The sequence below is a fragment of the Bradyrhizobium campsiandrae genome (assembly GCF_014529705.1).
Classification (GTDB): domain Bacteria; phylum Pseudomonadota; class Alphaproteobacteria; order Rhizobiales; family Xanthobacteraceae; genus Bradyrhizobium; species Bradyrhizobium campsiandrae.
In genome coordinates this window covers 1-57,671 of sequence record NZ_JAANIH010000028.1, presented here as the reverse complement: position 1 = coordinate 57,671, position 57,671 = coordinate 1, and the positions used below count along the sequence as shown (strand labels likewise).

At 59.3% G+C, this 57,671-nt stretch carries 53 protein-coding genes and 1 pseudogene (1 of these 54 running past the window's edge); 30 read left to right on the top strand and 24 right to left on the bottom strand.

Translation table 11 applies throughout. The annotated features are described in order from the left end of the window. The 8 genes from G8O24_RS21370 to ertD form a co-directional block, all read left to right on the top strand. On the top strand, positions 1-7 hold the 3' portion of the coding sequence (locus G8O24_RS21370) for an ABC transporter ATP-binding protein (protein WP_188102745.1). The gene continues 992 nt to the left of window position 1, outside the view; only the last 7 of its 999 coding nucleotides appear in the window; its start codon lies beyond the left edge, outside the window; the stop codon is at positions 5-7. A gap of 51 nt (positions 8-58) precedes the next feature. Continuing rightward, positions 59-1,993, top strand: coding sequence for a LysR substrate-binding domain-containing protein (locus tag G8O24_RS21365; protein ID WP_188102743.1), 1,935 nt, complete (start codon positions 59-61; stop codon positions 1,991-1,993). A gap of 187 nt (positions 1,994-2,180) precedes the next feature. Then, positions 2,181-3,473 (top strand): NtaA/DmoA family FMN-dependent monooxygenase, encoded by a 1,293-nt coding sequence (locus tag G8O24_RS21360; RefSeq protein WP_188102741.1) that lies wholly within the window; start codon positions 2,181-2,183, stop codon positions 3,471-3,473. Positions 3,474-3,502: 29 nt separating this feature from the next. Further along, positions 3,503-4,699: an MFS transporter gene (locus G8O24_RS21355; RefSeq protein ID WP_188102739.1), complete on the top strand. Its 1,197-nt coding sequence runs from the start codon at positions 3,503-3,505 to the stop codon at positions 4,697-4,699. Positions 4,700-4,726: 27 nt separating this feature from the next. Beyond that, positions 4,727-5,794: a flavin reductase gene (locus G8O24_RS21350; RefSeq protein WP_188102737.1), complete on the top strand. Its 1,068-nt coding sequence runs from the start codon at positions 4,727-4,729 to the stop codon at positions 5,792-5,794. Then, positions 5,791-6,657, top strand: a complete 867-nt coding sequence (locus G8O24_RS21345; protein WP_188102735.1) for an aldo/keto reductase — start codon at positions 5,791-5,793, stop codon at positions 6,655-6,657. The genes G8O24_RS21350 and G8O24_RS21345 overlap by 4 nt, the downstream gene beginning before the upstream one ends. Beyond that, complete coding sequence (locus tag G8O24_RS21340) at positions 6,654-8,267, top strand: ABC transporter substrate-binding protein (RefSeq protein ID WP_188102733.1); 1,614 nt, start codon at positions 6,654-6,656, stop codon at positions 8,265-8,267. The genes G8O24_RS21345 and G8O24_RS21340 overlap by 4 nt, the downstream gene beginning before the upstream one ends. 52 nt (positions 8,268-8,319) lie before the next feature. Next, positions 8,320-9,714 (top strand): hydantoin-5-propionate amidohydrolase, encoded by a 1,395-nt coding sequence (gene ertD, locus G8O24_RS21335; protein WP_188102731.1) that lies wholly within the window; start codon positions 8,320-8,322, stop codon positions 9,712-9,714. An 82-nt stretch (positions 9,715-9,796) separates the two neighbouring features. Here the strand turns inward: ertD and G8O24_RS21330 are convergent, their stop codons facing one another. From G8O24_RS21330 to ertE, 9 genes are all read right to left on the bottom strand, one after another. Then, positions 9,797-10,723, bottom strand: coding sequence for a serine hydrolase domain-containing protein (locus G8O24_RS21330; RefSeq protein ID WP_368736610.1), 927 nt, complete (start codon positions 10,721-10,723; stop codon positions 9,797-9,799). 303 nt (positions 10,724-11,026) lie between these two features. Next, a complete protein-coding gene (gene glnQ, locus G8O24_RS21325) occupies positions 11,027-11,755 on the bottom strand; it encodes a glutamine ABC transporter ATP-binding protein GlnQ (RefSeq protein ID WP_283815574.1) in 729 nt (242 codons plus the stop codon). Further along, the gene (gene glnP, locus G8O24_RS21320) at positions 11,752-12,408 is read right to left on the bottom strand and encodes a glutamine ABC transporter permease GlnP (protein WP_188102727.1); all 657 of its coding nucleotides are present in this window, start codon (positions 12,406-12,408) and stop codon (positions 11,752-11,754) included. The genes glnQ and glnP overlap by 4 nt, the downstream gene beginning before the upstream one ends. Positions 12,409-12,495: 87 nt before the next feature. Further along, positions 12,496-13,248, bottom strand: a complete 753-nt coding sequence (locus tag G8O24_RS21315) for a transporter substrate-binding domain-containing protein (protein WP_188102724.1) — start codon at positions 13,246-13,248, stop codon at positions 12,496-12,498. 26 nt (positions 13,249-13,274) lie between these two features. Beyond that, positions 13,275-14,177: a PhzF family phenazine biosynthesis protein gene (locus tag G8O24_RS21310; protein WP_188102723.1), complete on the bottom strand. Its 903-nt coding sequence runs from the start codon at positions 14,175-14,177 to the stop codon at positions 13,275-13,277. 251 nt (positions 14,178-14,428) lie between these two features. Continuing rightward, positions 14,429-15,334, bottom strand: coding sequence for a helix-turn-helix domain-containing protein (locus tag G8O24_RS21305; RefSeq protein WP_188102721.1), 906 nt, complete (start codon positions 15,332-15,334; stop codon positions 14,429-14,431). Positions 15,335-15,483: 149 nt separating this feature from the next. Next, entirely contained in the window at positions 15,484-15,858 is a 375-nt protein-coding gene (locus tag G8O24_RS21300; protein WP_368736609.1) for a calcium:cation antiporter family protein, read from the bottom strand. A gap of 33 nt (positions 15,859-15,891) precedes the next feature. Next, positions 15,892-17,247 (bottom strand): UbiD family decarboxylase, encoded by a 1,356-nt coding sequence (locus tag G8O24_RS21295; protein WP_188102719.1) that lies wholly within the window; start codon positions 17,245-17,247, stop codon positions 15,892-15,894. Positions 17,248-17,258: 11 nt separating this feature from the next. Continuing rightward, a complete protein-coding gene (ertE, locus tag G8O24_RS21290) occupies positions 17,259-18,539 on the bottom strand; it encodes an N-carbamyl-l-glutamate amidohydrolase ErtE (RefSeq protein ID WP_188102717.1) in 1,281 nt (426 codons plus the stop codon). 145 nt (positions 18,540-18,684) lie between these two features. On the opposite strand from ertE, the gene G8O24_RS21285 reads away from it, so the two are divergent. From G8O24_RS21285 to G8O24_RS21275, 3 genes are all read left to right on the top strand, one after another. Beyond that, positions 18,685-19,254, top strand: coding sequence for a UbiX family flavin prenyltransferase (locus G8O24_RS21285; protein WP_188102715.1), 570 nt, complete (start codon positions 18,685-18,687; stop codon positions 19,252-19,254). A 395-nt stretch (positions 19,255-19,649) separates the two neighbouring features. Continuing rightward, on the top strand, positions 19,650-19,910 hold the full coding sequence (locus G8O24_RS45635) for a tautomerase family protein (protein WP_188102714.1): 261 nt from the start codon (positions 19,650-19,652) through the stop codon (positions 19,908-19,910). A 30-nt stretch (positions 19,911-19,940) separates the two neighbouring features. Further along, a complete protein-coding gene (locus G8O24_RS21275) occupies positions 19,941-20,156 on the top strand; it encodes a tautomerase family protein (protein ID WP_188102711.1) in 216 nt (71 codons plus the stop codon). 17 nt (positions 20,157-20,173) lie between these two features. On the opposite strand, the gene G8O24_RS21270 is transcribed toward G8O24_RS21275, so the two are convergent. Then, the gene (locus tag G8O24_RS21270; protein WP_188102709.1) at positions 20,174-21,082 is read right to left on the bottom strand and encodes a MarR family winged helix-turn-helix transcriptional regulator; all 909 of its coding nucleotides are present in this window, start codon (positions 21,080-21,082) and stop codon (positions 20,174-20,176) included. A gap of 207 nt (positions 21,083-21,289) precedes the next feature. Here G8O24_RS21270 and G8O24_RS21265 point away from each other — a divergent pair, with 207 nt between their 5' ends. The 3 genes from G8O24_RS21265 (at position 21,290) to G8O24_RS21255 (ending at position 24,809) form a co-directional block, all read left to right on the top strand. Further along, on the top strand, positions 21,290-22,624 hold the full coding sequence (locus G8O24_RS21265) for an MFS transporter (RefSeq protein ID WP_244645934.1): 1,335 nt from the start codon (positions 21,290-21,292) through the stop codon (positions 22,622-22,624). A 62-nt stretch (positions 22,625-22,686) separates the two neighbouring features. Then, positions 22,687-23,994, top strand: coding sequence for a histidinol dehydrogenase (gene hisD, locus G8O24_RS21260; protein ID WP_188102707.1), 1,308 nt, complete (start codon positions 22,687-22,689; stop codon positions 23,992-23,994). 53 nt (positions 23,995-24,047) lie between these two features. Continuing rightward, entirely contained in the window at positions 24,048-24,809 is a 762-nt protein-coding gene (locus tag G8O24_RS21255) for an SDR family NAD(P)-dependent oxidoreductase (RefSeq protein WP_188102705.1), read from the top strand. An 87-nt stretch (positions 24,810-24,896) separates the two neighbouring features. Here G8O24_RS21255 and G8O24_RS21250 read toward each other — a convergent pair whose 3' ends face one another. Then, on the bottom strand, positions 24,897-25,844 hold the full coding sequence (locus G8O24_RS21250) for an AraC-like ligand-binding domain-containing protein (protein ID WP_188102703.1): 948 nt from the start codon (positions 25,842-25,844) through the stop codon (positions 24,897-24,899). A gap of 272 nt (positions 25,845-26,116) precedes the next feature. On the opposite strand from G8O24_RS21250, the gene G8O24_RS21245 reads away from it, so the two are divergent. After that, positions 26,117-27,559 carry an amidase family protein gene (locus G8O24_RS21245; protein WP_188102701.1) on the top strand — a complete coding sequence of 481 codons (1,443 nt, stop codon included), beginning with the start codon at positions 26,117-26,119 and terminating at the stop codon, positions 27,557-27,559. Positions 27,560-27,994: 435 nt separating this feature from the next. Here G8O24_RS21245 and G8O24_RS21240 read toward each other — a convergent pair whose 3' ends face one another. The 3 genes from G8O24_RS21240 to G8O24_RS21230 all read right to left on the bottom strand — a co-directional run bounded on the left by G8O24_RS21240 (position 27,995) and on the right by G8O24_RS21230 (position 30,192). Next, positions 27,995-28,786 (bottom strand): TetR/AcrR family transcriptional regulator, encoded by a 792-nt coding sequence (locus G8O24_RS21240; RefSeq protein ID WP_188102699.1) that lies wholly within the window; start codon positions 28,784-28,786, stop codon positions 27,995-27,997. Positions 28,787-28,921: 135 nt separating this feature from the next. After that, positions 28,922-29,371 (bottom strand): nuclear transport factor 2 family protein, encoded by a 450-nt coding sequence (locus G8O24_RS21235; protein ID WP_188102697.1) that lies wholly within the window; start codon positions 29,369-29,371, stop codon positions 28,922-28,924. Positions 29,372-29,439: 68 nt separating this feature from the next. Further along, complete coding sequence (locus G8O24_RS21230; RefSeq protein ID WP_188102695.1) at positions 29,440-30,192, bottom strand: SDR family NAD(P)-dependent oxidoreductase; 753 nt, start codon at positions 30,190-30,192, stop codon at positions 29,440-29,442. A 153-nt stretch (positions 30,193-30,345) separates the two neighbouring features. Between G8O24_RS21230 and G8O24_RS21225 the strand changes: the two genes are divergently transcribed. After that, positions 30,346-31,278, top strand: a complete 933-nt coding sequence (locus tag G8O24_RS21225) for a GlxA family transcriptional regulator (RefSeq protein WP_188102693.1) — start codon at positions 30,346-30,348, stop codon at positions 31,276-31,278. A gap of 310 nt (positions 31,279-31,588) precedes the next feature. Here the strand turns inward: G8O24_RS21225 and G8O24_RS21220 are convergent, their stop codons facing one another. The 4 genes and pseudogenes from G8O24_RS21220 to G8O24_RS21210 all read right to left on the bottom strand — a co-directional run bounded on the left by G8O24_RS21220 (position 31,589) and on the right by G8O24_RS21210 (position 34,032). Beyond that, positions 31,589-31,798, bottom strand: a complete 210-nt coding sequence (locus G8O24_RS21220) for a hypothetical protein (protein ID WP_188102691.1) — start codon at positions 31,796-31,798, stop codon at positions 31,589-31,591. Between the two features lie 144 nt (positions 31,799-31,942). Beyond that, positions 31,943-32,101 (bottom strand): annotated as a pseudogene (locus G8O24_RS45630) (hypothetical protein); the annotation flags it as partial. 200 nt (positions 32,102-32,301) lie between these two features. Next, entirely contained in the window at positions 32,302-33,111 is an 810-nt protein-coding gene (locus tag G8O24_RS21215) for a type 1 glutamine amidotransferase domain-containing protein (protein ID WP_244645933.1), read from the bottom strand. A gap of 123 nt (positions 33,112-33,234) precedes the next feature. After that, a complete protein-coding gene (locus G8O24_RS21210; protein WP_188102687.1) occupies positions 33,235-34,032 on the bottom strand; it encodes an SDR family NAD(P)-dependent oxidoreductase in 798 nt (265 codons plus the stop codon). 111 nt (positions 34,033-34,143) lie between these two features. Between G8O24_RS21210 and G8O24_RS21205 the strand changes: the two genes are divergently transcribed. Continuing rightward, the gene (locus G8O24_RS21205) at positions 34,144-35,124 is read left to right on the top strand and encodes a GlxA family transcriptional regulator (RefSeq protein WP_188102685.1); all 981 of its coding nucleotides are present in this window, start codon (positions 34,144-34,146) and stop codon (positions 35,122-35,124) included. A 101-nt stretch (positions 35,125-35,225) separates the two neighbouring features. Here the strand turns inward: G8O24_RS21205 and G8O24_RS21200 are convergent, their stop codons facing one another. Next, a complete protein-coding gene (locus tag G8O24_RS21200; RefSeq protein ID WP_188102684.1) occupies positions 35,226-36,152 on the bottom strand; it encodes a LysR family transcriptional regulator in 927 nt (308 codons plus the stop codon). Between the two features lie 339 nt (positions 36,153-36,491). Between G8O24_RS21200 and G8O24_RS45415 the strand changes: the two genes are divergently transcribed. The 3 genes from G8O24_RS45415 (at position 36,492) to G8O24_RS21185 (ending at position 40,210) form a co-directional block, all read left to right on the top strand. Further along, positions 36,492-37,391: a helix-turn-helix domain-containing protein gene (locus tag G8O24_RS45415; protein ID WP_188102682.1), complete on the top strand. Its 900-nt coding sequence runs from the start codon at positions 36,492-36,494 to the stop codon at positions 37,389-37,391. Positions 37,392-37,715: 324 nt separating this feature from the next. Further along, positions 37,716-38,699, top strand: coding sequence for a GlxA family transcriptional regulator (locus G8O24_RS21190; RefSeq protein ID WP_188102680.1), 984 nt, complete (start codon positions 37,716-37,718; stop codon positions 38,697-38,699). Between the two features lie 134 nt (positions 38,700-38,833). Beyond that, positions 38,834-40,210, top strand: coding sequence for an NAD-dependent succinate-semialdehyde dehydrogenase (locus tag G8O24_RS21185; RefSeq protein ID WP_188102678.1), 1,377 nt, complete (start codon positions 38,834-38,836; stop codon positions 40,208-40,210). A gap of 295 nt (positions 40,211-40,505) precedes the next feature. Here G8O24_RS21185 and G8O24_RS21180 read toward each other — a convergent pair whose 3' ends face one another. The 3 genes from G8O24_RS21180 to G8O24_RS21170 form a co-directional block, all read right to left on the bottom strand. Beyond that, entirely contained in the window at positions 40,506-41,366 is an 861-nt protein-coding gene (locus G8O24_RS21180) for a DUF3108 domain-containing protein (protein ID WP_188102676.1), read from the bottom strand. 26 nt (positions 41,367-41,392) lie between these two features. Continuing rightward, complete coding sequence (locus G8O24_RS21175; protein ID WP_188102674.1) at positions 41,393-42,214, bottom strand: oxidoreductase; 822 nt, start codon at positions 42,212-42,214, stop codon at positions 41,393-41,395. 148 nt (positions 42,215-42,362) lie between these two features. Then, positions 42,363-42,995: a TetR family transcriptional regulator gene (locus G8O24_RS21170; protein ID WP_188102672.1), complete on the bottom strand. Its 633-nt coding sequence runs from the start codon at positions 42,993-42,995 to the stop codon at positions 42,363-42,365. A gap of 800 nt (positions 42,996-43,795) precedes the next feature. Here G8O24_RS21170 and G8O24_RS21165 point away from each other — a divergent pair. The 7 genes from G8O24_RS21165 (at position 43,796) to G8O24_RS21135 (ending at position 50,567) form a co-directional block, all read left to right on the top strand. Continuing rightward, complete coding sequence (locus G8O24_RS21165; RefSeq protein WP_311972244.1) at positions 43,796-45,139, top strand: c-type cytochrome; 1,344 nt, start codon at positions 43,796-43,798, stop codon at positions 45,137-45,139. Between the two features lies 1 nt (position 45,140). After that, positions 45,141-45,617 (top strand): (2Fe-2S)-binding protein, encoded by a 477-nt coding sequence (locus G8O24_RS21160; RefSeq protein WP_188102670.1) that lies wholly within the window; start codon positions 45,141-45,143, stop codon positions 45,615-45,617. After that, positions 45,610-47,910, top strand: coding sequence for a xanthine dehydrogenase family protein molybdopterin-binding subunit (locus G8O24_RS21155; protein ID WP_188102669.1), 2,301 nt, complete (start codon positions 45,610-45,612; stop codon positions 47,908-47,910). The genes G8O24_RS21160 and G8O24_RS21155 overlap by 8 nt, the downstream gene beginning before the upstream one ends. A gap of 190 nt (positions 47,911-48,100) precedes the next feature. Next, complete coding sequence (locus tag G8O24_RS21150) at positions 48,101-48,514, top strand: tautomerase (RefSeq protein WP_188102667.1); 414 nt, start codon at positions 48,101-48,103, stop codon at positions 48,512-48,514. A gap of 40 nt (positions 48,515-48,554) precedes the next feature. Next, positions 48,555-49,187 carry a cysteine hydrolase family protein gene (locus G8O24_RS21145; protein WP_188102665.1) on the top strand — a complete coding sequence of 211 codons (633 nt, stop codon included), beginning with the start codon at positions 48,555-48,557 and terminating at the stop codon, positions 49,185-49,187. Between the two features lie 20 nt (positions 49,188-49,207). Then, positions 49,208-49,501 (top strand): hypothetical protein, encoded by a 294-nt coding sequence (locus G8O24_RS21140; RefSeq protein WP_188102663.1) that lies wholly within the window; start codon positions 49,208-49,210, stop codon positions 49,499-49,501. Positions 49,502-49,694: 193 nt separating this feature from the next. Beyond that, positions 49,695-50,567 (top strand): aldo/keto reductase, encoded by an 873-nt coding sequence (locus G8O24_RS21135; RefSeq protein ID WP_188102661.1) that lies wholly within the window; start codon positions 49,695-49,697, stop codon positions 50,565-50,567. An 806-nt stretch (positions 50,568-51,373) separates the two neighbouring features. Here the strand turns inward: G8O24_RS21135 and G8O24_RS21130 are convergent. Both G8O24_RS21130 and G8O24_RS21125 read right to left on the bottom strand, forming a co-directional pair. Beyond that, positions 51,374-51,988 (bottom strand): cysteine hydrolase family protein, encoded by a 615-nt coding sequence (locus tag G8O24_RS21130; protein WP_188102660.1) that lies wholly within the window; start codon positions 51,986-51,988, stop codon positions 51,374-51,376. A 167-nt stretch (positions 51,989-52,155) separates the two neighbouring features. Further along, positions 52,156-53,028, bottom strand: a complete 873-nt coding sequence (locus tag G8O24_RS21125) for an NAD(P)-dependent oxidoreductase (RefSeq protein ID WP_188102658.1) — start codon at positions 53,026-53,028, stop codon at positions 52,156-52,158. Between the two features lie 1,195 nt (positions 53,029-54,223). On the opposite strand from G8O24_RS21125, the gene G8O24_RS21115 reads away from it, so the two are divergent. From G8O24_RS21115 to G8O24_RS21105, 3 genes are all read left to right on the top strand, one after another. Continuing rightward, entirely contained in the window at positions 54,224-55,303 is a 1,080-nt protein-coding gene (locus G8O24_RS21115; protein ID WP_188102655.1) for a phosphotransferase, read from the top strand. A gap of 179 nt (positions 55,304-55,482) precedes the next feature. Continuing rightward, complete coding sequence (locus tag G8O24_RS21110; RefSeq protein WP_188102653.1) at positions 55,483-56,313, top strand: enoyl-CoA hydratase-related protein; 831 nt, start codon at positions 55,483-55,485, stop codon at positions 56,311-56,313. A 143-nt stretch (positions 56,314-56,456) separates the two neighbouring features. Next, positions 56,457-57,605 carry a thiolase family protein gene (locus tag G8O24_RS21105; protein WP_188102651.1) on the top strand — a complete coding sequence of 383 codons (1,149 nt, stop codon included), beginning with the start codon at positions 56,457-56,459 and terminating at the stop codon, positions 57,603-57,605. The last annotated feature ends 66 nt before the right edge of the window (positions 57,606-57,671 follow it).

The window sequence follows — 57,671 nt, the reverse complement described above, 5'->3', positions numbered from 1 at the left end:
AGGTTAATGCTGGCATGCATTTTGCTGCGCTTTACGGGATTCCGGCGAGGACACCCGTATGCCTGTTGCAGACCTTCGCGACCGCACCTCCGGCATCAATCTGAGCCAGATCGAGACGTTCTTGGCGTTGGTAGAGGAGGGAAGCGTTGTACCGGCCCTGAAACGTCTTGGATTAGGGCGCTCGTCCCTGAGCGCGCATGTCAAGTCGCTGAGCGATGAATTGGGCCAGCGCCTCGTTATCCGCCTTCAAGGTGGCTTGGCCGTTACGCCGGTCGGACGCGAAGCTTACAGGCTGCTGCTTCCCTTCATGGAACACGCTGCGCATTGCCTCGCCTATTTCCGCAGCAGAGAAGAGGCCGTCCCCAGGCGTATCGAGGTGGCCCTGCCACAAGAATGCGCCGGTGGAATGTTTGACCGAGCGTTTATCGGGGTCGCGAGATCCGCGATGAGGCGCGTCAGCCCGTACTGGGTCACTCCGAGGTACGGCAGATCTGAGCCAACCGACAGGAGTGCTCTGGTCGTCAATTTCGGGGACAAGCGATCCGGCGGCCCAAAATCCGCAGATGTGCACGTAATCGCGGATCGTTGGGTCGTGGTGCGCGCGGGACCGAACAAGGGGTGGTCCACCAAGGACATGGCCTTGTCCGAACTGGTGAACAACACCTTTTCGGTGCCCGAACTGCCCGAAAATCAACTCGCGCTCCTCCTTGCCATCGCGGAAAAGACCCAGGCGCGCATCAACTGCCTGAGCCAGGACTTGCAGGAGATCTTGGCCAATGGCAGTAGCAGCAGAAACTTCAGCCTCCTCATTCCAGCCGCGCAGCTGAATCCAAACCTCGTGAGCGACCAATTCGAATGCGCTCTGCTTGAGAAGAGCGATTTCGATCCAACCATCACCATATCCGGCGAATACAGCGCCGTTTTCGGTCCGGAGCTCTGCGAGCAGTACAAACTGTCGCTCGCTTCAGCCATGGCGACCAAGGGGTTGGCGCCAGCGAATGATACCGAGCCGGAGCGAATTTCGCTGAAACTATGTCGCTCGTTCCTGGCGCTGTACGAGGAAGGAAATATGCGGCGAGCTTCGCAGCGCCTGTGCATCGTGCAGCCGGCACTGACTGTGCAATTGCACGGCCTTGAGGAGTTATTGGAAGCGCAACTGTTCGAGCGCTCCCATCGCGGCCTCGAGCCGAACTCGAGCGCTGACTTTCTCTACAGCCTGCTTGCGCCGCTGATGGCTGAGTTCGAAGGTGCTGTTCGAACGCTGCGGGCCGGCGCGGTCGGCGGGCGACTGCGGCGGCTCCGGCTTGGCCTCATTCCTGCGCTCGATGCCGAAAGCGAGACGGCCGAATACTTCGCGAACGCGCTTAATCGGTGGTCCGAGCGCTATCCCGAGACGATTGTCCGGGTGCTCGAGGCCTACTCCGCGAAGCTGCTGCAATGGCTTTTGTCTGGACGCATCGACTTCGCCCTGACGGATCGCGTAGTCGAAAGCCCGGAAATGTGCTTTGATCTGATTGCGGAGGACGAGATGGCGGTCGTCGTTGAAAGATCGACGCAGCTCCTGCCGCCGGGGCCTGTTACGCTTGAGACCGCGTCCAGATTGCCACTGGTGCTCCCATCAAATCGGCACGGCCTGCGCTCGATCATCGCCCAACCGCTGCAAAAGGCGGGCTTGGAGCTTAATCCGAGGATCGAGGTCGATTCCATGGCCGCGGCGCTAAGTCTCGTGAAGATTGGACGGTATGCGACCATTCTGCCGACCGGAGCCATCCACAAGAGCACCGATCGCAGGCGCCTTTCCATTCACACCATCCACGCGCCCCGCGTTCTGCGCAGCATTTGTCTGGTCAGGATGCGAAACGACATCCTGGATCCAGCTGCTCAGGAGTTTATCGAGGAACTGCGAAGCGCGTTCTCGTCGGCAGGCGAACGCATCGCCCTTGAGCCGAACAACGCGGACGATCACGTTGCATCCTTAAAGCTCATGGCCTGATGCGAGAAAGAGCTCAACGTGAGCGGTAAGTGCCGGGTAAGGGCAGAGTCTCGCCCTCCGAGCCGATCATATCGGGTACGGCAATTGTTATCGGCGGTTTCGGGAGATTGAATTATCAGCGGTGCGGCGTTCGTGGTTTCCTGCTTTCGAAGAATTATTCCGCTGGATTCGGAACGCAGGAGTCGTCATGAGCATGTTTCATCTGGGTTGGTTTTTGGGCCCCGGCATTACGGTCCAAGGTTGGAATACGCCCAATTACGCCCCAAGCTACGACTGGACGCAGCCGGACATTTATCAAGATGCGGCACGAGCCCTCGAGCGGGCCTGTTTCGATTTCATGATTCTGGAGGACACCAGCGCCGTCCCTTCTGCCTACAAGGGATCGATGGATTTCTACCTGAAAAACGCGACGATGACGCCGAAGCTGGATCCGGCGGTCCTGACGCCTTACATCCTTTCGGTGACCAAACGCCTAGGCGTCGCGTTGACCTTAACGACGACCTTCTATCCGCCCTGGATTTTGGCGCGGCAGATGGCAACTCTCGATCACTATTCGAAGGGACGTATCGGCTGGAACATCGTGACCGCCACCAGCGATGCGGCTGCGCAGAACTTCGGATACGACAAGCAGTTCGAGCACGACCAGCGCTATGACATGGCGGACGAGTACATCGATCTCGCAGCGCAACTCTGGGAAGCCTGGGATGCCGATGCCGTGCGCATGGACCTAGAGAGCCAGACGTTCGTCGATCCGTCGAAGGTCAAGGCGATCAACTTCCAGGGAAAATACTACAAGTCGCGCGGTCCGCTGAACGTGCCGCGCTCTCCTCAGACCAAACCCCTGTATGTCGCTCCGGGTGGCTCGCCGCGCGGCCGTAAGTTCAGTGGGCGCAACGCCGAGGTTGTACTCGCCGGCGGCGATTCGATCGCGGAGATGAAGGAATATCGCGCGGAGGTCCGATCGCACGCGGAGGCCTATGGTCGAGACCCGGACAAGATTAAGACGATGTTCATCGCCGGCGTATTTGTCGCGCGCGACAAGAAGGGCGTCGAAGAGATCAAGGAAAATTTGCCTAAGATGAGGCAGCGCCGATTCGAGGCGCACCTTGCTTCCCTCTCGTTCTTGTCCGGCATCGACTTCTCGAAATTCGATCTCGATACACCGCTTCCGGAGATCAAGACGAACGGCATGCAATCAATGTTACGCATGTTCAAGGATGCAGGGCCAAAGGCGACCCTGCGAGATATCGGAATGCGTCCTCCTGGCTGGGAGCTGATCGGAACGCCGGACGAGATCGCCTCGATGATGAAGGAGGCCATGGAGGAAATCGGCGGGGACGGCTTCCTCGTTACCGGGCCTGTCACGCCGCGCTATGTCAATAGCGTAACCGACGAGCTTGTTCCCGTGTTGCAGAAGCGCGGCCTGACGCGAAAAGAGTATAGCCATGAGCACCTGAGGGACAACGTGATGGCATTCTAGGCCGAGCGAAGTTGGTCTGGGGACATCCGATGACAAGGCCGCTTATTTTCCACCGCAATGTGCTCGCGCTGACCAGCGCGCAGGCTTTCGGCGCGGCCGGACCTCCTATCGTAATTTCCTTGGGCGGTCTCGTCGGTCAGATACTTGCGCCGTACAAGGCACTCACGACGCTTCCGGTTAGCCTCTACACAGTTGGCCTCGCGCTCGCCACGATACCCGTGTCGCTTGGAATCGGCTTGTTCGGGCGCAGGTCCGTCTATCTTGGCGGAGCGATCCTCGCGCTCCTCGCCGGCCTGACAGCAGCGTACGGAATCATCACGGGATCGTTCGCGGTCTTTTGCATCGGGACCGTACTGGCCGGGCTGAACGGAGCTTGCGTGCAGACCTATCGGTTTGCGGCAGTTGATTCCGTTCCGGCCGCCCGGCGCGCCAAGGCGATCTCTCTCGTTATGATGGGCGGTTTCGTCGCAGCGATCATCGGACCGCAAGCTGTGATTTGGACCAGGGATGCTCTGCCGGGCTTCACGTTCGCGGGCAGCTTTCTGACGCAGTCGCTCTTTGCATTAGTCTCATTCATTGTCCTGCTGCCATTGCAAGTCCCGCCGGCGACCACGAAGACCGGACCCGGAGGACGGTCGCTCGTCGAGATCGCGCGCACGCCGAAATTTCTTCTCGCCGCAGTCACCGGCATGGTCTCCTACGGCACGATGGGCTTTCTGATGACGGCCGCTCCCATCGCGATGACAGGTTGCGGTCATACAATCGGCGAAGCCGCCCTGGGCATTCAATGGCACGTGTTGTCGATGTTCGGACCCAGCCTCGTCACGGGGTCTTTGATCGCGCGCTTCGGTGAGGCACGGGTCACATTGACCGGCCTGTTGTTGATTGTCCTCAGTGGGATTGTGGCGCTCTGCGATACCGGCCTCTTGGGGTTCTGGACTTGCCTCATCCTGGTCGGCGTTGGCTGGAACCTAGGCTTCGTCGGAGCAACCAGCATGGTCGCGGGCTGCTGCGATCCGATCGAGCGCCCACGGGTTCAGGGACTAAATGACCTTCTCGTATTCGCTACCACAGCGTCGGGATCGCTCTTGGCGGGAGGACTCATGAGAACGGAGTGGGGGTGGACGGCCGTCGGCTGGACAGCCGCAGCTCTCGCTTTGGCCATGGGTGCTGTTCTGTCGCTCGCGATCTGCCGCAGCAGAGCCGCCGATATGGCGTCGGCATGACGTCGCTATGTCCTTGAGGAGTGACACGTGAACGGATACGAAAATCTGGCGCTCATGAACGGCGAGATATTCAAGGCCTTAATGCGCAACATTGCCTCGAGTGTCGCAGTGATTTCGACTAGCAACGAGGGGCGGCTGCATGGGATGACTGCCACGGCAGTCTGCAGCGTCAGCGCCGACCCCGCGACGATCCTCATCGTCGTTAACCGCTCGACCCGCAGCCACCCGATCATCGCTACGACTAAGCAATTCACGGTCAACATCCTGGCCGAAGACCAGCACGAGATAAGTGGGCTGTTTGCCTCGAAGCAGGACAATCCGTTTTCGACCGTCGAGCACCGGATCGGCTTGAACGGCAATCCGATCATCGTGGGCGCCGCAGCTCATCTCGAATGCTCGACCTACTATGAGGTCGACGTTGGAACGCACACGATTTTCGTCGGGCATGTCACGAGTGGGGACGTATCGACTGTGCCGCCCCTGGTCTATCACGAGGGGCAGTACAAGTCGCTTTCACCCCGCAAGCCTGAACGCGTTGTCGCGCCGATGTTCATCGATCGGTGGTCGCCAAGGGCATTTTCGCCGAGCGAAATCGACGACGAATCACTCATGTCGCTGTTCGAGGCGGCGAGGTGGGCACCGTCGTCCATGAACGCGCAGCCCTGGCGCTTCATCTATGTCAGGCGCGGTCAACCGAAATGGCAACCGTTTCTAGATGCGCTTTCGAACACGAACCGATCCTGGTCGGTGCATGCCGCCGCGCTCATCGCGTTCGTCTCTAAGAAGACTCTGCAATTCGATGGAAAGGAATTTCCGTCACCGACTCACAGCTTCGACACCGGCGCAGCATGGATGAGCTTCGCGCTCCAGGCAAACCTCTCGGACTGGTACACGCACGGTATGGCGGGCTTCAACGCGGAGAAGCTTGCCGTCGAGCTGGAAGTCCCCGACGACTTTACTATCAACGCCGTCGCGGCGATCGGCAGGCTGGGCGACAGTTCTTCATTGCCGGATCATCTCAAGGCGCGGGAAATACCGAGCGAGCGGAAGGCGCTGTCGGAGCTCGTGTTCAACGGCACTTTCGGTGCGGCATGAACGTCGGGTCGGTGACCATACCGAGCACTAACCCGCAATCCGGCCGCTCCCCCGCGCCGCCGCAGGTCGGGCTCGGCACGCGGCTGCTGTTGGGCGACAGATGCACCGATGTCGTTCTCAAAGCCATCGAGATCGGATATCGGTACATCGACACTTCGCCGAGCTATGGCAACGAGGATGCCGCAGGCCGGGCAATTGACCTCTCCGGGATCGACCGGCGCGAGATGTTCGTTACCACGAAGGTGGAGCGCGATGAGCTTCGTCCCGAACGCCTGCTGGCGTCGGCGCAGCGAAGCCTCGACACGCTCGGCCTTGATTGGATCGATCTTCTACTCATCCACTGGCCCAACGCCGACGTGCCGATTTCTGAAACGCTTTCCGCAATGGGCGAATTGCAGCGCTGTGGTGTCGTTTCACATATCGGCGTGGCCAACTTTCCGGTGGCTATGCTCGACGAGACCATCGCGGCGGCCGGTCGGGCCGGCACTAGACTGTTCGCGAACCAGATCGAGGTGCATCCGTCACTTCCGCAGCGACGGCTCGTCGCCGCATGTACCGCACGAGGCGTGCGCGCCATCGCTTATTCCCCGATGGGGCGCGAGGATCTCGGCCATACCGCTGTATTGGACGTGGCCAAGCGCACCGGGCGAACTCCAGCACAGGTCGTGCTCCGTTGGCACATCCAGAACGGCGTCCTGCCGGTGCCGATACCCGAAACCGGGGAACCTGGACAGATCGCATCCCAGTTCGACCTCTTCGAATTCGAACTCTCCAATGAAGATATGGCTGCGCTCGCGGGGGTCGGCCCGGAAAGGCGCTATTTCTCGCCTCCTTGGGCCCCGGCCTGGGATCCGCAGGATTGACTCAGCCGATTGAAGTGAACAGAGGAAAAATCATGTACAGACGAGATTTCCTGAAGGGCCTGGCCGCGAGCGCACTTCCTTTGCCCGCTTTTGCGCAAGGCAAGACGACGACGTTGAAGGTCATCAAGAGCCAAAATCTCGGCAGCGTCGATCCGATCTGGACGACGGCTGCCGCCACGCAGGATTTCGGTTTCATGGTTTTCGACACGATCATCGGCGCGGATGCCGATTTCGTTCCGAAGCCGCAGATGGCCGAGGGCTGGACGATCGAGGAAAACGACAAAACCTACATCTTCAAGCTTCGCGAGGGCCTCAAATTCCACGACGGCGAACCGGTCAGGTCGGCCGATTGCATCGCGTCGATCCGGAGATGGTGGGCGCGAGACGTCGCCGGTCAAATGGTGGCGGCCGTGACGGACTCGATGGATGTCATCGACGATCGCACATTCAGGCTCCGTTTGAAGTCGCCGTTTCCGCTGTTGCTCGATGCGTTGGGCAAGCTCAGTCCCGCAAGCTGCATCATCATGCCCGAACGGATCGCCAAGACTGATCCATTCAAGCAGATACCTGAGGCGATCGGTAGCGGTCCCTTCAAGTTCCTCACAAAAGAATGGATACCGGGGCAAAAGGCGTCGTTCGCAAAGTTCGGCGATTACATTCCTCGATCCGAGCCGTTCAGCGGCCTCGCGGGGAATCACGCCGCAGCTGTAGATCGGGTTGAGTGGTCGTTCATTGGCGATGCCGCGACTGCCGCCGCCGCTATGCAATCCGGGGAGCAGGACTACTGGGATGGTTTGCCGGTAGATCTAGTACCCCTGCTGAAGGACAATCAGAAGCTTGTCGTAGGGCCGAGGAATACGAGCGCCACGAACTATACGTTCGTGATGAACCACCTTCAGCCACCATTCAACAACCCCGCAATCCGGCAGGCTGTCGCGATGGCGATCGATCAGAGTGAATACTTGACGGCCGCGACGGCCGGCCTTCCCGAGAACGGCGGAGCCTGTCCAAGCTTCTATACGTGCACCTCGCCTTACGCGAGCGACGTCGGGGCATCCGTGCTGAAGGAGAAAAGCATCGAGAAAGCGAAGGCAGCCCTCAAGGCTGCGGGCTATGCCGGCGAGAAGGTCGTGTTCATTGGCGCGAACGAGCCACCGGCACTGGCCGCGATTGCTCAAATATCGGACGATCTTCTCAGGCGAATGGGCTTCAACGTTGAGTTCGTGACGACCGACTTTGCTGGGATGATCCAGCGCCGCGTCAACAAGGGCCCGGTCGACAAGGGAGGATGGAGCGCCTTCAACAGCACATATGGTGGCGTCGATCTCCGCAATCCGTCAGTCAACTCACTGCTGCGTGGCGCGGGCGAGCAATCTTGGTTCGGATGGCCGACCAATCCTCGGCTCGAGGAATTGCGAAGCCAATGGTTCCTACTGACGAACCCGCAAGAGAAGGTGAAGGTTGCCCACGAGATCCAGGTCGAGGCGTTCAAGACGCTTCCGTACATTCCGATCTGCTATTCCTATCCGCCGATAGCTTACAGCAAGAAGCTGACCGGCGTGACGCGCCAGCCAATCAACTCCTTTTGGGGAATTGGCAAGCAATCCTGACGACCAGCGCCGATCGTGCGGCAGAACTGTTGAATCCAGAAAAGGTGTCTTCATGAGCGATTTCGATCTCGTTCTTACCGGGCAGGTAGTGCGAACCGACCGGGTGATAGAGAATGGCTACGTAGCGATCCGGGGAGACACCGTTGAGCTGGTCGGCGGCGGCGAGCCCCCCGCTGCCCGCGAGCGCCAAGACTTCGGAAAAGCCTTCGTGATGCCGGGGGCGATCGACGCTCAAGTCCACTCCAAGTCGCAGCTAGGCCAGGAAGACTTCATCTGGTCGACCCGCGCGGCCGCCGCGGGCGGCGTCACGACCGTGGTGGATATGCCCTACGATGCCGGCTTCCTGGTTTGCACGGGGGATCGAGTCAGGCAGAAGATCAAGGAGGCGGGCGAACAAGCGCGTGTGGACTATGCGCTGTACGGTACGATCTATCCTGGTGACGGGCCGAAAAATATCGCGGGAATGGTCGACGCAGGAGTCTCTGCCTTCAAGTTCTCCACGTTCAACACGGATTCGAAGCGTTTTCCACGTATCCCCCCGCAAGATCTCTACGCTTGCTTCACCGAGATCGGCAAGTTCGGCCTGGCCGCGGGCGTGCATAACGAGAACGACGAGATGGTGAGAGCCGCGATGGCGAGCGTCGAGGCCGGAGGTATCACCGATTATCGTGCTCATGCCTTGTCTCGGCCGCCAGTCACGGAAACGCTGGCGATGGCAGAAGTCTATGAGCTCGGCGCCCAATCGGGATGTTCGACGCACGTCGTGCATTGCTCGGTGGGGAGGGGCTACGACCTGTGCCAGGCCTATCGCCAACAGGGATTCGATACGACCGTTGAGGCCTGCATCCATTATCTCACGCTGGACGAGGACAGCGATGTCGCGCGCCTCGGCGGCAAGGCCAAGATCAACCCTCCCATTAGGCCGCGTGCCGAGGTCGAGGCTCTCTGGCGGCATCTGGCGGCAGGGCACGTGACGGTCGTGTCGACCGACCATGTCAGCTGGTCGGAGAACCGCAAAACCGATCCTATGATGCTGAAAAATTCTTCCGGCGTTCCCGGTTTGGAGGTTCTATATTCGTTGCTCGTCAAGGGGCTGGTCGAGCGCGATCTCGACATCTCGTTTGCCGCTAGGCTGCTTGCGGCCAATCCAGCTCGCCTTTTCAGGTTCGGGCACCGCAAGGGCGCGTTGGAGCGGGGGCGTGACGCCGACGTTGTGGTGATGGCGCATGCGCCTCACCGATATGATCCTGGAGAGTCGGGGCACAACTTCGTGACGTGGAGTCCGTATGCTGGGATCGAGCTGCCTTACCGGCCTGTTGCAACCTATTTACGTGGCAAGCTCGTGTTCGACGGCAGGAATGTTTTGGCAGAACCGGGCACGGGTGCTTTCGTCCGGCCGCCGGCTCTGCGGTCCGCGCTCGCGAAAAACGAATCGGTAGCCGCCTGAGGGCGGCTCCTTACCACTGTATGCGCGCGTTGCTGAAGGGAGCGCAGGCTTCCTACTGACGCAAAAGTGACCCTTGATGTCCTCAAATCAATTTCGCGAGCCGGTCAAACAGCGCGAGATTGAGCCGCTTCATGTCGTTGCTGACGGGCACCGGTTGAGAGGAGAATTTTGCGATGACCATCTCAGCAGCGGGATCGACGTATAGCCATTGCCCATGGATGCCCAAGGCGAAGAAGGCCTTGCTCGCTTCGCCGGTCTGATACCATTTGCTGCGATAGCGGCCGTTCGGCAACCACTCGGTGGACTTGCCCTGCGCCCACGCCTCGGCAGAGCCGTTGTTGATCAAATCGGCGATCCATTCTTGCGAGACGATGCGCCGCCCGTTGACGACGCCGCCGAGCCGCATCATCTCGCCAATGCGAGCGAGATCGCGCGGCGTCATGCAGATGCCCCCGCCGGTTCGCGCCGAACCCGCCGCATCGACCGTGACATAGGCATCGCGCCTCGCACCCAGCGGCTGCCAGAGCCTGATGGAAACGAGGTCCGCGAACCTTAGCCCTGACGCGCGTTCAATGACCAGACCCAGAACATCGGAATTCGGCGATGCGTAACGAAAAGGTCCGCAATGCTCTTTCGGGCCCTTCTTCAGCGAGGACAGGAAAGCAAGCAGCGTTTCCGGAGTATCGCCCGCCGCGGGGGGCTCAAACAGCCCCGCTCGTCGGTAACGGGCAAAGTCGCCGCGCGGGTCGAGGTAGGTTTCCTCGAAATCCAGGCTCAGCCGCATGTCGAGAAGATCGCGGATCCGTGCGTCCGCATAGGCGGACGATTTCAACTCCGGCACATAATGCGCCACGACCTTGTCGACATCGAGTGCGCCATCACCCTCCAGAATACCCGCCACGATCGCGGTCACGGATTTGCTCGCGGAGAACAGAATATGTCGTGTCTCCAGGTCAAATCTCGGCGCGTGAAAATCCGCAATGATGCGACCGGACTTCATGACGACCATGGCATCGGCTGAGGTCATCGACAGGATGTCGGCGATCGTGGCATTCGCCCCATCGATGGATGCAGTCTCGCGGATCAAGCCTTCGGCGCTAACAAGCGCATGTTCGGCCAACCCAGCTGTGGCTGCGATCGGTGCGGTCGGGATGAGTTCGCTGACGTGGCGGAATGCCCAGACGTTCCAAGGTGCATCACGCCAATTGCTCAAGCGGACGTCACTGCGGGGAAACCCGTAGCTCGTCTCAAATGCTGACGACATCAATTAAAGAGCTCCATCGAAATACGAAACGCCCGACCTGACGCGCCATCAGTGGACGTGTTGCAGGAAGTCACGAAACCGATCGCTCGGTGGCGCAGACAACAATTCGACTGGATTGCCGTCGTGAACGAGGTGGCCCTTGTCGAGAAACAGCAGCCGCGAGCCGACGCGTCGGGCAAAGCTCATCTCATGAGTCACGACGACCATGGTCATCCCCTCCACCGCCAGCGTCTGCATAACTTTGAGCACTTCCTGTCGCAGCTCGGGATCCAGAGCTGACGTCGGCTCGTCGAACAACATCAATTTGGGCTCGACAGCGAGCGCGCGAGCTATCGCCACACGCTGCTGCTGGCCACCCGAAAGCTGCGAAGGGTAATGGCTCATGCGCTCGGCAAGCCCGACCTTCTCCAGCAAGGCCGCCGCGATCTCGCACGCCTCGGCCCTGGAGCGGCCCCGCGCGCGGATGGGACCGAACATCACGTTCTCCAGCGCAGTCAAATGCGGGAACAGGTTGAACTGCTGGAAAACCATGCCGGCTTCGAGTCGGATGCGCCTGATATCGCGCGAGGATCCTCGCACGCTGATATTGTCGACGCGGAGGTCGCCGTCGCTGATGGTTTCCAGCACGTTGATGCAACGAAGCATGGTCGATTTACCGGAGCCCGAAGGTCCGACCACCACCGCAACCTCACCACTCCCGATAGCGAGTTCGAGCGGATGCAGGACGAGATGAGAGCCAAACCGCTTCGTCGTCTGCTTGAATTCGATCATGCTCATGGCAGGCGCGATTTCCGTTCGACAAAGCGGAGGCTGATTGTGAGCATGCTGATCAGGATTAGGTAGATCAGCGCCACCGCAGTCCAGATCTCCACGGCGCGGAAATTCTGCGACATGATCTCTTGGCCGCGACGGGTTAGCTCGCCAACCCCGATCACCAGGAAGATCGAGGTATCCTTCACCACGGCGACGACCTGATTGCCCATCGCTGGGAGCGCGCGGCGGAACGCAATCGGCGCGATGACATAGGTCAGCACCTTCCTGAAGCCGAGCCCCATAGCGAGCCCCGCCTCCCGCAAGCCTGCCGGAACGCTGTCGAGCGCGCCGCGCACGATCTCGGCCGTGTAGGCCCCCGAGTTCACGATCAGCGTGATGATCGCCGCGCTCGTCGCGCTCAGCCGAATGCCCAGCATGATCGGCAGCGCAAAATAGATGAACATCACCTGCACCACGATCGGCGTGCCACGGATCAAGGCGACGTAGGCCTGCGCCGGGGCCTGCAACAGCCAGCCACCGTAATTGAGCGCGACGGCCGTGAGGACGCCGAGGACGGTGCCGCCGATCAGGCCGGCGACCGCGATGAAGATGGTGAGCTCAAGGCCTTGCAGCAGGTCCGGCAGAGCCGCGGTGGCTGCAGTCCAGTCGAAGTTCATGGGTCTAATCAGGTTCGACGGCGAGGTTGCAGATGCCGGCAAAAGAGCGCTGCAGACAGCACTCATTCGCCATCCGTCTGGTGAAACTTACGCAGGCTCGGTGCCGAACCATTTCTCGCGCAGCGACTTCAGCCGCCCGTCGGCCTTCATGGCGGTTAGCGTGGTATTCGCGGTCGCCACCAGCGGACTGCCCTTCTGGAAGCCGATCCCGACATCGCGGCCTTCGAGCGGCGGACGGATTACCCTGACTTTTCCCTTGCCGGCGTTGTTGGCGTAATACATCAACGCCGGCATGTCGTAGATCACCGCGTCCGTGCGGCCCGCTTCGAGCGCAAGCAAGGCATTGTTAATTGTCGGCAATTGCGCGACCGTCGCGCCCTTAATGTGTTCTTTGATGAATTCGACGGCGATGGTTCCGGTTTCGGTGCCGATGGTTTTTCCCGCGAGATCGTCGGGCGTCCTTATATCAGTATTGTTTGTGCCCGTGACGGCGATGAGCCCGCTCAGATAATAGGGATCGGAGAAGTCAATCACCTTCTGGCGTTCGGGCTTGATGAACAATTGCGAGACAATCGCATCGATGTTGCGGGTCTGCAAAGCGGGGATCAGCGCACCGAACTCCATCGGCTGCACGCGCCATTTGCGATTGAGACCTTTGGCGACCTCAGCCCAGACCTCGATGTCGAAGCCGGAATAATGGTCCCCCTCCTTGAACGCGAAGGGAGGGCTGCCGACGTTGGAGCCGACGACGAGCTCGGCCTCCTCGGATCTTGCCCGATACGACAGCGATAGCGCGGGCGCCGCGATCAATCCAAGCTTGATAAAGTCTCGACGTTTCATTTCTGCCTCCACGGTTGTCGCCTGCCTCACAGGATCTTTTCGCAATCAGTCGGCCGCACAATTCCACCGAGCCAGCAGCCATTGGCTCGCCCGCCTTCTAGATTGAAGCGGACCGAGATTTCGGAAGGACGCTTCATCGCGCGCCCCTGACGGATCGTGATAGGGCGCACGGACGGTTCGACGAGCCCGTTCTCCAGCAGACCGAACGACAAGGCGGCCGCTGCAATGCCAGTCGCGGCATCTTCGGGATAGCCGGAAGAACTCGGAAATTGTCGGGCATCGACGATTTGCGCAATCCGATCGGACATGGCGTAGGGATAAAGTCCTGTGGAATCGATCCGTGCGCAGAGCTGCTCGATCCGGCCGAAATCCGGCTTCAAGCCGTCGAGGATCGACACGCTCTTCAGCGGGACGAGGGTCTTTACCCGGCTCGTGCGCGCATTCTGAATCGGGAGCGTCGCGAGATCACCGGCGTCAATTCCGAGAACGTCGAGAATGTCGGCCTCGATTCCGGGCGCGTTCGGCAGCAGCTCGACGCGACCTTCGGGCTGCGACACTTCCACCAGAATGTCTTGTCTGGAGAACGTCTCGACACGAGCTTCGACCTGGCCGCTCCTGGTCCAGATCGAGACGCGGTCGCCTCGCAGCTTGCCGAGCTTTGCGAGCAGCCATACCGCGCCTACCGTTGCATGGCCGCACATCGACATTTCATGGTTGGGCACAAAGAAGCGAAATTCGAAATCGCAGCCCGAACCTTGGGGCGGCGGCAGGACGAAGCCGCTCTCATGGCCATACACCTGCGCGACGCGCTGCATCTCGGCGTCCGACATGCCGGCCGCATCGATGACGATCGGGGCGGGATTGCCGCCGTCAGGCCCCGCGGCAAACACGCTGACAAATCGAACGTCTCGTTCCGAATTGGCCGTCACCTTGATCGCGCAGTCCCTGTTGCCTCATGCGCACCCGCATATCGCTCCGGCCGTCGACATGCATGGCACATCGACGCCGCATCGAGATGATCAAGCGCGTGAGGGAGCCTCATCGAGTTGCGCGCGATTCGAGCGGAATTGTCTCGGCGCCGGACCAAGGTCCGGCGGCGCGGCCGCTCTTGAACCGTCACGCAGAATTCACGGGATGGAGGGTATGACCATAGCGCGACGGCCGCGCGGTCGAGCGGGCCTTAATTTTTGATCGAACGGGCCGCGCGCTTGCGGATCTCGCTCGGCGACCGCCCGCTTTCCCGGCGCATGGCGTGGGCAAGTGCCGCGCCGCTGTCGAAACCGACGCGAAAGGCGATTTCGCCTATCGGAAGGTCGGTCGTGTTCAGCAGTTCGCAAGCGGCTTCAAGGCGGACTTTCTGCTGAAATTCGCCGATGGACGAGCCGGTTAGCTCGCGGAACAGCCGGGTCATATGTCGCCGCGAGACGCCGAAGCGCGCTTCCAGCGCATTCAGCGGAATGTTCTGGTCGATGTGCTGCGTGAGGTAATCCTTTAGGTCGTCGACCAGCGCCACCGCGTGCTCGCGATGCGAGGCGCCTGATACGGCCTCGCCCGCCATGACCTCGGCAATGCACTGAATTAGCAGGGCCGACGACAGGCCCCGGCGAACCCCGGCGTTGCCATAACCGCTTGCCTCGACCCGGCCTGAAAGCTCCTGCAGGGCGCGCAGCCTGGAGGTCCGGCGAAACAGCGCGGTTGCCTGCGTGCGTCGCCGAAATTCCTTCAAGGAGCCGATTTCCTTGTCGAGCCTCTGGATGGCGGGATGCGTGACGTACATGGCCACATGGCTATGCGAGCCGAGGCCGGCCTGGGTCGCGTGAGCCCGATCGGCCGGTACGACGGCAAACCGGTCTTGCGAAAGCCAGGTACCTTCGCGTTGGCCCTCGTGCTTGAGCTCGATCGCTCCACGGCTTGGCAAGATGAACATCAGGCAATCATGCCAATGCCAAGGCATGGCGTAATCGTTGCCTCCGACCACTGCGGCATGCTCGCTGTCAGCGGCGATTAAAAGATCGGCATTTGCTGTCCGGCAGAGCTTTTCAAAGGACCTCAGCATCGGGGTACCCAGTGTGACTGCTGCAACCATAGCAGCCGCCCTTGCAGCTGCGCAATGCCGACAGGCTTACCACCAGCCATGCGCGGGGCATGGTATCCGGGGTGCACTATCCATACGAGCGCGAAACCGAGCGCACCTCAACATGAAGCACCAGTCTCACCGGCCCAGGTACTCTCGCCCTACACCGGACCATGGGAGCCGGGCGGCACCACGTAGAGCGTCATCGCGAAAATTGCATAGATGCACAGCAGGAGCGGATCGACGAACCAGGCCGACCGTCCGCCATTGGTCACGATGCATGCGACAACGGTGGCAATCATCACCTTGGTGACCGTGCCGACCAGAATTGCAAAGCCATCGGCTTCGCCCGGCGACGTAGCTGAGCAGCACCAGCACAGGCGCGACGACAGGGCGATCTGTGACGCGCTGCCCAATGCGATGCTAACGCTCATATCGAGCCTGTTCCGGCGAGCCGCGGAAAATGCAACCGCCATCTCGGCTGCGCCACCGACCAGGGCGACCACGATGAACCGACGAAGGCCGGAGTCAGCCAAGCGATCGCGGCTCCGCTTGCTAGTTGTGCGAGGTCAGTATTGATCAAGTTCCGCAGCGACACGGGCCAGAACGTCGCGGGGGGCGCTGACGAATTCGGACCGGCTCAGGGGCTCACCGTCACCAGGATGCGTCGTGGCGATCATGGCGATCTTGGTCACGGTGAGATCCTCATGGACGGGATCGCAACGATCGGCTTTGACCCCCTCAACCACCATCAGGTCCTCGTGCCCACGGAAGCGCGCAGCGAGAGCCCATTCCACCTCGCGCGGATTCTCGATGTCGATGTCATCGTCGACGACGGTGACGAGCTTCAGCAGGTTGACCTGACCCATGGCCAGCATGGCGGCCCGTTTGCCTTCGCCAAGCCGCGGCTTATGCATGGAGATGATCGCGTGCAGTCGGCCCATGCCGCCCTCGGTGATGAGAACGCGCCGTACAGCTGGAATCATGCGCTGCAGGGCCTGCCGCAGCGTGGCGCCGATCGCGATGCCGCCGAGCAAACAGTGCTCGCTCGCATATCCAGGGAGAACCGCCTGGTAAATGGCGTCTTGCCGTCGGGTGATGCAGGCAATGCAGCCGCCCATTCCGGCGCCGTAACTGACGTAGAAGCCATGGAATTCCGATACCGGACCTTCTTCGATCTGCTCGTCAGGATAGAGTTCGCCTTCTAGAACGATCTCTGCCTCAGCGGGGACCTCCAGATCCACGGTCTTGCATTTGACTAGTCTGAGCGGCTCGCCGAGCATGCCGCCGATATTGTCGAATTCGTCATCGCCGAGACCGAGATAGAGCTGGGACCCAAGGAGGACGGCCGGGTGGTTCCCGATGGCGACAGCGATGGGAAGCCGCTTGCCGAGGGCTTTGGCCTTTTCCGCCAGAAGATTGAGATGGTGATTCTTCGCGATGCCGGCCATGATCCTGCCGCCGCCCTCGAGCCGAAGTCGCGCAATCGATACGTTGCGGCGACCGGTCTCGGGATCTTTTGCGATGATCACGCCGGCGGTGATGTAGGGGGCTGTCTCGCGTTCGAACCAAGTCGGAACGGGCAGGGAAGCCTTCAGGTCGATATCGCCGGATTGGACGACCTCTTGCACGGGCCCCGAGCCGGTTATCACGGGCTTGACTGGGTGGGACAGCGCGCGGATGCAGAGATCATCGAGCCTGTCCGGCTCGACGTTCAGTCCTAGAGCGAATCTCGCGCGCGAGACCAGGAGATTGCCGACGACCGGTAATGAGCCGGTTTCTTCGAACAGGATCGCGGGTCCTCGATCCTTAAGCGCCAAAACGGCGCCGATCTCAAACTTCGGATCGGTTCGGCGCTTCACACGATGAAGAGCTCCCGATGTCGCGAGCTGCGATAAATATCCACGCATGCTTTGATCGGTCATTGACTGTCGCTCTATTTTTCCTTCGTTCGAAGGCGGTCCGAAGTATCGAGTGATCTGACCGCATCGTAAAGAGTGGCAGTGCCCATCGCCAACGCGCCGGGATCCGCCCACTCATCGGGGCTGTGACTCTTGCCTTCTAGGCAAGGAATGAACAGCATAGCCGAGCGCCCGATACGTGCAATGAACGCGGCGTCGTGACCGGCTCCTGACGCCAATTCGGTCGTGCTATAGCCGAGCCTCGAAGCGCTGCGAGCCAGTGCGGCTCGAAGCTCTGGGTCGCACGGGGTCGGGGCGGTTCGCGAGATGATCTCAAGGCGCTCGCGTTCAACGCCGACGCGGTGAGCCGCCTCCAGACTGTGCCGATCGAGCAGCTTGATGAAGGCCTCGATCTCCTGGCTATCCTCGGCGCGTATGTCCAGGACCAGCCGTGCCTGTCCGGGCACGACGTTTGCGGCGTTCGGCGAGATCTCGATCATCCCCGTGGTCGCCACGAAGTGACCGCGCGCGCGCTCTGCTTGCAGCGTCCCTTGCCTGGAGGCCCAGGAAATCACTTCTGCGGCTGCGACCGCGGCGTCGCGGCGCAATTTCATCGGTGTGCCGCCGGCGTGGTCCGCCGACCCGCGAAACAGCAGTTCGACCCGCACGATCCCGACTATGCCGCTCACGATGCCGAGTTCAATGTGGGCATTTTCAAGAACGCGGCCTTGCTCGATATGAAGCTCCAGATAGGCCGCTATCTTTGGCGGTTCGGTCTGCCCCAGGGTGCCGGGAGCACCTCCTGCCCTCGCGATGGCGTTGAAGAGGCTCTCGCCACCGGCGTTCGTGCGAGAAAGCATGTCTTGGCTCAACGCCCCCACCATGGCTCGACTGCCAATACAAGATAAGCCGTAGTCGCTCGGCTCCTCGGCCAAGAAGTCCACAATCTCCAACGGGTGGTCGAGGGGGCGCCCGGATCGTACCACCGCGCGTGCAACCTCGACCGCTGAAATGACACCGGCGGCGCCGTCAAACCGACCTCCCGACGGAACGGTGTCGGTATGTGATCCGAGCATGATCGGTGGCAGTGGTCGACGTCCTTCGAGCCGGCCGATGAGGTTGCCGCCAGCATCCATCCGGCGCGTCAGGCCCGACCGCGTGAACAGCTCGCTGAGCCATTTTCGCCCTTCGGCAAAACGAGGCGTGAATGAGCGGCGAGTCCAGGGACGATCCGGCTCCGTGATGGCGGCAAGCGCCATCAGGTCGGTCCATAGGCGGTCGGCGTCGATGCTCGACGAGCTCGGATCGAATGGCATTCGCTATGCTAAATACGTGGTCGCGCCGTCGCGCCAATAATCGTTTCCGGAAACAGCTATCACAAAGCGCGTTGCGCCCCATTCCGCAAGCTCGCTCCGTTGACAGAGGACCGCGACCAGAGCATTTCAGAGCAAAGGAGAGCACATGTCGGACAAGGCGCGGTTGATCGTCGGAATAACCGGAGCATCGGGCATTGCTTACGGTGTCCGCCTCCTGCAATTGCTGCGGCAAACCCCAGTTGAAACTCACCTCGTGGTTTCGCGAGCTGGAGAGATCGCCATGGCGCATGAAGGTCCTATCAAGGTATCGGAAGTTCGAGCACTTTCGGACCGCTGGTACAAGTTCGACGACGTTGCGGCGCCGATTTCGTCCGGTTCTTTCCGTACCCAAGGCATGATCATCGCGCCCTGTTCGGTCCGAACGATGTCCGAGATTGCGACCGGCGTTACCTCCTCGCTGTTGTCCCGTGCCGCAGACGTCGTGCTGAAGGAGCGCCGACGACTGACCTTGCTCGTCCGCGAGGCGCCGCTTCATACCGGTCACCTCAGGACCATGACGACCCTCTCGGAGCTGGGCGCCATCATCTATCCGCCCGTCCCGGCGCTCTATACGAAACCTGCAGATATTGAAGAGATGATCGATCAGACGATCGGGCGTGTTCTTGATCTCTACGATATCGATCTCGGTCTCGTGTCACGGTGGAAGGATTCGTAGCCCTTCCCAGAGACCTGCAGATCGATGGAGCCCGGTGGAATCAATGATCAGGAGATGATCTGACGCTGCGCTTTGACCTCGGTGGCTGTTAGGGAAAGGTTTCGGCCGTTCCAGCAGGAGCCATATTAGTTCGACGCAGCCTTCGACGCGAGCTACGCCTCGCAAGGCAGAGGCAAACCGGCTTGAGGATGATGCGCTCGAACAAGACCCCTGAATGGGTCATGTCGCGTCGAGTGGAGCGTGGGCCCAACGTGTACGGCCTGCCCTTCCGGCTATCCCCGCGGAGTGTCGCTCCGCGGAACTATCCGACATTGCCGGGACGAACTACAGGTCTCGTTGACAAGAAAGGTGTAGACCAATATACTGCCCGCGCAAAAGGTGAAGGGAGACGCTCCGTGGCAGTTATCCAGTGTGACATCCGTAGAGGCAGAACGCCGGACCAGAAGCGCATCATGGGCGAAAAGCTCACGCGAGCCGTTCATGAGATCACGGGTCTCGATATCGACAATATACTCGTGATTTTTCGGGAGCAGCCTGGCCAAGATCTGCTCGAGGGTGGTGTAGTGCTTCCGGACTATCAGGCCGGTCCGAATGGCGAAGATCTCGCAGGAGCAGCCGAATTCGAAGCGCGGGCCCGCAAACGCAAACAATCTTAAACTAGCTTTGGAGCCTCAGGGAGAGCCAACATGCCCTACATTTGCTGCGACATTCAGGAAGGCCTATCCGACGACCAGAAAGAACGGCTCGCTGATGCGATCACGCAGATCACGCATGAGTCGATCGGCTCTCCTATGCCTTACATCCACGTAGCGATCCGCGAATTTCCCAAAACAAGCTTCGTGCAATCAGGCCTCCGGGGCCGCGATTACGGCAAGCCTGCAATTGCGACCGCCGCCGAATAAGAGATGTGTGGCAGCCTTCAAAGTGCTTTGGCTTTCAGGGCTGCCATTAGAGCCTTGTCGAGAATGCCGTTCCATTTCGAAAGCGCTGCGTCCGGCATACGCGACCTTTGAGCTTTCAGCCACAGCGGGGTTGCCGCTTCGAAGGTTCTCAGACCGGCCGCGGTAAGCGACAGCCCGACCGAGGGCTTTTTAGCTTTTTCGATCCATTTGAGGCGCTTCAGCCCGTTGATGGCCAACGTTGCAGAGGCCTGATCTAAAGCCAACAGAGTGGCGATGTCTTGAACACGTACGTTGCGATTCTCAGCTACTGCTGCAAGAACGTGGAATTGCGTCGATTTGATTGCTTCTGGGCGCAAAATTGCATCGTATTCTCTCGTGACGTAACGCGCTGCGCCGCGAAGCGTACTATTCGCGCATCGCTGGAAGTCGATTGAATCCGATGTGCCGTCTGTCTCATCGAAGCCCTCGGCGTCATGTGACATGACGTAGAGCCTGCGCGGAGCCTGTTCGTTCAGCGCAGCGGCAGCCCTGAGCGTCGCAAGGATTTCGTTCCAACCTGCGGTACCCAAACCTCCCAAAAGGCGTCGTTGCGCCAGCCGCCACTTCGGAACGGCAGCCTTCAACGTTTCTATTCCCGCGTCTGTGAGCGCAGGAATTTGGATACGCTGGTCGACCTCAGACACCTGCAATTCGACAAGGGATTTGCTGGCGAGAAGCTGCAGGTTGCGTGTCAGGGTGGTCCGCTCGAGAAGCATGACCTCCGCCAGTTGAGAGACTCCCAACGGCACGAACCGGTAGATATTTCGCAGCGCTGAGAATTGAGCTGCATTCAGCCCGGTGGGTTGCAAGGCAGCATCGTAAAGCACCGCCGTCGTGCGGGCGATCATCCGCAATTTCAGGCAGATACATGAATCAACGACCGACATGGCTTCGTTCCGCTGGAGATAAGTGCTGCGGCCGGCGCGCCGCTCCGGAACCCTTAGCACGCACATTGTCGCACACAATGTCGCAAATCGCGCTTGCCGAGTCAAAAATATTTGTCTACACCTATCCCGCCGCGCAAGGAAAACGCTGATCCAGGCGGGCGCAACCAGACCAATATAAATCGAGGAAATGCGTCAAGGGAGGTCGAAATGGCAGGTGAAAGTCTGCTCGTCACGCCGGAAGCGCTCACAATTGAGGAGCCTAGTGCCCAAGTTGGGAAAGGGCGGATCCTCACGGCGAGCGTAATTGGCAGCGTCATTGAGTGGTACGACTACGCTCTCTACGGCACGGCTGCCGCGCTGATCTTCGGCCATCTGTTCTTTCCAAAGGCTGATCCGATGGTAGCGACGGTCGCAACGTTCGGAACGTTCGCTGCCGGATTCATCGCTCGTCCGTTCGGCGGCCTGATCGCGGGCTATTATGGCGACAAGATCGGGCGCAAATCGACTCTGGTTTTGACGTTGATGACTATGAGCCTCGCGACGACGTTGATCGGCTGCTTGCCTACCTATGCCCAAGCTGGTGCGCTTGCGCCGATATTGCTTTTGCTTCTTCGGATACTCCAGGGCATGGCCGTCGGCGGAGAATGGGGAGGGGCCGTCTTGATGGCCGTCGAATTTGCTCCGGCTGGCCGGCGCGGCTATTGGGGATCGTTTCCCCAAGTTGGACCGTCCGCCGGAATTCTCCTCGGGACGGCATCGTTTTCGCTCGTGTCGTTCTTCGTGAGCGAGGCTGACTTTCTGACCTGGGGTTGGCGAATTCCCTTTCTGATCAGCCTGCTTCTTGCGGCGGTTGGCATGTACATTCGTTTGCGCGTGTCGGAGACGCCCTCGTTCAAGCGGATTCATCAGCTGACGCGAGAGACGAAGAACCCGCTGATGTCGGTGGTCCGCGAGCATCCGCGCGAGCTGTTTCATGCAATCTTCGCTCGCTTTGCCGATGGCGGAAATTTCTACCTTCTAACCGTCTTTCTGCTCGCCTACGCAGCCGACCAGGCGCACATTCCACGCTCGCAGTCTTTGATCTGTCTGATGATCGGAACGTTCGCGAATGTCATAACGATTCCCTTCTTTGGCCGCTTGTCGGATTCTCTAGGCCGCCGAGCCGTTTTTATCGGAGGTGCGATTTTCATGGCGGTTTGGGCCTGGCCGATGTTTGCGATGGTCGACAGCGGCAAGGCGTCAATGCTGGCTTTCGGCTTGTCGATCATGATGATCTTCGGCCACGCGCCGGTGTATTCGACCCTTGCGTCGTACTATGCCGAGTTGTTTCCCGCGCGGATGCGCTACAGCGGAATCTCGATCGGTTATCAAAGCGCGGGCATCATTCTCGGTGGGTTTATGCCGTTGATCGCAAGCGCTCTCATCCTGACAACGGATGGTAAGCCCTGGCCGGTGATTTTGATTATCGCCGCGCAGTCGCTGATCGCCGCCTTGTCGCTGTATCTCGGCCCTGAGACCTACAAGCGCGACATTTCAATGTAAGCACCGCAAGCCCGCGGGGGGCTTTGGTGCTCCTCGCTTAATTCGATTCAAGGAAAGCGAAAATGGCTAGAACGTTGAAGCAGAGCCGAAGCGCCGAGGCGCGGGTCGAAGATCTGACCAAAGTTAGATTGACCGTAGAACAAATCTTGGCAGACATCGAGGCCAGGGGGGATGGCGCGGTCCGGGAGCTTTCAAAAAAGTTTGATGGCTGGGATCGCGAAGACTACCGGCTCACGGAGGACGAGATTAAGGCATGCGTTTCGCAATTGTCCAAGACAAACCTCGATGACATCCGTTTTGCGCAGGAGCAGGTACGAAATTTCGCGAAGCTTCAGCGCGATTCGATGAAAGATATCGAAGTTGAGACGCTGCCCGGCATCGTTCTTGGACACAAGAACATCCCGATCAATTCGGTTGGGTGCTATGTTCCGGGAGGCAAGTATCCGTTGCTTGCATCCGCGCATATGTCTGTCATAACCGCCAAGGTGGCAGGCGTTAGCCGCATCGTGACGTGTGCGCCGCCTTACAAGGGAAAGCCCGCACCGGCGATCGTGGCTGCGCAGCACCTGGCTGGCGCGGACGAGATTTACTGTCTCGGAGGCATACAGGCGGTGGGCGCTATGGCCCTTGGTACAAAGAGCATCTTGCCGGTGGACATGCTGGTAGGCCCGGGAAATGCCTTTGTGGCTGAAGCAAAACGCCAACTGTTCGGTCGTGTCGGCATCGATCTTTTTGCTGGTCCCACCGAGACCCTAGTGATTGCGGACGAGAGCGTGGATGGTGAAATCTGCGCAACGGACCTGCTAGGGCAGGCCGAGCATGGGCCAAATTCTCCTGCTATCCTGCTAACGAACTCGGAAAAGCTCGCGCGCGACACGCTTGCGGAAATCGAGCGTCTGCTCGGCATTCTTCCCACAGCTGCGGTCGCCCGACAAGCATGGGAAGACTATGGAGAAGTGATCGTTTGTGACACCCTCGAGGAGATGGTCTCCGAAGCCGATCGGATCGCTTCGGAGCACGTTCAGGTGATGACCAGCGATCCAGACTACTTCTTGAAGCACATGACCAATTACGGCGCACTCTTTCTCGGACCGCGTACAAATGTCGCCTACGGCGACAAGGTGATCGGAACCAACCATACCCTGCCTACCCTGAAGTCGGCCCGCTACACCGGTGGGCTCTGGGTCGGAAAATTTCTGAAAACGTGCACCTATCAGCGGGTCCTTACAGACGAGGCTTCCAGCATGATTGGCGAATATTGCTCTCGGCTCTGCATGCTGGAGGGCTTCGTCGGGCATGCCGAACAGGCGAATGTTCGCATCCGTCGCTACGGAGGCAAAAACGTCGCTTATGCGACCGCGGCTGAATAGAAAGAGAGGGCCTCGGCGTCGCTTGAATTCGTCGAGGCCGCACGGGCCAAACAATGCTTTCGGCAATTCCTTCATTTCGAATAGATGGTCGTCGCGCGCTCGTTACGGGCGCGGGACGCGGCATTGGACTTGCCGCGGCATGGGCGTTAGCAGAGGCCGGGGCACACGTCACGTTATGTTCGAGAACGCCCTCCGAAATCGGTATCGCTGCGAAGGCTATTCGCGACGAGGGGGCGTGCGCTGACGTGTTGGTGCTCGATGTGACGGACCTGGAAGCAGTATCGGCTGCGATCCATGAGTCGGAGCCTTATGATATCCTCGTTAACAACGCTGGCACCAACCGGCCGAACCACATGACGGCCGTCTCCGCCGTTGACTTCGACTACGTCATGAATCTGAATGTGCGCGCGTCTTTTTTCGTTGCGCAGGCCGTGGCGCGACGGCTCATTGCGGCCGGCTCGCCAGGGTCCATTATCAATATTTCCTCCCAGATGGGCCACGTAGGCGCTGAGAATCGTTCGCTCTACTGCGCTTCGAAGTGGGCCATGGAGGGCTTTTCGAAAGCCATGGCTCTCGATCTGGCTCGGTACAGGATCCGCGTCAATACCATTGCACCGACCTTTATCGAAACGCCGATGACAAAACCGTTTTTCGACGATCAAGCGTTCAAGGACCAGGTAATGTCCAAGATCAAGCTGGGTCGCTTGGGGCGCGTTGAAGACGTAGTCGGCGCGGTAGTTTATCTCGCAAGCGAAGCATCCAGTCTTATGACAGGAACATCTATGCTCATCGATGGAGGATGGACAGCGGAATAAGGCGAGAGACATCGCGTCGCCCACTCGTCGCTGTAGGGGCTCTTTTCGGGAACCTCATGTTCTGGCTCCTGCGTTCCAGATGACTAGCTAGTGTCGACTGCGCCTTATGAGGTGTGGTGACATTCCGAAGGAATTTTTGAAGGCGCGGCTGAAGTGAGACATATCGGTGAATCCGAAACTCACTGCTGCGTCTGTAACCCGGCAAACGTGCCCCTCCGCAAGCGCCTTGTAGCACGCAAGAAGCCGTTGTTCCCAGAGCCAGCGGATCGGCGTCGTGCCATCGATCGCGAAGAGGCGATTGAGAGTGCGCGGAGCGATATTTTGCGCTTTCGCAATAGTCTCGATGTCGAGATCAGACCTATGAAGATGCGCCAAAATGTAGCTTTTCACCTGCGTGAGCAGACGCTCGCGGGCGCATCCAACTTCCGGCGGACCCGCCAGCTCGGCTTCCATCGTCGTGGCAAGGATGTCGAGAGCAGAGCTTCCGAGACGATCGATTACGTGAGTGTCAGCCGGTTCGCCGAACTTAGTGATCTGGCGCACGATTGTTCCGGCCAGTGCGCCCAGCTTTGAATCCCCCGCTATACGGCGGGCTGTCAGCCCACGCGCTCTTGGCAAGCGCGAAATTAACAACGGTCGAGGTATGTTCACCATGATAGCGCGGTAGTCTTGACGAAATTTCAGCGTGAAGGGCTGAGCTTGATCATAGAGAAAGAGATCGCCGCTTTGTGCCCGCGCCTCGCGTCCGTCCTGCGTTAGGCAGACCCCTCCGAGCAACACGAGATACAACATGAAGTGGTCCCGCGGGTCCTTGCGGATCTCGGCAGGTCCACGGTCCAACTGGGTCAGATCAGAGGATAAGCGACCGTCACTAAACCCCAATGCGCCAAATCTCCAGCTACTGATTTGAGCGCTAAATGGGTAGTCAGAATCGCGTCGGGCCTCGCAGTAGGAATAGTTGCGGCAACTCACCTGATGCCAGCGATCATAGCCCTCGCGATCTTTGACAGCCTCAAGATTCTGCATCTTAAGCATTTAGCCCCCTCCAATCTGTTCATTTGCGAGGGTCTGGCAAGCATCGTGCCATCGCAAACCACGACAAGTGGCAAATGTCCCGCCCAGGGCCGTTCTAGTGCCAACCTGCAGATTTCAGCAAATGCCCAATGGCAAGCAATGTCAAAAGGGCGGGCAAAAAAGCCAATTGGCAGGCAAAGGCCACTTGCCTGGCAGTTTGAGCGCAGCGGCGCGCCAACCAACCATGGTACGGACCGACACCATCTTGAGTGTACCAATGAGGGAAACACCCCGTGTCCGATCAGAAGTCCTCGAACGATCTTCACGAACTTTCCGTCGCGGAAGCGGCCGCGGCAATCCGAGGCGGTTCGCTTAGTGCCGTAGCGTATGCTGCTGCTTTGCTACGCCGCTGTCGCGAAAGGGCTGATCTAAGGGCGTTCATTACGCTCGATGAAAACTCGATTTTGGAGGCTGCTCGCGTCTGTGATCTGCATCGCGATTCCAATAAGCCAATGGGTCCGCTTCATGGAGTACCGATCGCTATCAAAGACAGCATGCAGATAAGGAACATCCGGACGTCAGTAGGAACGAAGGTCCTCGCTGGATTTCGGCCCGAACAAGACGCCGCGGTCATCTCCTCGCTAAGGGCAGCTGGTGCCATCCTGTTCGGCAAGAACAATCTTCCGGAAATGTCGTTTGGATACACAGGCCTGAATGTACATTATGGCCAAGTCAGAAACCCTTATAATGTCGAGCGCATCACTGGTGGATCTTCAAGCGGTGCCGGGGCTTCCATTGCGGCAAGATTAGTCCCCGCTGCACTTGGCGGCGACACGGTGGGCTCGATTCGGCTCCCCGCATCGCTGTGCGGTATCGTTGGATTTCGCCCGACAACCGGTCGCTGGCCGACCGCCGGCGCAGCTCCGATATCACATACGTTCGATGCTATCGGTCCACTAGCTCGCACGGTGGAGGATTGCGTGCTCCTCGACGCGGTAGTCACGGGCTACCAACATCCACCGGCCACGTCCGGCCCTGGCCTAGAGGGTGTACGGATTGGATACGCGCCGAAACAGTACCTCGACCTCGTCGATCCAGAGGTTGAGCGTGCTTTTAAATTATCAATTGAGAAGCTGAAGGCTTCCGGCGCGGAAGTGATCGAGATTGATCTCGGTGACGACTTTCTGCCGCTTGTAGAAAAAGCAAATTGGCCAATTTTCTGGCACGAAGTAATGCCGCACATCACAAAGTACCTTGAAGAAAACAATGCGCCAGCGACATTTATGGACATTTACGAAGGACTCGGAGACAACGTTAAGGTTTGGTGGACCGCCAGCGTGCTTCCCAGTGGTCCAGATTATGTTTCGAAGGAGGCGTTTCTGGAATCCGTGACCGTGCATCGCCCCTTGTTGCAGAAACGCTACGCGGAGAGTTACTGTTCGAACGGCATCGATGCTCTGATCTTTCCGACCACGCCCACCGTTGCACCACCTATTCCCGCCGATGAGGAAATAACTATCGCGGGCCAGAAAGTCCCTGGCTTAGCGATCAGCAAGAACGTTGTCGCTACCAGCTGCGCGGGCATACCGGGAATCAGCCTACCCATCGGAATTTCCGCGGATGGTTTGCCGATTGGAATGGAAATCGACGGGGCGGCCGAGCAAGATGGTAAGCTGCTCAATCTTGCTGCACGTATTTCAGCGGTCGTCGGAAAAATACCCGCTCCACCCTCATAGTCACGGAGCGGCCAACAGAGCCCCGTCAGGTCGTCGATCCTCGGCTTAACCTGCCGTGTGAATGCCGGCTAACTCGAGGCTAATCGGACCAAGATGAAGACATGCTCGATCCAGATAGTTCTGGGAGGAGGGGTGTCATCAATGCCGTCGCTGCCCGGCGGAGCGGCATCCGGGTCTAGACTTCTGCCGGTATTATCAGGTGACCGGCATCGCCTTTTACGAAGAGCTCGCTGCCCACTACCACCGCCGAGTTTGCCTTTAGTGTCCCATTTCCCGGAGGCGCGTAAACGTTTCTGTTGCCCTGCGTTCGGTCTTGCCGACATGGGACGATTGCCTTGTCGCCTATCACACTAACAGTCGGCTCGAGGAAAATGGCGATATTTTTTAAACTTGTTGAGCTTGCTCCAGTCGGCAAGCTCCAATGAATCAACACCATCAGGCTGGTGATGCGGACACGCTGAATAGCGCGGCCGCGATTAGACGGCTTAAACCCTCGCGTGTGTTAGCGTCGTGTTTATCCCGGCAGAGTCGGATGACGTCGGGCTCCACCAAAGCACAGGCCCCTGCCTTCACGCGCTTGGCTTCCTGCTCAAGATCAGCCTCGAGCGCCAAGTCACCAGACACGCTCGCTTCTGTGAGAAAATTTGCGATGCGGAGAATGACCCGTGCACTGTAGTGAGAGTAGCAGGGCCATTGTTCTGTAGCGGCGTCTGCGAGCAACTCACTGATCTGCGGCTCGGAATCAGATGTGATGATCAAAGTTGTATTCAAGCCTAAGAGAAAGCCGCTGAGCCTGTCCTGCGCAGAGTTGCTGTTGCGTGTAGCGCAAGCGACGGCTGTAAGCTCGGCCTCGCTCAGGTAGTGAGATGCCAGAGCGTTGAGGATTGCGCGTCGGCTCGGGAAATACCGATAGACGTTGGCGGCTGAGAAGGCGCAAGCGTCCGCGATGTCAGCCACCCTGATCTTGCGATGGCCATACATTCTCAGAAGAATTTCCGTCTCGACGAGAATGAGCGAGGCTTGGTTCTGAGGCTGACTTGGCAAAACGCTGAACAGCTGCGGGTTCGCACCTAGCCTTCCCGTTGGCATAATTCGGTTGGCACAGGTCGAGTGGCGACAGGTCTCTCCAGAGATATCGAGAGGGTCGCCGTTCTGACGCGTCTTTAGGCAATCTCCAGCCTGATTGCCGATGGCCGAATTCTTCGACGGCCCAGGAAAATCATGCATGAGAGCCAACTCCGTGGCGAGCGGTGGCCAAAGATAAGGGATCGTGTTTGTTCGATCGGTGTAGAGCGCCCGGGCTTTAGGACACAGGGCCGGCGATAGCCCTCACAGGCCAGCGGCAGACAAACGCAAATTATTTCAATCAGGCACGTCCGCTAGGCCATTGGGGAATAGCATGCGTGCCGTGAGAATGACGTTCAGATATTCCCGTAGAATCTTGATCTTACCGCCTTCGGCTACCAGTTGGCTGACGTAATCCTGTGCGTAAACCCGCTCGGTCCCGTCGATAAAGCCGTCCGTGTGGTATCGGACGAATACAATATCCGCGCCTTTCACCTCGTGAATCTCGATGTTCGATACCGTGAACGACGAGAAATGAGACCGGATCATCTCCAGGACTTGGCGAAGAGCGACTTTTCCCTCAAAGCGAGAAGGTATCCCGAGAACCGGAAAATAAGGAAATTCAAACACTCCGTCATCAGCGAACAGATCGACACATCGATTGATGGAAGTGTCGAAATGTCTCAAGCAATCGAAGAACTCATTCAGCAGCTCACGGCTCGACAACATTTGCGTGTCCTTTTTCATTGATTGGCTCCAAGGGGCCCGCTGCACTAAGCTGGGGGCGGCCGGCCCGCGGAACGGCCATCTCGCAGCTAAATCTGCGCGAGACCACCGTCGACGAAGACCTCACTTCCGTTCATGAAACTGCTTTCATCGGACGCCAGGAATGCGACGACCTTTGCAATCTCCTCGTCGAGCCCCGTACGCGACAATGGCGTGATCGAGGCCGCGAACTCAAGGAAGCCGTCGACTTGCTCCTTCGGAAGGCCCGATTCGCTCCAAGCGGGTGTCTTGATGACTCCGGGACTCACCGCGTTAACCCGAATATTCCGACCCTTGAGATCCGATGACCAAGTGCGCGCGAACGAACGGACCGCGGCCTTAGAAGCGCTATAGAGACTCCAGTTGCCGAAGCCCTTGCTGGCCACGATCGAGGCACTGAGAATGATGGAGCTTCCGGGACCCATCAATGGCAATGCCTTCTGAACCGTCCAGATTACGCCCTTGACGTTGGTGTTGAGAAGCCCGTCGATGTGTTCTTCGGTAATGCTTCCCAGCGGAGCCGGTGTTGCATATCCTGCATTTGCGAACACGGCGTCTACGTGCCCGACCTCCGTCTTTACGCGGTCGTAAAGGCGGTCAAGGTCGGCGGGCTTGGTGACGTCGCCTTGAACTCCGATCGCGCGTTCGCCCAGGGACTTGACCGCGGCTTCCAATTCGGACTTCCGGCGTCCAGTAACATAAACCCGCGCCGCGCCCTCTTTAAGAAAGGTCTTAGCGGTGGCGAGACCAATGCCTGAGTTGGCTCCAGTAACCACAGCGATCTTGCCTTCAAGCCGAGGCATGGGTTTCTCCTTTGTTTCGAAATGATGAACGGCTGCCGACGATGACCGGAATAGCCAGTCTCCACTGGCATTGCTGACGGGCACCCTTATGGCCCTTGCTTATTGTGGCTGGAATGTCATAGTTGCCACCTTTCTAGCCATACGGAGGTTCCGATGCACAGGGTCGGGCTCGTCGTCTATCCGAGCTTTCAGTTGGTGTGCTTGGCGGCGAGTTCGGTATTCGAGGTCGCTAACCTCGTGCTCGACACGCCGGCATACCAGGTGTCGGTCCGCTCTGAAGCGGGAGGCGCCATCAATGGATCCGGTGCGGTTACGGTTTTGAGCGAACCGATCGGTGAAGTGCTTTTCGACAGTCTGATTGTCTGTGGTGGCGGCGCCATGCCAGAGGCGTCAGATGCACTCGCGCGATACCTTCAGCGCGCCACCAAAACTGCGCAGAGGATCGCTGCAATCTGCACCGGGTCCTTTATCCTCGCTCAAGCGGGACTGCTGGCGAACCGGCGTGCGACGACCCATTGGATGATGGCTGATGCGTTGAGGCAGCGATACCCTGACGTTCATGTCGAAGCCGATCGCATTTTTATCCAGGATGGCCAAATCTGGACGTCTGCCGGAATGACTGCTGGGATTGATTTGGCACTGGCCATGGTCGAGGCCGATCACGGAATCATTGTTGCCAAATCGGTCGCGCGCCAACTCGTTCTCTACCATCGCCGTGCCGGAGGGCAGTCGCAGCATTCAGCGTTGCTGGATCTCGCTCCCAAGTCCGACCGAATCCAGAATGCGCTTACCTATGCGCGGTCCAATTTGAAGAACACGCTTTCGCTCGACGAACTTGCCGAGGCCGCCCATCTTAGTTCGCGCCAGTTTAGCCGCGCGTTTCGGGATGAGACGGGCCAGACCCCGGCCAAAGCGGTGGAACGCCTCCGCGTCGAAGCCGCGCGCCTAATGCTGGAAGACGGACGTCATACCGTCGAGACGGTCGCGTATGAGACGGGTTTCGCCGATCGCGAACGCATGCGTCGTGCCTTCCTACGTACGCTCGGTCAGCCTCCCCAAACAGTGCGCCGAAATGCTCAGGTCTAAGCCCAGTTTGTCGTGCTCTAGACAACTATCAACGAGGTTCGAAACTTCAAGCTCGGCGCCGTGGCAGACGCCATTTTGCCACGGCCCCGTTGCCGAGTTCGGGCCTGGTTCGTCTGGACGTCCGATCGCGACCCTGTATCAGTCGCTCTACTCCCCCGCGTGCCGACGCCATCGTCGGTACTGCCTCAGGTGAATCTGCGGCGTCCACTGCATAATTAGCTCGATTGGAAACTGCGGCGAAAAGTTGTCGGTCCTCATGTCGCCTGACAGGTCGCCGCAGGGCTCAAAACTGCGGTACCTGCGATAACCTTCAATGCGCTTGCCGCGTCTGCGCCTGATCATTCCAAAGGCCGATCAATTGGGCCAACGCGGTCGCCTGCACGCCAAGGAGTGCGTTCGTACTTTGCTTAACGAGCGCACCGGATCCAGGAGGCGCGACGTGGGTAAAGGTGATTCCCATCGTCATGAGCAACGGTCCAGCCTGTTTCAATATCTGTTCGCCTCCACCGATGAAATACACAAGCTGGCGCCTTCGGCCTGGGGACGAGAGCCGGCTGCCATGGGGGCTTGGAGCAGGTGACTTCTGCGCTCGGCGATGGCCGATCCGAGCTCTCGGATGCATCCAGGTGTGACAGTAGAACTCTCGATCACAATAAGCTCCCTCCTTCAGCCCCGCCAGAGCGCCGTGGTTCGGGGAAAGCACGACCTCCAGGCAAGCTTCGTCTTCGCATAGCATGGCGAACACAAAGTCCACGTCAGAGGCGGCCTCTTTCAGCGTCGCCGCTTGCTTGGCTCCCATCCGGCCGAGAGCAGTAGCGGCATTCGCGGTCCGGTTTCATACCGTCAAGGCGTGTTTGGCCTTGATGACATGGGCGGCCATGCGAGCCCGATGGCGCCCAGCCAAGCAACGCTATATTTCTCGACATTGGTTCCTCCACGATCTTCCGTTAATGCGAGTAGAAACCACTGCTCCGGCGGCCGATTTAGTCGAACGCCGGAGCATCATCAGGGTCAGCAGGTCCCTTATCGTTGAGCGTGCTGCTTCAGCTTGGCGACCAGGGCGTCGCCGAAGGCAGGCGCCGACATCGGTTGTTGACCGGTGATCAGCTCACGGTCGATCACCACGTTAGGGTGCCAGTTGGCGATGCTCTCGACCCGTGCGCCAGCTTCGGCGAGTGCATTAACCGGATAGAACTGGACGTTTCCGCCCAGGCCGTTCGGACCTTCCAGAGCCTGCTCTTCGCCGGTCGAGAAGATCGTCACGCGATAGCCCGCGTAGGGCCAGCCCTTCGTCAGGCTGCTCGCCTTGCCGTCGCCGGCGATCATCGAGGCGATGAACGCATCGGGATCGGGAAGTGCCGACAGAAGCACGATCGGGCCGTGGCAGATGATGCCGGTCGGACGACCGGACTCATGGAAGCTGGTCAGGATCTTGCCGAGGTTCTTGTCCTTGAGCAGATCGACCATCGGGGCATGACCGCCCGGGATGAACAGGCCGACGTATCCGTTGGTGCCATCCGCGACGACCGAAGCCAGCGTCTTCGGATGCTTCAGCGCTTGGAGGTTCTCAGCATACTTCAACGCCGCGGCCCGTGCAGTGTCGTCGCCGCCGAAGAACATCGCGTTGTTGGAGTTCGCGTCCATCACCGGCAGATCGCCGTTGGGATTGGCAATCACCGGCTCGTAACCGGCCTCGACAAGCTTGCGGTAGGGAACGACGAACTCGTTGAGATAGTAGCCGGTCTTGTAAGTCTTGCCGTCCTTCAGATCGAGCGAGTTTGCGCTCGACATCACGACGAGAACCTTGCCTTTGGTTTGGGCGGAAGCGGTCATTGGAGTCACCATCGTTAGGGCGAGCGCCAGCGCGCCGCCGAGTCTGCGGAAAAACATTTCGGTTGCCTTTGGTTGGAGGGACCGCGCGGGATGCGAGGTCCCTAGTTCGGTTGGGGAAGCCCGTCAGGCCACGTGGTAACGTGCGGCGGGTTTGGGGTTGCGGAATTTGGGGGCTAGGTCGCGACGTTCCTGCTCCCAGCGGGTCCATGCCTCGCCTTCGTGAAGGCCAGGGATGGTCACCGTCTCACCAGCGTCGAGGCCGGCCAAAGCCGCATCGACAAGATCCTCGGCTCGCATGGTGATCTCGGAGGACTTCTGCGGGGCATAGCCCGCGACGTCCCAGAATTCGGTGGCGGTGGCGCCGGGTAGCACCGTCTGCACGCGAACGCCCTTCTCGGCGAGATCCTTCTGCAGCGAGTGGCCGAAGCTCAGCACGTAGGACTTCGAGGCACTGTAGACCCCGTTCAGGGCTTCCACCGCGATGCCGACCACCGACGAGATGTTGATGATCGTACCTGCGCCGCGCTCCACAAAGGCCGGGGCAGCCGCGTAGGTCAGACGAGTGAGAGCGGTGATGTTGAGTTCTATCATCGCTTCCATCTTGTCGACGTTGGCCTGTAGGATCGAAGCGACCGAGCCGACGCCAGCGTTGTTGACCAGCATGGTGATGCTCGGATCTTTGTGGATAACTGCCTCGACCTTGGCAATGCCGGCCTTATCGCTGAGGTCGGCCTGCAGCGTGGTGATCTGGCGGCCGGTCTCCAACCGCAAGCGGGCGGCCAATGTGTCGAGACGGTCCTTGTTGCGGGCGACCAGGATCAGGTCGTAGCCGCGCTTGGCGAGACGGTCGGCGTAGATGGCGCCGATGCCGGTCGACGCGCCGGTGATGAGTGCCACTCCTTTAGGCGAGGTATTGGTCATTGGTTTTCTCCGTATTTGGTGCTCGAGATCGAGCGTGCAGACGGAGAATAGGGTTGCATTCCCAAGTCTCAAATGTCATATAAACGTAGATTTAGGACATTGGAGGCCGCCTTGCGCGACATCGCATTCCTCGTCTACCCCGGATATTCGCTGATGGCCCTCGCCGTTACGGCAGGCTTCGAAGTTGCGAATTCGATGGTCGATCCAAACCCTTACGACCTTCACTTCGTCTCGGAGCAGGGGGGGCCGGTGCGGACGTCGGCCGGGGTGACGCTTCAGACCGAGGCTTTCACGGAGAAGCCGTTCGATACGCTCGTCGTCGGCGGGGCGACCTATCCGGAGCCGTCCACACCGGGTCTGATCTCCTTCGTCCGCGAGGCCCCGAAACGGCACCGACGCATCGCGGCCGTGTGCACCGGTGCGTTCGTGCTTGCCGAAGCCGGGCTACTGAACGGCCGGCGGGCTACCACGCACTGGATGCACGCCAGAGACCTGCAGCGGGCCTACCCGTCGATGAAGATGGAGGAGGATCGCATCTTCATCAACGACGGCCCGATCTGGACCTCGGCTGGCATGACTGCTGGCGTCGACCTCGGACTGGCGCTCATCGAAAACGATCTCGGCCCGGAGCTCGCGAAAGCCGTAGCGCGCAAGCTCGTCATCTATCACCGCCGCGGCGGCGGCCAGTCGCAATTCTCAGCGCTGCTCGAACTCTCGCCGAAGTCCGATCGCATCCAGGCCGCGCTCGCCTACGCACGGGACAATCTGCACAAGCCCTTGACAGTCCCTGACCTGGCAGATGCCGCTCGTCTGAGCCCGCGGCAATTCAGCCGGGCGTTCCACGCCGAGACGGGGCAGTCACCGGCGAAGGCGATCGAGAATCTCCGGGTTGAGAGTGCTCGTAATCTGATGGAGCAGAGCCGTCACTCGATCGACGAGGTGGCCCGCCAGACCGGCTTCAGCGACCGCGACCACATGCGCCGCGCCTTCTTGCGCGCGTTCGGGCAACCGCCTCAGGTACTCAGGCGCAACGCACGGCTCGAATCGGTGGATATGCATGATGAAGCCGACGAACGCGAAACGGCACTTTAGGTCCATCGCGGATTGGTCTGCTTCCATGCCGGCATATGCGGTGAGACGCTAAGCGAACGGCTCGCCAGCTCCAGGCCCGATGTACCGCTATTGTAACAATATTAGGCGGGCGCAGGATGCGCTCGCCCTGACTGAGATGGCGTCCACTTCAGCACTTCTATCAGCGCCCGCAATGCAGGCGTCACGTGCCTGCTGGGGTAGTAAAGATGCCAGCCGACGAACGGGTGACACCACTCGTCCAGGACACGAACAAGGCGTCCGGCTGCCAGGTGCGGCGCAGCGGTTTCTTCGAGCATCATACCTAATCCTGCGCCGGAAAGAATCAGGGTCTCTGCAAACTCCAAATCATTCGCGACGATGAGTTGACCGCCTGTCCGGTGGCGGACTTCTGCGCCGTCGCGCTGAAGCGTCCAGGGAAAGGTCCCATTTCCGCTCAGGCTACGGTAGTTGACGCAATTATGGCGCTTCAGGTCGTCGGGCGACAGCGGGTGAGGGTGCCGTTCGAAATAGGCCGGAGCACCAACAACGATCAGGCGCGTCGACGGGCCGACGCGGATGGCGACCATGTCCTGTTCGAGATTGTCGCCCCATCGGATCCCCGCATCGAAGCCATCGCGAACCAGGTCGGCAAAACGGCTTTCGACACAGATATCTACGGTAATCTTCGGGTTATCGAGGAGAAACCGAGGCAACGCGGGTGCCAGCACGATTCGGGCTGCAGGCTGCGGTGCCGTGATCCTGATCACGCCGGAAGGATCGCCGCGCCATTCCACCATGGATGCGAGACCAAGTTCCACTTCTTCCACGGCGGACACCACGGAGCGCAGCAACCGTTCACCGGCCGGGGTTGGGGCGACACTTCGTGTCGTACGTGCCAGCAAACGGACCCCCAAGCGGGTTTCAAGTACCCTCATCATATGGCTCAGCGCAGAAGGAGATACGCCGAGTTCCGCGGCAGCGCGCGTGAAGCTTCGAGTGCGGGCGATGGTCGCATACGCCAAAAGGTCGTCGAGTTCACCTCTCTTCATTGCTGAATCTCGCTCACAAGCCCTTGCGACATGGAATCATATCCTGCGTCTTGATGCTCGGCTACTTTGTACCCTAGGTAATTTGCGATCCTGCCACACAAGTGAACGCATCTCCGATCCGGTGCATTCGTGCTCTTGGCATCGTGGTCACGATCGGAAGCGCTGGCCGCTCAACGAAAGAGAGAAGGGTACACCAAGCGTGTTTGAGATCGCGCGTATCACGTTGAAAAATGAGGGCTGCGAGTGCTGCAGGGCATCCGGCTCGCCAAACCCCGCCGACGCGTCGCGAGTTCTTCCCACGGTCGTAGTCTTCTCGAAATGTGACAACAAGGTAGCGAAGTGAGCGCGCTATTCGAACGAGGGCGCCGAAAGTACAAGTACGCCACCAAGCTGCGGACGTCCGATTCACTCGGTTGGCAAAGCATGTTCGTGGAACATGTGCACCACGCGCCGGGCGTTGCGCCTCCCGTTCAGATCGAGCTGATGGAGATCATTCTCGCGACCCGGAGCGCCGACAGTTTGATCTCGCGCAAAGCGCACGGTACGTCGGTGTCGAGTCCATTGGGGTTTGGCACAACGTGGCTATGCCCAGTCGGCTCCGTCGAAGATGAAGTCGTGGTCCACGGCCCTTCGGAGCTTCTGCATCTTTATCTACCAACCTCCGGGTTTGCCCAGCTCTCAGAAATCTACGGCAGCCCGCTCGTCCGGCCGACAGCGATAGGTCAGCTCAACGGCTTTCGGGACGACCTTATCTGCCAGATCTGCCAGCAGGTGCTGAGCCAAATGCAGAATCCGACGGCCGCCGGCCGCGTCCTTGTCGATACTCTGGCCCTCAGCCTCACCGCTCGCCTGGTTCAAGCCTACGGGATCACTCAAGCGCGGTCACCCGACGCCACCATCGATGGCCGGTTCGGACTAGGCGATGTCCGACTTCGCAGGGTCTTGGACTACATGAGCGATCACATCGAGCAAGACATCGGCATCGATGAACTCGCATCGATCGCCTGCCTAAGCCCCTTCCATTTTGCCCGCATGTTCAGCGCGAGCATGGGCGTTCCGCCGCACCGATACCTGTCGTCATTGCGGCTCGATCGTGCAAAATCCCTCCTCAGCCGCAGCGATACTTCCATCGCCGAGATCGCCTTGGCAACCTGCTTCTCAACCCAGGCTAATTTTACTCGCGCTTTCAAGGCCGCGACCGACATGACACCTGGCGAATATCGTCGCCGAGCGCGCTGAAGCGATCAAGGAAGCAAAGATAAGGCGCTCCAACTGCCGTCATTGGAACGACCAATCCTCGAAATAGCTGGCGCGGCACCTCGCCGCTCAAGGGTCTATTCGTCTAAGTCCGCAATCCAGGAATGCGACCACAGCAAGCGCAGAGAATACGCCCGCGGTTGGGCCGTTAAAATCGGCGCGTTGATGCGCTGATTTCCTCGGCCGCTACCGACCAAGTGTTTTGACCAGAGATCAGGCCATGCCCTTCGCCAAGGCGAACATCGGTCGGAGCCTCCGGATTACCTTGGCATCGGCGGAGCCGAGACCGTTGGAGGGAACATAGCCATGCGTGATGTCGCGTTTGTTGTCTATCCGGACTATTCGACGATGGCCTTGGCCGTCGTCATGGCCTTCGAGGTTGCAAATTCGGTGGCCAAAACCAAGGTGCCGCCCTACGAACTCCATTTCGTTTCAGAAACTGGCGGGAAAATCAGAACTTCGTGCGGCATGATGCTGGAGAGCGAACCGTTCACGGAGATGCCGTTCCACACGCTCTTCGTCGGTGGCGCGACAATCCCAAAGGCGTCGACGCGTGGCCTGCTCGCCTACGTGAGGGACGCGCCCAAGCGGCACCGCCGGATCGCCGCGATCTGCACCGGTGCTTTCGTGCTCGCCGAGGCGGGTCTCCTGGATGGACGTAACGCGACGACCCATTGGATGCACGCGCCGAAGCTCCAAGCGCAGTATCCGAAGGTGAAGCTCGATCATGATCGGATATTCACGAACGACGGTCCGATCTGGACGACGGCGGGTGGGGCCGCAGGTCTCGACCTCAGCCTCGCCTTGATTGAGAAAGATCTCGGCGCTGATTTTGCGAACTCGGTCGCTCGCGAGCTCGTCATCTATCATCGTCGCACTGGCGGTCAATCGCAGATCTCCACGCTCCTGGAACTCACACCGAAATCCGATCGAATTCAGGCAGCGCTGACATATGCACGGGACAATCTGCACAAACCGCTGACCGTTCCCGATCTAGCAGATGCGGCTCGTCTTAGCCCTCGGCAGTTCAGCCGCGCATTTCACGCCGAGACGGGTCAATCTCCGGCCAAGGCTATCGAGACCCTTCGGGTCGAGGGCGCTCGCAACCTCATGGAGCAGAGCCGTCATTCGATCGACGAGGTGGCTCGCCAGACCGGATTCAGCGACCGCGATCATATGCGTCGGGCATTTGTGCGCGCATTCGGTCAGCCGCCTCAGGCGATGCGGCGAACGGCGCGGCTCGAGGCGAACGCGTATCAGGAGGCTCCCCACGTCACGATTCGGGCCTGACCGAGTATATCGCCAAGGAAAAGCAGAGTCAGAGGTCCCGTGAAACCAGGCCCAGCTCTACCACGCTAACAAAGAGGCGCTCTTCGCCAGAAGCCCATCGATGGTCGCTATCGAGCCTTCTGAAGGAAACCACCATGGTCTACCAAACGATCAACCCGACCACGAATGAACTGATCAAGACCTATCCCAACCACACCGACGCAGACATCGAGGCGGCGCTGACCGCCGCGCACAAGCTCTATAAATCGAGCTGGTCGCAGGGCCCGATTCAAGCTCGCTTAGAGATACTGGAGCGGCTGGCCGATCTCATCGATTCTCGAGCCGACGAATTGGCCAAGATCTGCGTCCAAGAGATGGGAAAGCTGATCTCCGACGCCCGCGATGAAGTATGGATCATCGCCGAGATCGCCCGATTTTATGCCCGCGAAGCTGAAGGCTTCTTGGCGCCGATCAAGATCGAGTCCGCACTCGGCGAGGCTTGGATCCAGCATCAACCGCTCGGCGTGATGATGGTCGTTGAGCCCTGGAATTTTCCGTACTACCAGTTGATGCGGGTGTTCGCGCCCAACTTTGCGGCGGGCAATCCCGTGCTCGCCAAACATGCCAGCATCGTTCCTCACTGCGCCAGTGTGTTCGAGGGATTGGTGAACGAGGCGGGCGCGCCCAAGGGCGCCTGGGCGAACCTGTTCATCACGTCCAGTCAGGTGTCCGATATCATTGCGGACGACCGTGTGGTGGGCGCAGCGATGACAGGGTCAGAAGGCGCCGGGGCAGCCATCGCCACCCAAGCGGCTAAGCACTTGAAGAAGTCGACCCTGGAGATGGGTGGCAATGACGTCTTCATCGTCCTCGATGACGCCGACATGGACAAGGCGATCAAAGATGGCGTCTTTTCTCGCCTTCACATCTCCGGCCAGGAGTGCATCTGCGCAAAGCGCTTCGTGCTCCATGAGAAGATCGCCGGTGAGTTTCTGGATGGTTTTACGAAAGCCATGGCGGCGGTGAAGATCGGCGACCCGATGGAAGAGGACACCAGGCTCGGACCCCTCTCCTCCGCCGGTGCGAGCGCCGGTCTCGCCAAACAGGTCCAGCGTGCTGTCGACGCGGGCGCGACGCTTCATTTGGGTGGTAAGCCGATAAACCGCTCCGGCAACTTTTTCGAGCCCACCATCCTCACGAACGTAACGCGCGACAACCCGGCCTACTTCGAGGAATTCTTCGGCCCGGTAGCCCAGATCTACGTCGCTAAGAATGACGACGAGATCGTCGAGCTGGCCAATGACTCCCGCTTCGGTCTCGCTGGCGCGCTATTTTCCAAGAATATTGAGCGCGCCAAAACTTTGGCGTCACGCATCGAAACGGGCGCCATTTGGATTAACACGTTCGCCTCCACCGCGCCTGAGTTGCCCTTCGGAGGCGTCAAGCGTTCCGGCTACGGCCGCGAGCTATCGCACCTCGGCATTAAGGAATTCGTGAACCAGAAACTTGTTGTGGTCGGCGAGGCCGCCTGAGGCTGTGCACCCACTTGATCGGGTGAGTAGTCCATTCGACCACCAACGAAGAATGCCTGGTCACAATTGACGGTGGTGGAGCGAGCCACTGCACTCCTATGCATCGCGGTCATCATCGCGATTACGTCAGCAGTTGCCTGCGGTGCAGCCATTCGAACAGGCGAAACCACGACCGGTGCGGTGATCGCCGAGAAAGCGCGTGTTCCTGCGGTTCAGCGAATGTGGCAATCGGGCGTCGGGGAGTGACTGGCTCAAATGAGACTCTGACTGCTCCCTGTGCGAAGGCGACGCTACGTCAGTGTTCGTTGCGCTGGGAAACTAAGGCTCGGGCTGGAGGCCGCAGCGGTGAGGCCTCCACGACATCTAGCCTCTCCAGATCGAGAGCGGCCGTTCCAATCTGCAATGGAATGTTCAATGCGGCGAGCACAACAAGCCGTGACCCCTTGACTGGGGCGAGACGAACTTCAATCTGCTGGTTTGCCGCCATGAAATGGATCATGGAGGCCGACGGCTTGTATCCTGCGATCGGGACAAATCGGACCGAGCAGACCGAAACTGAGCCCTTGTAGGCATTTCCGATGATCTCTTCCGTCTTAACGAATGCGAACCTTAGGTCGAAGCGAACGATGCCGCTGAAAATTCGGAGCGTGCGTTCGCACGCGGCCGGACCGACCGTCGGCTCTACACCCGGTACTGGCAGGATCAGCGCGCTTGTCGGATCGACAACGCTGATTTTGTGCGCCTCAGTGATAGGCACAGCACCAGGCGCGGTATCGAACGGCGGGGTGATATCAACCGACGTGACGTTGCCGGAATCAAGAAGGATCCTGAGCTTGTGGTCTTCACCGCTGCCCGACGCTTCCGTCGCCGAAAAAGCGCTCGGAAGGACCGATCCGTCCCGGATGACGCCGCTGGAGGCCATATTTGTTTTGAAGCCGGAAGCCACCGTGGCGAGTCCGGTCACGCGTGCATCGAGGACAGTTCGGTAGCCCGATGCTACCACGTCGGTGACTGTTGCGATCTCGCCGACATTGAGGTTTAGATATCTCAGTGAGTACAGCGCGCGTATGGTCTCGGCGGAGGCATTCGTCGCCTGAAGATTGATGATGCCGAGCGTCAGCATAACGCCGATCAAAACAAACGTCTTTCGCTCCATTTTCTATTACTCTTACGAGTTTAGCATCAGCGCAAGGTCGCCATCATCAGGCGATCAAGCGCGCGATCGGACAACAAGCGCCGGAGGAAGAGAATCGGAGTCGCTAATTTGCCGCCGTGATAACGGGTCTGGGGATGCTTGGCCTTGAGCGCCTTCACGATAAGGTCGCTGATAACCCGTGGAGGAGGCATTCTACCTTGTTTTGAGAGTGCTTTGCGCATCTTTTCGGCCAAGGGGGCGTAGGCGCCTGTGCCGGAATGCCGCGCGGCTTCATCTTGCGCGATACCGCCCCATTCGCTCTCGATGCCGCCGGGTTCAATGACGATGACGTCGATACCGAAGGGCCGCACTTCGTTTCGGAGCGAATCCGAGTATCCCTCGAGCGCGAACTTGGAAGCGTGATACCAACCGCCAAGCGGCACAGCGACCTTTCCACCGGTTGAAGAAATGTTGAAGATCTTGCCGAACTTGCGAACGCGCATGTGAGGCAGGCAAAGTTGCGTCAGACGAGCCGCGCCTATTAAATTGACTTCCATCTGGCGGCGCCCTGCGTCGATCGGTACATCTTCCAATGCGCCAAACTGGCCATAGCCGGCGTTGTTGACTAGGACATCGATGCGCCCGCGCTCTCTGATGATGCGCTCGACGGCGCCGACCATCGTGCCGTCATCGGTCACATCCATCGTCAAGGCCACACCTCCGGCGTTTTCGATATCGCGCATGAGGCTGGCGCGGCGTGCGGCGCCATAGACAGCGTAACCTTCCGATAGGAGTCTCAGAGCGAAGTCCTTGCCCATGCCGGACGATGCGCCCGTAATGAGCGCAACGGGCCTGTCGTCGGTACTCATGTGTAACTGTCCTTGTTTAGGAGGTTGCTCTTTGTTTTGGTTGCGGTCGCCCATGCTGCTCCGCGCGATAGGTAATTGCGCCGAACACATTCGAAGGTGCGGCTAACAAGGATTGACAGCGAGTGCGCCGCAGCGTCGTCGGTGGTTGTCAATCGTCTTCCCCAAGTTTGTTGATTTCACTTCGCAAAAGCCGGGTGATGCGGCGCACCCGAGATGCCGGCTTTCTTATTTCCTCCCGCGCGATATCGACCTCGCTCGTGACACGGAGTGCACCCACAACCACCATCGCCACCAATCGAATTCGCAGTTCGTCCGCTTTGCGGTTAGACCTTTGCGACAAAGCGTCAGCGAGAGCGCTTTCGAGCATCGCGTATTTCAAATGATCGCGCGCCTTGATCGCTCGTTCCTTGTAAAGGATGGCGTGATTGCGAACGTCTTCGAGACCGTACTTTCCCACGGCCTCAACCAAGGCTTCTCGCGCGGCGACGATCGGAGCCTCGCTCATGGGACGTTTCAGCAGATTGGCTATAAATGCCGACTGAAATTCCTCGTGCCAGGCCAGAACGACGTCTTCCTTGGCGGGAAAGTAGTCGAAGAAACTCCTCTGCGAGATGTCGGCTGCGGCCGCGATATCTTCAATAGTGGTTGCTGCAAATCCGCGTTCCAGGAAAAGCCTCTTCGCTTCGTTCGCAATCCGCTGACGGACCTCTTCCTTCTTCCGCGCGCGACGGCCTTGCTGCGCGGGATCTCTCGCGCCCTTCTCTCCAATGCTGCGAGACAATCGCCTGCTCCGCTCTCAATGCCGGATTTGCATATAGCGCATATTTGCATAAACTGCAAGTATCTGGATGTACGAGAATGTTGAACGGATGAGGCTGAGGTTGCGAATACCGATAGATTGTTACTTCCCGTCGCCTAGCCGGCGCATTGTCTGTCAAAACAGAGCAACCTAATCCCGGTGGGCGTGTCCGACCTTTCCACGGAAGACCGAGGCCCAAGAAGGAAAGGAGAGGATTGTCGGCAGGAGTATCTGCGCGCCAGGGTGAAACGAATAGGGGTACACGCTGATGCCTGGTCGGCAAACGTTAGCCCGAATAGGCCGAGGCACTGAGCAAAAGAAGCCGCTCGCCCCGTCGTCCAAGTCTCGAAAGGAAGATGGTCGAAACCGCCAATGCGGAAAGCGGTAACTGCGACGTCAAGAACACGGCAGGGAGCAAAAATCAGCTCCTCCAATAGCAGTACGGAAAGAGGTTTCGACGCTGATAAACGAAAAGGAGCGCCACTCGCAGCGAAACCATTCTCTGCTTATCCCCTCACGCGCCGGCTCCCGCAAGGCGGGCCGCTCCGCGGTTGCGTAATCGACCGGGTGGCCCCCCGCGACGGGCGTGCGGTTCCGCGAACATTTCGATCATGTCAGCCGGACACCCGAAAATGACCAATACACGGCAATCTAGGCCGTCCTCTGGTTCCTGAACGACTGTCCCAAATTGTCGGGTATTCGACATTCGCGTCTCGGATGGTGCGCGGTAACGTTAGCCCTGAGTAGTGGCGACGTATTCGCCGGTAAAGAAAGAGACGAACGTGTCGAATGCCGCCTCACTGACCTCGCAAAAAAAGGGCCGTGCTCTCCGGCGGTGGGCCTTGTATGCGGTCGCAGCAGGCGTGGTTGGTTTGCTTGGATTTGTCGCCCTCGCTTGGCGGCCGGCGATCCCTGAGGTCGCCACGCCGCTGCCATCAAGCTTTAGCGCCGACTTGCTCGCGCGGGGAGCAACTCTGGCTTCAGTCGGATACTGCTCAACGTGCCACAGCGTGAAAGGCGGTCAACTGTTCGCCGGCGGCTACGCCATGAAAAGTCCTTTCGGCACGCTCTATTCGACCAATATCACACCGGACCGAGAGACGGGCATCGGGGCGTGGTCGAAGGACGCCTTCCGGCGCGCCATGCATGAAGGTGTCGCCAGAGACGGATCTCACCTCTTCCCGGGTTTTCCCTACGATCATTTCACGAAGATCAGCGATGACGATGTGGATGCGATCTATGCTTTTCTGATGACGCAGCCGGCGGTCCATGCGCCGGCTCACCCGAATGAGTTAATGTTTCCGCTTGGAATCCGGGCGTTGCAGGCAGGCTGGAAGCTGCTGTTCTTTCGGTCGGGAAGATTCGAACCTTCTACCGATCACGATGCCCAGTGGAATCGGGGTGCATATATCGCCGAAGCATTGAGCCACTGCTCGGCCTGCCATACACCGCGCAACCCGCTGGGCGCAGAATGGGGCGGCGCTTCGCGTTATACAGGCGCCTCGGTTGATGGATGGTTCGCACCGGCAATTACGGCTGCAAACCCATCGCCAATTCCCTGGACCCCGGATGAGCTGCGCGCCTACCTTTTCCAGGGGCTCAGCCGCTTTCACGGCACTCCCTCCGGTCCTATGTCGCCGGCCGCGCATGGCTTGACGGCGCTCTCGATATCAGATCAGGACGCGCTCGTAACCTATATCGCGTCCCTGCGTGGCGGTAATGCTCCACCTCAAGCCGTTGCAGACGCGATAACCCGAGCCCTGGATGTCAGTGCGGCCAACACCGGTCGTCAGATCGATCCGGATGCCCGGTTCTACGTCGAGGCCTGCGCGTCGTGCCACTACAACGGTCGGGCAGGAATCAATCCAAGCCGTCCGGATCTTGCACTTAATAGCGCCGTCCATCTTGCTGATTCTGCCAACCTGATCCGCGTGATCCTGTTCGGGATCGACGCTCCGGAAGGTGCGGGGGGGGTCGTGATGCCGGCTTTCGGCCCTGGCTTCAGCGACGCTGAGGTTGCCCGGATCGCCGCTTATCTCCGCCGCACACGAACCAATGAGCCGCCGTGGCCCAACCTCGAGAAGACCGTCGGAAAAATCCGCGCACAGGGAAAAGGGGAGGGATGACATGCCCACGAATTTCCGGATCAATGGACGTTTTGTCAGCGTCGGCGAGGATACCGACACGCCTCTCCTCTGGGTTATCCGTGACGAGCTTGGCCTGAAAGGCACGAAGTTTGGATGCGGTATCGGTATGTGCGGCGCCTGCACCGTCCACGTCGGTGGACGGCCGACGCGCTCGTGTATCACGCCCATCAGCGCAGTGGACGGAGCGGAAATCACGACAATCGAAGGCCTGCATCCGGAAGGAGATCACCCCGTGCAGCAGGCGTGGCGCGATTTGCAGGTGCCCCAATGCGGCTACTGCCAGTCAGGGCAGATCATGCAGGCGGTCACTCTCTTGAAGGACTTTCCAACACCCACCGACGCGGACATCGACGCAGTGATGGCGGGTAACCTCTGCCGCTGCATGACATATCCTCGTATTCGCGCAGCGATCAAGGCGGCTGCCGCCCGTTCTGTCGGACAGGTGAACCATGAATAGGCCGCTGCGATCAAATGAGGAACTGGTACTCTCGCGCAGGACGTTCCTTATCTCGAGCGCCGCGGCGACCGCTGTATTCAGCTTCGCGCCTCCGGCCAGCGCGGCCAATTTCCTTCCTCTTCCGGACCCTTTCAAAGCTGAGGGTGGTCCGCTGTTCGAGCCGACCATCTGGTTCAGCATCGACGCGAACGGCATCACCTCAATCAACATCGCCAAAGCCGAGATGGGGCAGCACATCGGAACCGCCCTTGCGCGCATTCTTGCCGACGAGCTTGAAGCAGACTGGAGCCAGGTCCGGCTGGTGGGCGTAGATACGGACCCGAAGTGGGGGCCCATGATCACCGGCGGCAGCACCTCAGTGTGGTCTACGTACCCGGTATTCAGCCAAGCCGGAGCGGCGGGACGGATGACCCTTATCGAGGAGGGCGCAAAGCTGCTTGGCGTTAGCCCCCAGAGTTGCGTTGCCCGTCAAGGCCGCGTGGAGTCCGATGGCCGCTCGATCGGATACGGCGAGATCGTACGCCGAGGCGACCTGTCCCGGCGCTTCAACGCTGACGACTTGAAGAACTTGACGACCAAGACTCCCGACAAGCGGACTTTGATCGGCAAACCGACACGCGCGCTCGACATCCCTCCGAAGACCAAGGGCCAGGCGGTTTACGGCATCGACGCCGAAGTAGAGGGCATGTTGTTTGCGCGGCCGAAGCTGCCGCCGACGCGCTATGGCTCCAAGGTCCTTGCGATCGACGACACGGCCGCGCGCAAAGTGAAGGGTTACGTTCGCAGCATCGCACTTGATGATCCATCAGGCACCGTTCCGGGCTGGGTGATGGTGATCGCCGAGAGCTATCCGGCGGCGGTTAAAGCCACCGATATGGTGCAGGTCTCCTGGCGAAACGACGAGACAGCCCATGTTTCGGACAAGGATCTGCAGGCGCACGCCACTATGCTCATTGCTGATCCGGCGGCCGGCGCCGTTCTTAATACCGGCGGCGGAGACGTGGACGCTGCTTTCGGCCAGGCTAAGTCGAGCATCGAGGCGACCTACACGACCGCAGGTGTGCTCCACTTTCAACTAGAGCCAGTCAACGCCATGGCGTTCGAGAGAGATGGCGTGATGGAGATTCATACCGGCAACCAGGCGCAAAGCTTCATCCTGCCCGTACTGTCAAAGGCTCTGGCGCTGCCGCCCGAGAAAATCGTCATGCGATCCTATCTCATCGGCGGCGGGTTTGGTCGTCGGCTGAACGGCGATTATAGCGTCCCCGCCGCATTGGCTGCGAAGGCGCTGCAGCGGCCGGTGAAGATGATCCTGACCCGCGCAGACGATTCGGTGCTCGACTCCATCCGCTCGCCGACTGTGCAGACGCTGAGGATCGGGTTCGATGCGGACCAGAACCCTGTAGCAATGGATCATGCGGCCGTTGCAGGTTGGCCGACCAAGGCCATGGTCCCGATCGGACTCGTCAAGGGGACGAACGGAGCGCTCTACGATCCGTTCTCGATCGCTGGCGCGGACCACTGGTACGACATGGGCATAACCCGCGTGCGCGCGATCAACAACGACCTAGCGCAGAAAAGCTTTCGCCCCGGCTGGCTTCGGGCGGTGGCGCCGGGCTGGACCAATTGGGCGCTCGAATCCTTTATCGATGAGGCCGCTCACAAGATCGGTCAGGATCCCCTGGCCTTTCGTCTCGCACGCTTCACGAGCCGCGGCATCAACGCGGGGTCGGCGCCGAACGCCGTCGGGGGAGCGCATCGCCAGGCGAACGTGCTGCGCCGAGTCGCCGAACGTGCCGGATGGGGCCGCAAGCTGCCCGCCAATAGCGGATTGGGCCTTGGCACCTCGTTCGGGCAAGACCGCGAGATGCCGACCTGGTGCGCTTGCGCGGCGGAAGTCGAGGTCGACCGGAAGACGGGCGTCGTCTCCGTGCGCAAGCTTTGGCTCGACATCGATGCCGGCAGCATCATCGATCCGGACGGCGCGCGCGCCCAGGCTGAGGGCGCCATGCTCTGGGGCCTCAGCATGGCGCTCTATGAGGGAACGGACTTCGCCAACGGCAAGGTCCGTGACACCAACCTGGACACCTACACCCCGGTGCGCATCAGCGACGTCCCCGAATTCGACATCGCCTTCGTCGATAGCACCGAGGTGCCCATGGGTCTGGGCGAACCGCCGACCACGGTCGTCGCACCTGCGATCGGCAATGCTATTTTCGCTGCCACGGGAATTCGCCTTCGCCGTCTTCCGATACGACCGAGCGATGTGTTGGACGCCATTGCTCACACGTAGTCCTCACACAGGAGAGATATGATGGCTTCCAGGTCCGCTTCTCGCATCCTTAGAGGCGGCGCCCTCGGCTCTATCGGCGCTCCATTTGAACGTCATGGCGGATCCACCGTCCATAGGCCACTCCGTTGATAGGGCTGACGCGGCAGTCCGGCTCCTCAGGCTAACTGAAACGAAGCATCAAGGTTTTCTCATGCCATACCTCCAGTTGGATACACCGTTCTCTTATTCAGTCGATCAGAAGCGGCGCCTCGCCAAGCGTATGGGCGAAATCTACGCCGGCGTAATGAGTGCGAACGTCAACCGGATAAGCATTGCCATCCGCGAGCTTGGGGAAGGCGGTCTATGGCGATGCGGATCGGGCGAGCCCAGGCAGGCGGCGTTACTGATGTGCGACATCCGACAAGGTCGCCCGAAGGAAACTCGTGCGGAGCTTGCCCGCCAACTGGTGGAGGCGTGCATCGAGATCTGCGGCCTCAACGAGACCACGATCAACGTCGAATTCACACAGCACGCGGGCGACGAGATGTACCACACCATGTACGGCGGCCTCAGCGACGACTGGCAGGCGGACCAGCCCGATACTCTGAACGGACAGGCCCCATAGTAGCGACGTCAAATCGAACATCGCATCCAAGGATCATCGAATGGCCGAGTCTCGTTACAACGTATCACGTACTGGATTGCTTCTGGTCGATCCCTACAACGACTTTCTCTCGGACGGCGGAAAGCTTTGGCCGTTAGCGAAGAAAGTCGCGGACGAAGTCGGTCTTCTCGATCATCTCCGTTCCGTGGTGGCTGGTGCGAGAGCCGCCGGTATACCAATTTTCTACGTTCCGCATCGGCGATGGGAGCCGGGCGATTACGAAGGTTGGGACCATCCGAACCCAAGCCAATATCAGACCCAGCAACTGAAGCCGTTCGCTAAGGGAAGCTGGGGCGGCGAATGGCACCCCGATTTCGTCCCGCATGCTGATGACATTATTATCAAAGAGCATTGGGCTCAGAGCGGGTTTGCCAATACCGATCTCGATTTTCAGCTTAAACAGCAGGGAATCACGCATGTCATTGTGGTAGGGCTGCTCGCAAATACCTGCATCGAGTCAACCGGCCGTTTTGCGATGGAGTTAGGGTATCACGTGACGCTCGTTCGCGACGCGACGGCTGCATTCAGTCACGACCATATGCATGCAGCGCATGAGCTGAACGGGCCGACTTTCGCTCACGCGATTCTGACGACACTGGAGCTGCTGGCAGCCTTGCCGCGGGCAGGACGTTAAGGCCCGAAGGGATTATTCAAATGCAGCTCATGGTCCTCTTCAGCCTAAATCCCGATACGGCGCAGACCGCCCTGACGGAGGAACTCCGGGAAGCTGAGTTCGAAGCTGTCCGCGGCTTTTATATGGAAGGTCTGATGCGACAGGTATGGCTTCGAAGCGACGGTAGTGGAGCCTTCGCAATTGTGGAGTCGGATTCAGCGGAGACCGCCGTCGAGAAGCTCGGTAGTTTGCCAATGGTCCGCGCAGGTGTTCTCGAGGCTCCCGTCGTCGTGCCCATGTCGCCTTATTGGGGTTTCGCTCCTCGGTCGAAGTAGGAGCGCGTGAGAGGAGCCAGCATCCCCAAGATCCATCGCGGCGACGGCGAAGTGCAGTCCGCGCCAGACAGCATCGATAACTACGGTCCAAAGCCTCGGGCGATCGTGAGTACCGGCCTATTTAACCTGAAAGAGCTCGGTGCCGGGCCAATTGCCCACCCTGACCCGTCTGCCGAATAGAGGAGTTTCGAGAATGACGTTGAACGCCGCAAAATCCGGTAGCTTCAAGATTGCCGGCGATATCGAGGTGCATCGGTTGGGCTATGGCGCTATGCGCATCACCGGTGAAGGGATTTGGGGCGTCCCAAAGGATCGAGCGGAGTGTCTGCGCACGTTGAAACGTCTTCCTGAACTCGGCATCAATTTCATCGATACGGCGAATTCCTACGGACCTGACGTGTCGGAGCGGCTTATTCGCGAAGCATTGCATCCCTACGATGGAATGTTGATCGCGACAAAGGCCGGCCTTGAACGCCCGGGGCCGAACAACTGGACGCTTAACGGACGTCCGGACTACCTGATCGACGAAACGCGCAAAAGCCTACAAAAACTCGGCATTGAACAGATAGCGCTATGGCAACTTCACCGAATCGATCCGAAGGTGCCTGCCGCCGAGCAGTTCGATGCGGTCAAGTTTCTCCTCGATAATAAATTGATCAAACATGCCGGTTTGAGCCAAGTTTCCGTGGCGGACATCGAAGACGCATCCAAGGTGTTCGACGTCGCGACGGTACAGAACAAATACAATCTCATCGACCGCGGTAGCGAAGATGTAGTCGACTTCTGCGAAAAGAAGGGTATCGGCTTCATTCCGTGGTATCCGCTCGCGTCCGGCGATCTGGCGAGGCCTGGATCGTTACTCGACCGGATTGCGGTAAAACACGGTGCTGCGCCGAGTCAAATCGCGCTTGCTTGGGTGTTGAAACGCAGCCCCGTGATGCTGCCAATTCCGGGGACCTCTCAGGTGAAACATCTCGAAGAGAATGTGGCAGCCGCCGAGATCATTCTCACCGATGATGAATTTCAAGAACTCAACCGTGCGAGCCAATCCAAATCGGCGCCGTGAGAAAGCGACATTGGAGATTGTCGAGCGCTGGCTCCGGAAACGCGCGCCTCGCCTCGGTCAGGGCGGCTATATCATTCGATTGGACCTAAAGACGAGGTGCGTCGAACCTCACCAACTATTCGCCAGATGGGCTGACACGGAGCGGAGATAGCGGAATCGCTTGGCGCCCTACAAATATCCGAGTTTTCTGCAGGATAGTCGAGGTTGCGAATGGCAGTTCCTTGTTGCCTGAGTGTTGTATCGGAGATGTCGTAGAGATTGAGCGCATCGATTCGCTTGCTTCTCAGCGCTTCCAGGGCAGGGATACCGGTACCCACTCTATCGAGGAGTGGCGGATGATCCCACTTGCAAGCGGTCTCAAGGTTAGCGCTCCCAGAAGTATGTTCCGGAATTGCCGAGGACGGCGACTGGGAAGATACAACGATACAAGCTCCGCGAGATGGAGGCTAACTCTCTACGCCTGGAGTGACGACCGCGGCAATTTCGCCATCGACCAGAGTCGGGTCGCAGGCTGGTCGATATCGACCAATCAGGGTCGAGGGCGTCATCCGTTAGAGGGAATCCAGCAAGTTGGAGGGCTGCTCGCGACGGCTACCGCTGCTCGTAGATAGGTCCGATCTTCAAGACGGAGCGGACTGAGCCTCCGGCGAGCCGAATTAGGTATCCATATCATTGTCGATGTGCGCAAAGGTGGCCCCCGACCGTTTCGAGGCGGTCAGCCAATGCAGTCGAACTGATCACGCCCTCGGCCCGCCGTGTACACCCGTTGTCGGTGGGAGCGGGTCTAAACGCGAACCGCTGCGTGGTCAGGTCGAAAGTCGTGCAATAAGCTCATCGGTCGTCAGGATCTCGTGAGCAAACGTCGGTCCATTGATCTCATGGGCAGCATGCATCGCTTCATGGCTGAACGCCGCGGTGGCATCCTTCACAAGGGTGACGTGATAGCCGAGTTCTTGGCCGAACCGGCCGGTGCCCTCGACGCACGTGTTGGCAGCCAAGCCGATCAGAATGATCTTGCTGATGCCATGTTGGTGAAGCTTCATATCGAGGTCTGTGTTGGCGAACCCACTCGCCGCCCAGTGCTCGTTCGCCACGATGTCGCCCTTCTGAGGCTTGAAATCGTCGTGAAACGTTCCCCCCCAGGTATCCTTAGCGAAAATCATCAAACTCAAGGCTAGTTTTTGATAGGGCGTGGGATGCGCCCAAGTGTCGTAGTCGCTTGCTTCGTGGCGATGATGAGGGACGAAGAAGATCTTGAATCCCTTGGCCCGCGCGGCCGCAACTATCTCACTGAGATGTGCCAGAAGATCGTTCTTCTCGGCCACGTCTTTGACCATCGGCCAGGCCTTCCCGTTCTCGCTAATGAAATCGTTGTAGGGATCCACCAGCAGGATGGCGGTGTCGGCGGGGGAGTAGGTCATCAGCTTTCCCTTCTTTGGAAGCGGATTGCAGCCCATGCCGCCATCCAGTAAATAGAGGTTGCGTGCATATCTCGCTTCAAATTTTTTCGGACGGTGAACATAGGGACCGAACCATGTAAGATGATCGCTTGCTTAGACGTCGTGCTCATCTAACCTTGCGGAAGGAGTTATCGTGCCTTCACGAACATCCTGACGACGCCGGTCATGTTTTCATCTCCGAAGCCTTTCGCGATAGCTTTCCCAAAGACACCTAGCGCCGCTGCGATAGTGGGCGCCGCTTCGGGCGACCCCGCAGCACTGACTGCGTAATTTAAATCCTTCTCTATTAACTCAATCGGAAACTGCGGCGTGAAGTTGCCAGCAAGCATGCTGCCTGAGAGGTGGTTGGCGGCTGGACTCCAGGCAGCCGTAGCTCCGATCGCCTGTATGGCTCTCGCCGTATCGATACCCGAGTTTGTCAATAGGCCGATCAGCTCGGCCAGCACAGTTACCTGGACGCCGAGCAGAGCATTGGTGCAGAGCTTGACGAGCGCACCGGATCCAATTGGCCCAAGGTGATTGATGGTGCTTCCCATGGCCGAAAGCACCGGCCTCGCTTGCTCAAGTACGGCCTCGTCGCCGCCGACGAGATAGATGAGTTGGCCCGCCTCCGCTTGGGGACGAGAGCCGACTACCGGCGCTTCAAGAAAGGCCTTCCGTTTTTCTCCGGCAATCGCTCCAAGCTCGCGGATCCAACCAGGCGTCACTGTCGAACTCTCGATAGCGATTGCTCCGCTTCCCATGCCGGCGAGCGCACCACCGTCTAAGGCGAGCCAAACGTCGCGTGAGGCTGCGTCGTCGCGTACCATCGAGATAATAACATCGGCGCCGTCAGCCGCTTCCTTAGGTGTTCGAGCCTGATTTGCTCCTCGAGTCACCAGAGCCGCTGCGGCTTGGGGCGTCCTGTTCCACACCGTCACAGCGTGTCCTGCTTTGAGAAGATTTGCGGCCATGCGCGATCCCATCGCGCCTAGCCCCAATACAGCGATGTTTTTTGTCATAAGGGCCTTTCCTCGATCTCAATCGGGCAGTCGAAGTGTTGCGTGTCTTCGGGTCCGACGAGCACCAGGCGTGAGTTCATTTCTTGGGTTCGGGCATATCCGCCAAGCCGTTTGGGAACGGCAGACGGGCCGTGGAGATGACGTTCAGTTATTCGCTAAGGGCTCAATCAATACTTGAGCCCTCAACGATTGAGCGTCCTGTACATAAACGGTCGCTCAGACCTTTTCAATGCCGGTGCGGTCAACTATTTAGGGGCATGCGAAGAAGAAATGAGCGTGATGAAGTCGGGAAAGAGGCCCCCGTCCTAAAGGTGGACGGTCTCGACGACCTGCCGTGTACTCATACCGCGCTGCGCAAGGCGGCGCGCCAACTCGGCAATCTTTATGATGAGGCCTTTACTCCGACGGGGCTTAAGGCGACACAAATCAGCCTCCTGGCGCAGATCGATAGGATGGGGGGCCGGCCCACGCATCGTGCGCTCGCCGGTGAGTTGGCCGTACGCATCTCTGCATTGACGCATGCCCTCGGGCCGCTCGTCCGGGATGGCTTGGTAAGACTGCATACCGATGAGCATGACAAGCGAACAAAGCACGCCGTCTTGACGGCGGTGGGCCGGAAGCGTCTCGACGAAGGGCACGTGCTCTGGCAGTCAGTCAATCGACGGGTAGAGACGGTACTCGGGAGCAAATCAGCGAAGCGTATCCGAGCATTGGCCGACGAAGTGTCTTCGAAGGATTTCATGGATTCCTACAGGCGAGCCCAGGCGATTGGAGCCAAATTTGAGCAAGCGTCTCCGTCGCGTGATCTAGATATCAGAGCTTCGGGAAGCGGCCGATCTCATCGGGCAAACGATCACCATGCGGGCGCCTTGGTACAATCGAGAGCTCGCTCGCGAACGCGATGAGCTTGTGCGGCGGCAGTCCCACCTGTACACCCGCCGGCACCGGCGAAAACTTGCAAGGTCATACCGAAGCTTACGGGTTAACGCGATCTGCATCGGCGCTTTTGCCGTTATCGAGCAAATTCACGTCCTTTTATTGCAGGCCTGGCATTTAAGCGCAGGCACCTGACGCGTCTCGTCACTAAAGAAAAACGACACAACAATCCGGTGCGGCAACGCAGCTCAACGAAGCGTTCATGGCCCGAGCTTGCAAAGCGCACGGAATACGCAATCAGTGATGAGCCCGAAGCTTCATGCCAGAGAGCACCGTAGGAAGGCCCGACGCGTCGACGGTCACGGTCGCTGGCCGTCCTCAGCTCATCCCGGTCAGTCCGACCCATCAGATCGACCAGCGTAGACTGCAGGATTATCTTCGAGACGACCTTGGTCTAGATGGCGATATCTCTTTGCAGCAGTTCCGCGGCGGCCAATCCAATCCGACGTACCTGATACGATCAGGACCCCGGCTTCTCGTGCTGCGCAAAAAGCCATCGGGGGTGCTGCTGGCCTCGGCGCATGCAATAGACCGAGAATTTGCCATCTTGAATGCGCTTGCGGGAAGTGACGTTCCTGTTCCACGAGTTCTTCACTTGTGTCAGGACGAGACGGTCCTCGGCCAAGCGTTCTATCTGATGGAATTCCTGGACGGTCGTGTCTTCACCGACGAGTGCCTGCCTGCCTGTTCTCCTTCTGAGCGCCGTGCGCTCTACGATTCTATGAACGCCGTACTTGCGTCGCTGCATTCCATCGATTTCCGGTCTCTCGGACTGGAGAATTTTGGCCGGCCATCGGGATACCTAGCAAGACAGATTTCACGATGGTCGCAGCAATACACGGCGTCTGAGGTCGCTGATTGCGAGGAGATGAACCTCCTCACCGCGTGGCTCACCCGTCACGTTCCCGAGCGCGATGAATCCTCGATTGTGCACGGCGATTTTCGCCTTGGAAACCTTCTTTTCCACCTTCGAGAGCCTACCGTAATCGGAGTTCTTGACTGGGAGCTCTCGACGATTGGCCACCCGTTGGCGGACCTTGCCTACAATTGTCAGATATATCGTCTCGATGCGCCTGACGGTACCCCACCTCGACTTCCAGCTGGCATGCCGACCGAGTCGGAGTATCTCAACGCCTATTGTCGGCGAACCGGGCGGGCCGGGATCGACCATTGGGAGTTCTATCTCGCATTCTCATTCTTTCGAACAGCGGCTATCGCGGCCGGCGTCTATCGCAGGGCCTTGAGCGGAAACGCTGCCGACAACACGGCCCTCGACCGTGGGAGTCGCTACGTGCATTTCGCGCGAGTCGGATGGCGCGTGGCGCAAGACTCGGCCTAGGGCTTCGTTTACAGAGCCGCAAATGCAGTCATCAGGTTGTTTGAAGCGGATGCTCGAATGGTAGAAATCGTTGCTTCACCGAAGCAGCAGCACATTCTTGGTCGATGCAGCGTTTCGGCCGCCGAAAGCGCCAGTTGAACGCCCGACGTCGAGTGGAATAGAGAAGCGAAGGAGGCTCGATGTCATATCAGGAGATCCTGTTTGAGCGTACTGGTCACGATGTAACAATTATCCTGAATCGTCCCAGCCGTCTCAATGCATGGACAGGGACCATGGAGGCTGAGCTACGTTCTGCCGTTCAAGCCGCCGATGCTGACCCTTCGGTGCGCGCGATCATTGTCACTGGCGCCGGGCGTGGCTTTTGCGCGGGGGCTGACATGGACGTGCTGGATGCGGCGTCCAAGGATACGCTCGACCTAGGTAAAACCCTACCCCAAGAGCGGGGCGGCGGCCGATCGGGTGAAAGTGCGCTTGACGTCAACTACACCAAGACTTTCAGCTATCTGTTGCGGACGAAGAAGCCCATCATTGCAGCAATCAATGGGCCGATCGCAGGTATCGGCCTGTGCTTGGTTCTTTTCTGCGATTTCCGGTTCATGGCGGATACCGCGAGACTGACCACGGCGTTTGCGCGCCGCGGGCTTATCGCAGAGCATGGCATGTCCTGGATGCTGCCGCGGCTCATTGGCCCGATGAATGCGCTCGACCTTATGTTTTCCGCGCGCATCGTCGAAGCGGCCGAAGCGGAACGCCTGGGGCTGGTCCAAGTGCTTCCGGCTGAAGGATTTCTTGATGCGGTCAAGCTGAAAGCGTCCGAACAAGTCTCGCTTTCGTCACCCCGATCAATCGGGGTTATGAAACGGCAGGTCTACGATTCGCTTCTTCAGTCCCTGGGCGAAGCTTGGGACGTGGCCGACGCGGAAATGAAAAAATCGCTTCAGAGCGAAGACTTCAAGGAGGGAGTGGCGCATTTCCTAGAAAAGCGTCCACCTGCGTTCACCGGAAAATAGCAGTAATCGTCGCAGGTCTTGAACTGAAAGAAGCCAAGCCGTCGCTCGAGTCGACCGAAAGCGAACGAGCAGGCAAGCCGAATGACGGCGGCCCGATTAGGTCGTTGAGAGGTCCATAGCGTATCGGTAATGGAGAAGTTCGCATGAGTGGCGGCGTGGTGATTTCGTGGGATGGTGCGTATCTCGTCGATGGCGTCCGAACGCCATTCGTGGATTATAATGGTGCTCTTGCAAGTGTCTCCCCGATCGATCTCGGTATCAAAGTCGGCAGAGAGGCAGTCAAGAAGAGTGGCATTGACGCTAACGAGATCGGCACCGTCATTTGCGGGTCCGTGGCGCAGACAAGCTTCGATGCCTACATGCTTCCCCGCCACATTGGACTGTATTCGGGTGCACCGATTGCTGCGCCAGCGCATCTCGTCCAGCGTGTCTGCGGGACAGGCATCGAGATCCTGTCGCAGGCCGCTGACGCGGTCTCGTTCGGAAGGGCTGAGGTCGCACTCTGCGTCGGAACGGAGTCGATGAGCCGCAACCCCGTTGCGGCGTATACCCATCGCAGTGGCTTCCGCATGGGCCAGATCGAGTTCAAGGACTTCCTGTGGGAGTCGTTGCTGGACACCGCGGCGGGATCGACGATGGGGCAAACGGCCGAAAAGCTGGCCATTCAATATCAGTTAACTCGTGAGGAGGTGGATGCCTTCGCTTCGCGTTCGTTCGATCGCGCGATCACTGCAAATGAGCGCGGCTTCTTCTCGGCTGAAATCGTTCCGGTTAAAACCGAAACCTTCGAGAGGGACGGCTTTGCTCCTCGTGGCATCAAACTTGCGAAAGGTATGACGGCCGAAGCCGACACGCACGTTAAACCCTCGCCGGTCGAAACGTTGGCGAAAATACCGCCGGCTTTCGATGGTGTTCAGACCGGCGGAAATTCATCAGCCATCGTGGACGGTGCGGCTGCAGGGATCGTTGCGTCCGGAGAGTACGTAAAACGCCACAATCTGAAGCCTATGGCACGGATTGCCGCTTGTGCATCTTTTGGCGTTCAGCCCGAGGTCATGGGGATCGGCCCGGTGCCCGCCATCCGGTTGGTTCTGGAACGTGCCGGTCTCAAGCTGTCTGAGGTGGATCGAATCGAAATAAACGAGGCATTCGCCGCCCAGACGATGGCCTGTGCTCGTGAGCTCGGGCTCGATGAAGAGAAGCTCAACGTGAACGGCGGCGCAATTGCAATGTACGCATACGACGAAGACCGCCTGATTGACGGATGCGCGCGGGCACGGCGGGGTCTATGATGGCGTTGGGTGAAGGTCAGGCGGCTTGCTGATCGGTTGGCTTATCGGCTTGGCGCAGGAGCTTCC

Bases quoted from the DNA above. Each gene is read 5' to 3' on its own strand.
- G8O24_RS21255 (WP_188102705.1), top strand. From the start codon at position 24,048: ATGCTTTCGGCAATTCCTTCATTTCGAATAGATGGTCGTCGCGCGCTC.
- ertE (WP_188102717.1), bottom strand. From the start codon at position 18,539: ATGCCATTCGATCCGAGCTCGTCGAGCATCGACGCCGACCGCCTATGG.
- G8O24_RS21235 (WP_188102697.1), bottom strand. From the start codon at position 29,371: ATGAAAAAGGACACGCAAATGTTGTCGAGCCGTGAGCTGCTGAATGAG.
- G8O24_RS21150 (WP_188102667.1), top strand. From the start codon at position 48,101: ATGCCATACCTCCAGTTGGATACACCGTTCTCTTATTCAGTCGATCAG.
- G8O24_RS21110 (WP_188102653.1), top strand. From the start codon at position 55,483: ATGTCATATCAGGAGATCCTGTTTGAGCGTACTGGTCACGATGTAACA.
- G8O24_RS21275 (WP_188102711.1), top strand. From the start codon at position 19,941: ATGCCCTACATTTGCTGCGACATTCAGGAAGGCCTATCCGACGACCAG.
- G8O24_RS21240 (WP_188102699.1), bottom strand. From the start codon at position 28,786: ATGCATGATTTTCCTGGGCCGTCGAAGAATTCGGCCATCGGCAATCAG.
- G8O24_RS21355 (WP_188102739.1), top strand. From the start codon at position 3,503: ATGACAAGGCCGCTTATTTTCCACCGCAATGTGCTCGCGCTGACCAGC.
- G8O24_RS21105 (WP_188102651.1), top strand. From the start codon at position 56,457: ATGAGTGGCGGCGTGGTGATTTCGTGGGATGGTGCGTATCTCGTCGAT.
- G8O24_RS21180 (WP_188102676.1), bottom strand. From the start codon at position 41,366: ATGGAGCGAAAGACGTTTGTTTTGATCGGCGTTATGCTGACGCTCGGC.
- G8O24_RS21155 (WP_188102669.1), top strand. From the start codon at position 45,610: ATGAATAGGCCGCTGCGATCAAATGAGGAACTGGTACTCTCGCGCAGG.
- G8O24_RS21360 (WP_188102741.1), top strand. From the start codon at position 2,181: ATGAGCATGTTTCATCTGGGTTGGTTTTTGGGCCCCGGCATTACGGTC.
- G8O24_RS21160 (WP_188102670.1), top strand. From the start codon at position 45,141: ATGCCCACGAATTTCCGGATCAATGGACGTTTTGTCAGCGTCGGCGAG.
- G8O24_RS21145 (WP_188102665.1), top strand. From the start codon at position 48,555: ATGGCCGAGTCTCGTTACAACGTATCACGTACTGGATTGCTTCTGGTC.
- G8O24_RS21175 (WP_188102674.1), bottom strand. From the start codon at position 42,214: ATGAGTACCGACGACAGGCCCGTTGCGCTCATTACGGGCGCATCGTCC.
- G8O24_RS21225 (WP_188102693.1), top strand. From the start codon at position 30,346: ATGCACAGGGTCGGGCTCGTCGTCTATCCGAGCTTTCAGTTGGTGTGC.
- G8O24_RS21285 (WP_188102715.1), top strand. From the start codon at position 18,685: ATGTCGGACAAGGCGCGGTTGATCGTCGGAATAACCGGAGCATCGGGC.
- G8O24_RS21215 (WP_244645933.1), bottom strand. From the start codon at position 33,111: ATGACCGCTTCCGCCCAAACCAAAGGCAAGGTTCTCGTCGTGATGTCG.
- G8O24_RS21125 (WP_188102658.1), bottom strand. From the start codon at position 53,028: ATGACAAAAAACATCGCTGTATTGGGGCTAGGCGCGATGGGATCGCGC.
- hisD (WP_188102707.1), top strand. From the start codon at position 22,687: ATGGCTAGAACGTTGAAGCAGAGCCGAAGCGCCGAGGCGCGGGTCGAA.
- G8O24_RS21305 (WP_188102721.1), bottom strand. From the start codon at position 15,334: ATGGTTGCAGCAGTCACACTGGGTACCCCGATGCTGAGGTCCTTTGAA.
- G8O24_RS21315 (WP_188102724.1), bottom strand. From the start codon at position 13,248: ATGAAACGTCGAGACTTTATCAAGCTTGGATTGATCGCGGCGCCCGCG.
- G8O24_RS21190 (WP_188102680.1), top strand. From the start codon at position 37,716: ATGCGTGATGTCGCGTTTGTTGTCTATCCGGACTATTCGACGATGGCC.
- G8O24_RS21250 (WP_188102703.1), bottom strand. From the start codon at position 25,844: ATGCTTAAGATGCAGAATCTTGAGGCTGTCAAAGATCGCGAGGGCTAT.
- G8O24_RS21330 (WP_368736610.1), bottom strand. From the start codon at position 10,723: ATGGTCGTCATGAAGTCCGGTCGCATCATTGCGGATTTTCACGCGCCG.
- G8O24_RS21185 (WP_188102678.1), top strand. From the start codon at position 38,834: ATGGTCTACCAAACGATCAACCCGACCACGAATGAACTGATCAAGACC.
- G8O24_RS21210 (WP_188102687.1), bottom strand. From the start codon at position 34,032: ATGACCAATACCTCGCCTAAAGGAGTGGCACTCATCACCGGCGCGTCG.
- ertD (WP_188102731.1), top strand. From the start codon at position 8,320: ATGAGCGATTTCGATCTCGTTCTTACCGGGCAGGTAGTGCGAACCGAC.
- glnQ (WP_283815574.1), bottom strand. From the start codon at position 11,755: ATGAGCATGATCGAATTCAAGCAGACGACGAAGCGGTTTGGCTCTCAT.
- G8O24_RS21135 (WP_188102661.1), top strand. From the start codon at position 49,695: ATGACGTTGAACGCCGCAAAATCCGGTAGCTTCAAGATTGCCGGCGAT.
- G8O24_RS21230 (WP_188102695.1), bottom strand. From the start codon at position 30,192: ATGCCTCGGCTTGAAGGCAAGATCGCTGTGGTTACTGGAGCCAACTCA.
- G8O24_RS21115 (WP_188102655.1), top strand. From the start codon at position 54,224: ATGCCAGAGAGCACCGTAGGAAGGCCCGACGCGTCGACGGTCACGGTC.
- G8O24_RS21130 (WP_188102660.1), bottom strand. From the start codon at position 51,988: ATGACCTACTCCCCCGCCGACACCGCCATCCTGCTGGTGGATCCCTAC.
- G8O24_RS21345 (WP_188102735.1), top strand. From the start codon at position 5,791: ATGAACGTCGGGTCGGTGACCATACCGAGCACTAACCCGCAATCCGGC.
- G8O24_RS21270 (WP_188102709.1), bottom strand. From the start codon at position 21,082: ATGTCGGTCGTTGATTCATGTATCTGCCTGAAATTGCGGATGATCGCC.
- G8O24_RS21140 (WP_188102663.1), top strand. From the start codon at position 49,208: ATGCAGCTCATGGTCCTCTTCAGCCTAAATCCCGATACGGCGCAGACC.
- G8O24_RS21295 (WP_188102719.1), bottom strand. From the start codon at position 17,247: ATGACCGATCAAAGCATGCGTGGATATTTATCGCAGCTCGCGACATCG.
- G8O24_RS21365 (WP_188102743.1), top strand. From the start codon at position 59: ATGCCTGTTGCAGACCTTCGCGACCGCACCTCCGGCATCAATCTGAGC.
- G8O24_RS21200 (WP_188102684.1), bottom strand. From the start codon at position 36,152: ATGAAGAGAGGTGAACTCGACGACCTTTTGGCGTATGCGACCATCGCC.
- glnP (WP_188102727.1), bottom strand. From the start codon at position 12,408: ATGAACTTCGACTGGACTGCAGCCACCGCGGCTCTGCCGGACCTGCTG.
- G8O24_RS21265 (WP_244645934.1), top strand. From the start codon at position 21,290: ATGGCAGGTGAAAGTCTGCTCGTCACGCCGGAAGCGCTCACAATTGAG.